We start from the raw sequence: 44,201 nt of genomic DNA, 5'->3' as shown, positions 1-44,201 counted from the left end.
CTTTTGTCTCACAATTATTCTGCTCACTGATTACTGCCTTCTTTGATGAGGGGTAAGACCCCTCATTTATTCGCCAACAGTCTCATAGAATTCGCAGCTATATAAACAAAGTCCGCCTCCGCAGAAATCATGAAAAATTCAGGGTTTATAACCCACGGAGGTGGGTTTTGCCTGTGTAGACAAGCCAGTGCGTTGGGCGGCTTTGCCGACTTGAAACAACTGGCGCGCGGTTTCTAACCGCCCTTTTTATTAACCGCCTTTTTAACTCTCTAGAATATTTCGATCTGTTGCTAGAGTTTGTGCCCCTGTTTGCATCATTTGTATATCTGATGGCGACCAATCATGAGGCCCTTGACAGTGGTGTGCTACTAGTAATCCCCATAATCCTCTAGGGATGACAATTGGTGCAACCAAGTTGGCGCGAACCTGCATACTGCGGAGAAAGTCTCGGTGACAAGCCTCGATTGGCTCTAATTCAATATCAGCGATCGCTCTTACCCGTCCTGCTAAGTATAAAGCAGCATACTCGTTGTTAAAACAATCATCTGGGCCAGTGGAACCCAGGATTGAAAATTCTTGAGAACTTAAAGATTCAAAAGTTACCTGTCCTTCCCACTGCCCGTAAAAATAATACAACACCACCCGATCGACCTGAAGCGATTCTCTGAGTTGATTGGTTGTTTGCCGGACTAACTCATTTTGCTCTATTGACCTGACAAGGCGATCGAGCAATTTTTGCAACCCCTGCTCGCGGCGATCGCGGTTTTGGTTAAATTTGGAGTGAGGATGAATTTGCACGGTTCTAAAATTACGAGTAAGTAAATGCTGGCGGATTTTTACAGTAATTTATTAAACTTTATGTAGATACACTGTTCTATTTATAGCAGCAATTCTATTTTAACGAAACATAATACTATTCAAGCTCTGCGGTGAATTGAAAATAAATTATTAAGAAATTCTTTTTTTATCTAGTTCAGATAAAAATCAGAAATATAAATTTAAAGTTAAGAATTTTAGAATTTTACAAATAATATGCTTGCTTTTTTATAATTTAAGGCAATAAATACACTTCAAACTTTAATGTAATACCAATTAGGCTGAGAAATTATACGGAAAAGTTATCAATTTCTCTAAATGTTGGCTTTCTTTGTTCAGCCGTGATTTTTAATTGTCAAGGAAATTTACTGATTATTTTATCAAAATGCCTAATTGCTTTATCAAAATGCCCGTTTGCTTGCTCAATATACCGAAATGCTTTCTCAAAATGAGCTTTGACTTATTCAAAAGAAGCTTTTGCTTTCTCATTTTGGTGTTTTCCGCAAGCAAAAGCTGCTTTTACTTACTCAAACCCCAGTTTCCTTTCTAATTTAAGTGTTCTCCGCAAGGCGTAGGTTAGCTTGAGGAACGAAACCCAACCTACTATTCTGGGAACAAGGTAACGAGGTAAAAATTGAGGGTTTGAAACCCACTCTGTAGGTTGTGCTTGTGTAGACAAGCCAGTGCGTTGGGCGGCTTTGCCGACTTGAAGCAACTGGCGCGCGGTTTCTAACCGCCCTTTTAACTATTTAACCTTTAACCAACTAAATATATCTGTTGGGGTAATTTGCCAATTTGCTAATACATCAATAACAGTCAATTTATGAACTAGCAGTCACGAAAGAAAAGTCCGCTTTTAATTTTATTGCAATTGGTGAAGAGTGAGTAGAAATAGCGATCGCTAATATTCTCACAAAAATAACCCCTGTTATAGGGGTTATTTTTAGATAATACTGTTGATAAGTAAACTAAACCACAGCAGATGCAGATACTTGCTGCTTAAAGAAAGCTTGCAATACTCTCTCTGCTATTTGATGACTAGTTAAACCTAGTTCTGTCTTAGATTCATTGGGTTCAGCATGATCTACCAATATATCTGGTACACCAAATCGCTTGACAGGAACAAGAATATCTGCATCTAGTAAAGCCTCCGCGATCGCAGAACCAAAGCCACCCATGACACAGCCTTCTTCTAAGGTGACAACACGGCCGATTTTCTTCGCTAAAGGTAAAATCAACTCGGTATCCAACGGCTTAACGAAACGGGCATTAATTACAGTTGCTTCAATGCCATGTTCGCTGAGAATTTCAGCTGCTTGCATTCCTGGATAGACCATTGTGCCATAAGCAACGATTAACACATCATCGCCTGTACGCAGAATCTCGCCTTTACCGATTTCTAAAGGTTCCCAACCTTCTTCCATCAAGGGAACGCCGTAGCCATTGCCACGAGGGTAGCGCATTGCGATCGGCCCACTGGTATGCTCAACACCAGTTACTATCATGCTTTGCAGTTCTGCCTCGTCTTTGGGTGCCATTATTGCTATGTTGGGAATACAACGCAGATAGGCAATGTCATACATACCTTGGTGAGTTGGGCCATCAGCACCGACAATTCCTGCCCGATCCAAGCAGAAAAATACTGGCAGGTTTTGGATGCAGACATCGTGAATTATTTGGTCGTAGGCGCGTTGCAGGAAGGTAGAATAAATAACAGCTACAGGTCGCATCCCTTCAGTTGCAAGTCCTGCTGCTAGAGTAATTGCGTGTTGTTCCGCAATACCGACGTCTATATATTGATTCGGCAGTTTTGCTTGAAGTTTATCTAAACCTGTCCCTGTTGCCATAGCCGCAGTAATGCCGACGATTTTGGGGTTTTGTTCGGCAAGTTTTACCAGAGTGTGAGAAAAGACTTTGGCATAAGCTGGGGGTTTGGGTTTATTAGAAGGAATGGCTTTGCCAGTTGCTACGTTGAAGGGGCTTTGGGCGTGGTACCCAACTTGATCTAGTTCGGCAATTTCATAACCTTTGCCTTTTACTGTTGCCACATGTACCAAAACTGGGCCTGGTATCTGATGTGCTTGTTGGAAAGTGGCAATCAATTCTTCGAGATTATGCCCATCCACTGGACCAATGTAGGTAAAGCCGAGTTCTTCAAAAACTGCACCTACCTTCGGAACAGCCAAGCGCTTCATACCTTCTTTGATGCGTCCGAGTTCGGGTGACAGGGATTCACCCACGAAGGGAATTTGCTTAAACTGTTCCTCAAGATTATCTTTAATAAATTGCACCGGTTGGCTGAGGCGCATTTTGTTGAGATAGCGAGGAATCGCGCCGACGTTACGAGATATGGACATGTCGTTGTCGTTGAGAACAACCAACAGGTTAGTTTTCGGCATGTGTCCGGCATGGTTGATGGCTTCTAAAGCCATACCCCCAGTCAGTGCGCCATCCCCAATCACAGCAACAGCTTTAAATTTTTCCCCTTTCAAGTCTCGCGCTAAAGCCATGCCCAATGCTGCTGAAATACTTGTAGAAGCGTGTCCAGCCCCAAAGTGATCGAACTTATTTTCACCCCGTTTCAGATAGCCTGCAACTCCGTCCTTTTGTCTGAGGGTGTGGAAGCGATCGTAACGTCCTGTAAGCAGTTTGTGGGGATAAGCCTGGTGTCCTACATCCCAAATCACTTTATCTCGATCTAAGTCCAGTGTTTGGTAAAGTCCTAGTGTTAATTCGACAACACCCAACCCTGGCCCCAAGTGTCCACCATTAACTGCTACTGTTTGAAGATGCTTATCTCGAATCTGACGGGCAATCTGTTGCAGTTGGCGAACAGATAAACCGTGCAACTGATTAGGATGGGTGATTTCGCTCAGATGCATATTATAAGGTTTTCCTCTCTAACTTCGAGTCTCGGTATTTTGATTTTCCCACGGTCGGGTTGTCTACAGAATCAAACTCTTACATTGTTACTAAGTTGTAGTGGAAAGTATAACTTCTTAATTGACGATGGTGAAAAATTTGTTAACCATTAACAATTCGTCAAATAAGATTGCAATCAGTTAAAGTTATAACACATTTTCTCATGGGTAATGCTACTTAAAAAATGCCTGTAATGCGTATATAAAAACAAGTTTTTTAAGAGTAATTTGCGGAAGTTCCCTAAGCATATTACTCAATGTTGGCATTTTAAGTTAATACAAATGAAAATCAAATATTTTATTTACAGCTACATATCTAGCATAATTGCTAGTAAATATTTAACTATAGTTTCTACCTTTATTCGGTGACAGCAGCTAATTTTATCAACGATCGCTAGTTCTTATAACTGTGACAAATATGTATCTAAAGTTACTTGATTACTTTATCTAACTTCATTTATTAGTATATATCTCGTTAAGAGTCTCCAATTGGAAACGAGGCATTAATTACAATCCCTTATAGGGATACAGAACTATCTGTGTTACCCTACCATAATGTTTAACTACCTGTAAATTGCTGTAATAATATTGATATAACCTGAGATTTTCCGAAATTACTCGCAAACAACAAGATTTCCGACCTCTTTAAGAAGTCGGAAATTTCAAGCTTTCGATTTTTACAAATCCAATAGGATTGCTATATCTATATCTCTATTTACCAAAAGCATCTTTAATGTTTTCAACAGTACGTTCAACAACATTCTTGGTGTTGTCTACTGCTTCTTTAGTCCGAGATGCATCTTCATTTGCTCTTCTCTGAATTGTAGCGGCATCTTTCTTTGCTTTGCGCTCAACGAAGCTACCATTGTCTGTTGCTTGGTCAACTTTACTGGCATTGCTCTTGGCAGCATCCTTAACTTTGTCTGCTGTATCATCAATGAAATTCTTGGTTCGTCCAGCATCTCTACTAGCTTTTTCTTGAGCGCGATCGCTTGTGTCTGAGGATGCAATCAAGGTTGCAGCAGGATCGGCTAGTGCTGAGGTATTCGAGAAAAATGCACCTTGCCAAACGAAAGCGATCGCTAACATACAAAACAGCGCTGTGGCCATCCAGCGTTTTACGGTGGAAAACTGTTTTGCAACATAATTGGATTTCATACAATACAATCTCATGTGATTTAGTATACTATTTCTACTTCATTTAGCTTGTTAGAGATATCGATCTCTAGATAGAAGTTCTGGAATCAATAGTTATGAAATGAATTCACTATTTTGATAGATTGAATTTTGAGTAAAGATTATTTCTTGGTAATTAAACGTAGAATTAAACAGTTTACAGTTTTTGAACATCGGCGATCGCCCTTCAGTTAATTAACTTGCGATCGCTTCCAGCGGACGGTTACGTCATTGCAATTGAATTTTTATGATTGGGGCGTTTGCATTCTGATTTTTTCTTCAGTCCAATCCAACATCCGAAAAGCTGCTGGTAATACAACTCAATAGCAGACTTAATCACATCCGTTACTGCTTGATTAGCCTGCTGTTAAATAAAGGCTAGTTTATCGGCATACTCGTCATCTAATTGTGCATTAATTCGCATCGTTAGGTTCGTTTGTCATACAATCTGTATGACAAACATAATATACCTGCTACCTCGTCAACAACTTCCGGCGCAGATTATCCAACGCTGCATTTGCACTCACATAACGAATTAAAGCCCGACCTCGTACAGTACCAAACTGATACTCAAAACTTGTCACTTCATTCTTTGGCCCGGCTAAACCAATGTAAACTAAACCCACTGGCTTTGTATCTGTTCCTCCGGTTGGGCCAGCAATTCCAGTAATACTCAGTCCCCAAGTTGTTGCAAGGCGGGTTTTGACTCCAACAGCCATTTGCTCTGCAACAGTAGCACTTACCGCCCCAAATTTATCTAAATCTTCTTGGTTAACCCCCAACAACCTAACCTTCACCGAATTGTCATAAGAAATTACTCCACCCCAAAAGTAATCAGAACTCCCAGAAATCTCAGTCAACATTTGCCCTAAACCTCCACCAGTGCAAGATTCTGCCACTGAAAGTGTTTCTTTTGATGCCCGCAACAACTGACCGACTACGGAAGCCAGAGTATCATTATTAACGCCGTAAAAATCCAGTCCGGCAATTTCTTTAAGTTGTTTTTCAATGGGCGCAATTAGGGCTTCTGCGGCTGCTTCTGAATTTGCTTTTGCAGAAACTCGCAATCTAACTTCCCCTTTACCTGCATAAGGGGCAACTGTGGGATTTGGCAACTTCAAATACGAAGAAACCTTTTCCGCTAAAGCAGATTCACCAATACCCCAAAACTTTAAACTCCGACTGTAAATAATTTCTTTACCCCAACCTTGACTTTTGAGAAATGGCACAGCTGTTTCTTCCCACATCGCGTGCATTTCACTGGGAACACCGGGAAAGGTAAAAATCGTGACTTCAGGACGGGGTTGCCAAATGATACCGGGTGCTGTTCCGGTGGGGTTGGGTAGAATTTCTGCACCTTGGGGAATCAAAGCCTGCTTGCGGTTACTTGGTGACATAATCCGACCGCGTTGGGCGAATTTCTGTGTTATATCTTCGATAATGTCAGAACGTTCTACCAACGGGACTTTAAAAAAATCGGCGATGGTTTCGCCAGTTAGATCGTCTGGTGTGGGGCCAAGTCCACCGGTGAAAATGAGAATTTGCGCTCTGGAAATAGCAATTTCTATAACTTGCTTCAACCGTTCTGGATTATCTCCAACCACTGTTTGATAGTAGTGGGGAATACCTAATTGCGCTAATTGTTGCGCCAAAAATTGAGCATTGCCGTTGAGAATATCTCCTAGCAATAGTTCAGTACCAACACAAATAATTTCTGCACTCATTGGAAGGAATAGTTAGAAGTTAGAAGTTAAAAGTTAGGAGTTAGAAGTTAGGAGTTAGGAGTTCAATATTTAAAACTCATCACTCCTAATTCTGAACTCCTAACTATCATGTCAGGCTAATGCTGGTACAGGAATTTCCAGATGAGGATATAAGGGGAAGCGATCGCACAATGCCGCTACCCGTTGCCGACAATCTTGGGTTACTACGTCGGAATCTGGAGAAAGTAGGCGATCGCTAATAATATTGGCAATCTCGGTAAATTCTGCTACTCCTAAGCCCCGTGTGGTCATTGCTGGCGAACCTAACCTCAGACCGCTGGTAACAAATGGCGACTGCGGATCGAAGGGAATAGTATTCTTGTTAGCAGTAATATTCACGGTACTGACTAGCCGATCTGCCTGCTTACCAGTTAGGCTTACAGAGCGTAAATCTATTAAGATTAAATGATTGTCAGTGCCGTTAGATACTAACTTTAAACCACGATTTTGCAGTTGTTCGGCCAAAGCACGAGCATTTTCAATTACTTGGGCAGAATAAGTTTTAAACTCAGGCTTGAGGGCTTCTCCAAAAGCTACTGCCTTACCAGCAATAACGTGTTCCAATGGCCCGCCTTGGCTGCCAGGAAAAACAGATTTATCTAGCTTTTTACCTAGTTCTGCGTCGCCAGTCAAGATTAAACCACCTCTAGGGCCGCGTAGAGTCTTATGAGTAGTTGTTGTGACTACGTGACAGTGAGGAATGGGGTCGGGATGAAGACCAGTGGCAACTAAACCAGCAATGTGAGCAATATCGGCAAGTAAGTAAGCGCCGATTTCATCAGCAATACTACGGAATTTTGCAAAGTCAATTACACGGGGATAAGCCGAATAACCACAAATCAAGAGCTTAGGACGCTCCCTCAGCGCCAGCTCGCGAATTTGATCGTAGTCAAGTTGTTCTGTTTGTTGACTGACACCATAGTGGCTAACTTGGAACCACTTACCTGAGAAATTGACAGGAGAACCGTGGGTAAGATGTCCTCCATGAGACAAATCCATTCCCATAATTTTGTCCCCTGGTTCCAACAGAGACAGGAACACAGCAAAATTGGCTTGTGCGCCAGAATGGGGTTGCACATTCGCATGAGCAGCACCAAATATCTGTTTAGCACGGTCGATCGCTAGTTGCTCAATTTTATCGATAAACTCACAACCGCCATAGTAGCGTTTACCAGGTAAACCCTCAGCATATTTATTTGTCAGTACCGAACCTTGAGCCGCCAGTACAGCAGCAGACGTAAAGTTTTCGCTAGCAATCAATTCCAAGTGATCTTGTTGACGCTGTAGTTCGTCGTTGATTAACCCTGCGATCGCCGGATCGCTGGAAGAAAGAAAGTCTGAATTAGTCCTAGTCACTTGAATTATCCTTATGGAAATTTGTACAACGGCTGATTTTGCTTGGACGCAGCACCTAAATATACAGTCAAGAGCAATGGTTTTTGACTGCTGTACAGAGACAATTAATCGTCTCCGTACTCTGGAGGTTTATTTGTGCCAACTTATTTATTATTAGACCCAAGCTCGATTAATGCATTAATTATCATAACGTTGCTTTTTGAAATCCTCACCTTGCTGCGTGTTGTGAGGTCGTTAGACAGTATTCTTTATGAACCTATGTTAAATAATACTTACTGCGTAGGCGTAGCCCGTCGGAGACATCGCTGCTCTGTGGAATTAACTTCAGAATGATTCGCGAACAACAAGAACCCCAACTTCTTTAATAAGTCGGGGTTCTGGGCTGCAATTCTCACAAATCAAAAAATCAAATAGGATTCATATAGCGATTTTGATAGTAAGCCAAAATCTGGTTAACTCGTTGCCGATTTTCTAAGCTAGAGTTTGGTGTCCACAAGAGGCTCAAGCCAGCAATTTGACTTTGATTGTAATCAAACTGTTGGGATGACTGGGGAATTAAATCCACTTCCACCCCTTCGACTTGACGTAAATGAGCTGCTATTTCTCTATAAACAGCTAAAGGCAAACCAGCGAATTCAACTTTTTCCTTAGTCTCCATCTTTATGAAGCTCCCACATTAAAGGTATTTTGGAGGGGCGTTATCACAGAAATAGCATTGCCGGTAGCAGATGCAGCTGACGATGTTGATTTGACAGTCCCTTCCCCTACCATTTTGGCAACTTCAATACCATATTGTTCCAAAATCACGATCGGGTTGTAGCCCTGATTCATTTCAATACGTTTAATCAGTACGCCATTTGCTAATCGCTGTCCCGCCTGTACATACCGACTTGTCGGCTCATCCGGTACTTTGATAATTGCTTGTGGTTCTTTACTAATTAGAACTACACCAGTCACAATCACTGCCCTTGCTAACTCAGGCTGTGCTGGCGGTGGCAATACAGAGACTAAAGTGGGGTTGGGGACAACTTGAGGCAAAACTTTAGGCAACACTGAAGTCAAGGTAGGATTGACTTTTTTAGGATTGACTTTTTTTGGTAGAGAAGAAACGTTATTTTTCTTTGGATTTAAAGCGATGCTGCGTGTTGGAAGTTTTCGTACTGTTAGTGATGCAGTAGGTAGCTTAGGCAACACGGGAACTGGTCTTCCAGATGTTTTAGACATTCCGATAACAGTCTGCCCGAAAAGTTGTGCAAAAGGATCGCTTCGAGCTTTTGATACCATAAGTTCCCGTGTCCGCTCTGTAGCATTAGTGGATTGAATCAAGCTAACAGATGCAAGATTAACTTGTGAGACCTGTTTAGCCGGTATCACTGGATTTTTAAAGGATTGAGCCGCTGGTGGCGACTTTTTTGCTATTTTGGGAACTGGCACAGGATTGATGGCTTGTGGTGTATCTTCAGAAGCACATCCGGTGAGCGCCAAAGTTAGAATAGCTGCAATTGTAATTTTTGAAGTTATGCCCATGAGCCTTTCTCAAAAGCCATTGGAAAATTGAAAAGTGGAAATAAACAATGCCTATAATTTGGATTAAAGGCAAAGTATGTTCCCTTTATAACCTAATTTTTTACATTTCAATGGTTATTTTTAGCACTGCATACCCAGTATAACTGCGGTCTGTTGTTTGTTTGCAGTCAATCTTCTGCCACACCCATAAGCTCTTTCATCAAATCCAGTCCTTTCTTGACTCTACGGGAAACCGTTACTACACTGATGCCCAGATGTTCTGCAACTTGTTTTTGGGTCAAATCTTGCAAAAACACACATTCCAACACATCGCGGGTGCGTTTTTCTAGCTGAACCAACGCTTGTTGTAAGCGAAGTTGGTCTTCTTGTGCCAGTTGAAAGCTGCGATAGTGAGGATCTGGAACCAATTCTCCCAAGCAGGTAGAACCTTCTTCTCCATCTTGGATTGGCACATCAAGACTCAAGGGAGCGCGATTGACCCATGCTAATTTAATTTCTTGCCATTCGTTTGGAGAAATTTCCAGTGCTGCTGCTAATTCCGAGTCGGTTGGTTGACGATTGTGTTTTTCACGCCAAGAACGTGATACTCCTATTGCTTGCTGTTGGAGCGCTAACCATCTCCGAGGAATTCGCACGGTGACACCTTTATCTCGGAGATAGTGTTGAATTTCACCCCGAATATAGGGAAGAGCGTAGGAACTGAAGGCATGTCCCTTGGAAATTTCAAATCTTTCAATAGCTCTGATTAAACCCAAACATCCAACTTGGAGCAAATCATCGTAGGTTTCATGGCATTGATTTGTCCAATAGTGAGCTTCTTTTCTCACAAGTCCAAAATTGAGTTTTACCAGTTGATTGCGGGTATTTTCTGACGGAGATTGCTGATATTCTCGCAACAACTGCCAAATTTCGTGCTTTAGTTCATTGGTGACTGTGGTAGGCATAGCACCGGGTTTATTGAGCAAATAAAGAATCAATTATTATTCGCTTTTTAAATTCAGCTGCGATCGCACGATATCAAATGAAATCTTGCGATATATTTCCTAGCAAATACTATGGTAGATAATAAAGACTTTCTATTAAAATTCCATAGGTTACTTGACAATCGAGCAAAATTTAAATGGGCGAAATCATTATTTAGTTGGTTATTTATCTTTGGTATGACCTGTAGCTTTTTTAGAACCACATAGAAATAAAATATAAAATTAATCACTAAATATCAAACCGAGATTGTACTTAACTTGAATTAATTAATGATGAAGTTAATTTAGAGAAACGAAACAACAGTAGTGGAGCTTTTGCTTGACAAGCAAAAGTTGGATTTACAGTAAAATTACGTGTTCATCCCAATAAAAATTATCCAATAGTTAAAAACTACTAATAATTTAAAAAAATCTTATGTATATTTACGCAAGTCAATAAAAAAAGGGCGTCTCACCCTTTTTTGTACTTAAGTCTATAGTGTTTTAATGAAAGGGAAAAGGTTAAAGGGATGAATCATGTCACCCATAAGACTGAGGCATAATAATTTTCCCAATTGTCAGGGCTATTTTGCCCCCAATTTTACTCAGATTTAACTTTATTCTCATTTTTGTAAAAAATTTATCCACCCTCTTTTTTAAAGAGAGGGTGGATAGTTTAACTTTTGCGATCAAGTCTGATACTTACAGAATTGTCGTTTTGAGTGCCAGTCAGTTGCCTTACTTTCGAGGATTTAACCACGAGTCGATTCAACCCGTCCATAAAATAGACCACGAATCTTGACTTCTTTAGGTTCGCCAGCACCTAAATCTGTATCAGATGGCTGTTCGCTCTCGAAAGTGCCAGCAATTTCACCGCTAGAACTGTCTATTTTAGCGATTTGCAGAGAAATCTTGCCATTGAGATTTTCAGCACGCTTGACGTTAGTGCGGGTAAGTTCTTCATCATCTGCTTGGGCGGGGAGAGCTACGGCATTATCGTAGCCACTAACTACACCACGACCTTTGGGATCTAGGAAGGCAGCACCACGATAGGAAGGAACTTTAAAGCTGCCTTCAAAGTCCGTAGAGGTGTTAATACTAGTCAAGCTGGGTTGGCTTTGAGCAACCAAATTTTTGATGGTGAAGAGGAAAGGTACTCGTTCACCACCAGGAAGTTGCACAGTGATGGCTTGGAAGTCAAGACCATCAGTTTCCGTAAAAGTCAGGCTATTATCTGCGTTGACTTTCAGATTACCTTGCACCTGGTCAATGGTGGAAGTGTATCTGGTCAACAATTTGCCAGCAACAAATTCTGCTTCTTGCCGTTTATTAGCAGGTTCTTCTTTAATGAAGAAGCTAGTTGGTTCCAAGCAAAGTTCTTTGATGGTATAAGACTGGCTAGAATCAATGGGAAGGGAACCACGGCTTGTTTCTGCTAGTTGGGGGCATTTGTTAGCCAAGCCAGTGCCGCGAATTTGATCGTAAGTCAGTACATCTCTACCACTACTGCTAGCAGGAGCATCACTACAAGCGGTTATTAGCCCTAGGCACAAAGCCAAGAATGCAACAATTAAAGCGCGATACCTCATGGTCAACCTCAATCTCAAAAATTAATATCTAAGTTGTAAAACTGCATCGAAGCTTTTATCTCTAATGAGAAGCCGCTACTCTGCGAAAAGCTACCTTTGTTCAAACACGGCTTTGCTCTGATTAAGAGAGTTGAAGCAAGTGTTCGGGTGTCTAGTTATCAGACGCTGCTCAAACTTTTCTCTGCTAAACGTAGTTAAACGTGTCGCTCTCTTGAGCTTGGGGTGTAGACCCCAGACTAAGTAGCACACTGGATCCATTTTGGATGTGTGTCACTAGGGGAGCAAAAAACCAGCAGTTTTACTGTTGGTGGCATTTGTTTAGAGTTGGGCGAGTGTATGAGTAAGCCTCACACAGAGAAGCATAAATGCTTGTGCCTTGAAAAGTGCGAACAGGGGTGTCTGCTTCGCACTTTGCTTTTGCTTATCGCAAAAGCGGCGTCGCCCAAGTCTTTTTGTATCATGTATGTGACGCCACTACATACAGCCCATTGTTAGATGGGTAAATCAGCCAGATCATACGATTTTTTTTAACTCAAAATCAAAGTTCTCAAAATCCAAGAAAGTCTCGTCCCGATCGCATCTAGCTTCTGTAGAGCCTATGCTAAAGGTTACTACGCTCTTTTTGGAGCGATCGCAATTGCTTTTGATAAAGATACAAATCTAGTTATATTCACCCCTAACTAGGGCAAGTGAGAAGATGCGATAACAGGGAGACAACTGACAAACTAGGGAAAATTAAAAATCTCCGGTAAATTTGAGTTGATCTCATTTATACGGAAAAGGTGGCATGAACGATTACAAAAATATTGAATCAGAGAAGTTGTCTGATAAACTGCAAGCGATCGCAACTGTGGTGTATGATGCCGCTACAGCTTGTGAAGGCGATACTGTAGCTCTTTTGGCTTTGCTGCGGCAATTAGAGCAGTTACACCGAGAGATCCGAGATGGAGTTTTTCAAGAGAGTTTGCCTGTTAACCGCCGCCAACTTTACTCACTGCTGAAAGATATTGAGTCTGAGGGAGGCTGGCCCTATATTGAGCGCATGAGGCTACAAGCCTTTTTAGCGAATTTGCCGCAAGAGGCTCCCGAAGAAAATAGCCATGAACTTTTGGAGAGCGATCGCTCCTTTGACTGATTAGCTCGAAATTTATTTCTAGCTCTGAATTAATAACTCCGATCGCCTCATCAACCGCTAAACCAAGAGCGGTTGCTCATTGAGGCTTCAACCTAATTTATAATTCGTAATTAAAAAGGGTTTGTACGGGTTATCCCATCACAAAGAAGGCGATCGCGCTTTTCAAGATTACGGTTGTGCTTAAGGTAATCACCTAGCCAATCGCAACCACGAACAAGCAGATCGTCAAGATGTAAATTCCACAGAATTATCGTGTTGTCATCACTAGCTGATGCTAGTGTTTGACCATCTGGGCTAAAACTGACACTTAATACCGGAGCGCGATGCCCATTGAGACTTTTAATTAATTTGCCATCACGGCTCCAGAGTTTCACTGTACTGTCCCAACTGGCAGCGGCGAGTAATTCACCATTGGGGCTGAAAGTCACGGCATTGACGCTATCACTGTACCCCTTTAATAAAGTTTTTAACAACGTCCCATCCCGTCGCCACAGTTTCACGGTGTTATCCCAGCTCGCAGAAGCCAGCAACTCGTCAGTGGGACTAAAGCTGACACCCAATACCCAGCTATCATGAGGCGAGAAAGTTTTGAGCAAAGTACCATCCCGCCGCCAAAGTTTCACTGTTTGATCGTCACTGGCAGAGGCTAAAACCTGACCGTCAGGGCTGAAATTGACGCTATTTACCCAACCCTGATGTCCCACTAAGGTTTTGAGCAACTTGCCCTCACGATTCCAAAGTTTCACTGTTTTATCTTTGCTAGCCGATGCTAAAAACTGACCATCGGGGCTGAAATTGACGCTCATCACACTATCGCTATGTCCGTGGAGAGTCATGATTAAAGTACCGTCAAGCCGCCAAAGTTTCACAGTTTTGTCATAACTTCCTGAAGCCAGCATTTGACCTTTTGGGTCAAAACTGACACTAGGAACTTTATTTGTGTGTCCCACCAAAGTTTTGTAAAGTCGAGTTTTGATCTCGCCACTACTGGTGTATCGTTGCCAAAGTTTGACAGTGCGATCGCTACTACCAGAAGCTAGCATCTGACCGTCGGGACTCCAAGCAACGCTCAAAACTCGATCTCGATGCCCTTGAAGCATAGACGGTCTTGGAGCATCTAAACTCCATAGTTTCACACTTTTGTCGAAACTTCCTGAAGCTAACAATTTGTTTTTTGGACTGAAAGCGATGCTAACGACAGCATCACTGTGTCCTTTGAAGGTTTTGAGTAAATTACCAGTGATACTCCAGAGGTTTATGGTATTGTCTTCGCCTGCGGAAGCTAACTTTTTACTATCCGAACTAAAGCTCAAACTCCACACCGTACCGTTATGCTGCCGTAAAGTTTTGTAAGGAAAAAAGTCAAAACCGTCTTTAGTGTTGCTACTCTCTCGCCGCCAAAGTTTCACTGTCTGATCTCGACCTGCTGACGCCAGGAATTTACCGTCTGGGCTGAAAATAGATACAATCACGCCTTGCTTATGTCCCTGCAAAGTTGTTACGAGGCTACCGTCCCGCCGCCAGATTTTCACTGTTTTATCGTCGCTAGCGGAGGCGATGAATTGACTATCAGGACTGAAGTTTACCCAGTTAACCCACCCTTGATGTCCTCTCAGTATTTTTACTAAGCTACCGTCTTTGCGCCAGAGTTTTATGGTTTTATCCTTACTGCCAGTAACTAATAACTCGCCATCAGGACTAAAATCGACGCTATAAACCCAATCTTCATGTCCTCTCAGGATTTTATATGGTTTGGGGTCAAATTCACCTGTAACCGAGTTTTTGCGCCAGATTCTCACTGTTTTGTCGAGGCTAGCGGAGGCTAGGGTTTGACCATCAGGGCTAAAACTTATACAACTCACAGCATCAGTGTGACCTTTGAGGGTTTGGAGTAAAGTACCGTCAGGATGCCAAAGTTTCACTGTCTGATCTCGGCTACCTGATGCTATCAACTGACCATCTGGGCTGAAAGCCACTCCCCAGACGATATCAGTGTGCCCTTCCAGGCGGTTAACCTCAGTTACCCCATAAACTGCTTGTTGCAAGGCTGTTACCACCCGCATTCGGGTATCTGGCTGCACTCCATTTGCCTGTTTAAGTCCTCTCCAAGCTCGCAAACTTTCTAAGAGGGCATCAAATTCTTTATTAGATGCAAACAGAGCTTCACTCGCAGCAGCGATCGCACTAATTCGCAAGTTGGTTTCACTACGTTCAGCTCGTAGAGTTTGGCGGACTGCTGCTCTTTTTTGTAAGTCGGCTTGCCACCATAATGCTGCGATTGTTCCCCCCATAATTGCTAGGATTGCACCTGCTATCCGCGCTTCCCGGAGTCGTCGTTGCAATACCAAATTTAGTTGTTTTTGACTAAGTTGTTGGGCTGCTTCGGCTCTAGTTTTTTCAAGTTTGATTTTTTCTAATTCGGCGAGCATACCATAGTTATTCTTTTGGCGAATTGGTTCAACTAAATAATCGTGAACCAACTGGTAGCGATCGCCTAACTCTTCTCTAACTCGCAATACCAAGCCTGAACCCACCAATATTTCTAAAATCAGTTCTCCAACCTTGTCAAAGCTTGATATCGTATCTATATCATAATTATTAACTAATGCAGCCGCTAAATCAGCTTTAGTTTTTAAAGGTCGCGTCCCCTTTTCATCTGTTAACTCAAATAATAATTTCCAACTTAACTCTTCGTTCTCTTGACCGCAGTCTTTAATAACTTCCCCTAACCAGCGTTCCACCAATTTTGCCGAGCCACCACAAAGCTTATATTCCGCAAGTGTTGTAATGTTTTCTATTTGTAGTTGAGCGCCGACTATTTGTAATTCAATTGGATGTACTTCGTCTAGTTCTCCTGTCAAATCCTGGACTAATCGGTTAATTAATTCCTCACTTAGTTCATAATGTGAACGTTGAGTAAGACTATGAATTATGGCTTTTGCATCTCGGCTAGAGAATTTTCCTAAATAGTAACGAATATCTTTATCAAGAATATTTTTATTAATTACTCCTAAATCATATAAGCCAGTACTATTTTTCTGACTCAAACGTTCAAACTCTAATAAATGATGTAAGTAATCTTCTCGTAATGAAAGAATAATTTTTACATAAGAAATATTTAAGCATTCACTAAAAAATTTATAAAATTCTATTCTTTGTGTAGGAGGATTACTAACAAAGAAAAATTCTTCAAACTGGTCTAATATAATAACTATTGTATAATTGCGTTCGGATGCTAGCCGAATTCTTTCTAGGATTATCGTGGGTGTAGAGTCAATATTAACCGATATTCCTGTATATGCTAATGCTTGGTTGATACTGCTGCTCAAGATTGTTATCCAATCAGTATAAACAGACAAAACAATCGGTATAGGAATGCGTTCACCGATAACTTTTCCCTTGAGTGCTGGGACTAAACCAGCTTTGAGAATTGAACTTTTACCTACACCCGATGGCCCATAAATAACTGTGAGTTTGTAGTCAGCGCGGGCAATTCTTTCAATTAAGCGATTGACATCTTGTTGCCGTCCAGAAGCAGATATTTCTTGAGCAATTTCTTCAGGAATAAACGGTATTTTGTGAGGTTCTAGTACTGGGTTAATTCTAGGGCGTTGTGGCTGTAATTGGCTTGCCCCGATAAAGGCACGGAAGCCATACTGATGTTCTATTTTAATTTTTTCTTGCTTCAGCTTAAAGGCTTCTGTATAGTTATGACACTCAAAAAAGTAAAGCGATCGCAGTTCCTCTAAAATCTCTAAATACAGTAATGGCTGATGTTGTAGCTCACAAACTACCCTCGCCCATTCCAAGTTATTGATAGCTTCTTCCGACTCACCCAAATGCCGTTGTGTGCGTGCTAGCAAGAGAAGATACCAACTTTCTTGTCGTCGTCTTCGCAAAGCGTCTCGCAAAGAAACTTGTGTTACTTCTTCGGAGATAGAAAGTGCTGTATTTGCTAATTCATGAGCCAGTACCCAATTCGATTCTGAAGCTGCCACATTTGCTAAAAAACCATAATTTTGAGCAACTTGTGCGGGAGTTCCATAAGTTTTATGTAGGTGTAATGACTTTTGAGCTAATTCTTTTAAGTCATCCCAGGCTTGTAAGCGTTGCAGCATTTCACAAGCAGGCAAAATGAATTTAGCAACTAAGTCTTCTCTTTGTACCTCCTCCAATAGCTCCAAGCATTGTTTAAACCACGACAGAGCATGTTCGCAATAGCTACTAGTATTCTGGTATAAGTCTGCCATTCGGTGATAACAAAGCCCCAGGTGGAATAGTACTATTGCTTGCTTGAGTAAAGATGAGGGGGGTATAGGTTGAGGACATGAGAGAGGCAAAGAAGAATTACTCTCCCACTCTGCTATTCTCCTCGCTTCCTGCTGCCATAATGCTAGGCTTCTTTGATAATTGGCTAGAGCACCATTAATTTGATCGTTAGCGTATTTATCGCGCCCCAATACAAACTCTAAACTAGCTTCTAATCCTGGTGTTAATTTAACGCCATACAGGCGTAGTAAATCATTACGGGCTGATTCTATTTCGTGACGGTGTTGCGACTTAGGATCTAAATCTAGGAAGGCATTAGATAAAAACGTTTCAGCACCTGCTTCTAAAACTTTGGCAAATAAAGATTCTTCCTCTTGAGAAATCAAAGCAATTAAATCTGCTTTGGGCATTTCAAATTTAATCGTAGTTGCAGCCCAGCTTTTGAAATCAGGTGCTAATTTTGAAAGCAATGATGCCACTTCATCTTGGAGCCACAACACCACTGGAAATGGAAAAGTCGCAGCATAGATATCTCGTGCTTGGTTAATACCTGTAAGTAAGCTTTCTAGGTCGGTAGTTGACTCAATACCGAAAATCATTACAGCAGACGGTAAAGAGTCTGTAAGGACGGCAGGATTATCTAAAGATAGTTCTGAGATTATTGTGCTGTGTAAAGAAGTAGTTGATGGATTGAGAACGATTTCTCTGATATTAATTTCTTTGGTGTTCGAGCGAATATTCTCTAACATTTGCTCGCGTAATCGCCCATAGTTGCATCGAACTAAAATCAGAGCAAATTGACCTTCGGAAAGTGCGATCGCTCTAATCAGTCTTTGCAAAGTATGCTGATTTTCTTTGGTGTAGACACGTAGCTGTTTGTCATTAGTCATTGGATATGAGGCTGGGCATTGGATATGGAGTATTAGACATTGGATATGGGGCATTGGTCATTAGTTCACTAACAAATGACTAATGACTAATGACAATTGACTATTACTTGTTTTGTTGCCAAGCCAAAACTTTTTCTGTTTCTGCTAAGGCTGGACTGATGCCAAACCAGCGCCCCACAGGATCGCGATATTCAAACAGATACATGCTTCTTAGTAAGCTCTGATAGTCAGACTCACCTTTAACTCTCTGCTGCTGTACTACTTCAAACAATAATTCCCACTGGGACTCATCAATAGCTAATAGCAGATCGTCACGGTAATCCTTAATCACGGCTTCTAAGCAGTCCCTAGAAAAAGGCGGATCTTGTCGTTGCAGACAGCTATAAAGTAAGCCTAATAAGTTACGAATGTGACCACCACTAACGCGACATAGACGATCCAAGGTTTGGGAGCGATCGAATAATTCTGTAATTAATAAAAGTCTGCTATTCAAAGGAACTTCTGGAAAAGCTCTAGCTAGAACTAACTGGCGCACTAGTGACATTCCTGGTTCGTAGTCACTGCCATCTCTTTGCCGCACCAATACCATCGGTAGTACTTTTGGTGCAATCCCTCCCCCCAGACGATTTTTCAGTGTCTCATACTCATTGGAAAAAATTAACGTTAGGGGAATTGTGTAAACTAGGTGGCATTTAAGTCGGCGTAACTGTTCGCCTCGGTCAATGAAGAGATATTCTGGTTGCGATCGCCCGGATGCCAAGGGACGCATATCCACTCGATCCAAATTATCTACAATCACTACCAGTCCTTTTTGACCCCTTAGCTTTAGCTGTTCAACAGCCTTTTCTAAAATCTCTTCGTTAATCGCTTGCAAAATACTATTGGTACGTGGTTCCAGATATTGTCTTAGTTGATTCCGCATCTGGGTGCTATCTTTGGTTTTGGCGGTAATTTTGGCAATACCCAAGGACAACTCTGCTTGTCCAGAAAGCTCTATGGGGCTTTGCAAAAAATCGCCTACTTCTTTAAACAAATTAGTAAAGTAACCAGGTTTGAGTTTGATGCTAATACTTTCTAAACTGGCACTGACTTGACGGGCTACACTCAGCAAAATATCGCTGATATCAATATCCGCCATGTCTAAGTCTTGGCTGGACTCAAAATAAACCACATGAAATCCTGCCAACTCTAATTCTGTCTTGAGGCGCTGCAATTCCGTTGACTTACCGCAGCCAATATGACCCGTAAATAACTGACAGGTTGGCTCATCAGGAGAAATCCGAATGATAGTTCGTTGCAATTCTTCAACAATCTTGCAACCACGTACATCAGCAAAATCTATGTAATACTGCCGATCTAGTACGTTACTTATATTTAGCGTGTAGCTAGGGTTACATGCTTTATAAAAACGTGACAAATTTAATGTCGTTTTCATGTGTGTAGAGGTTTATGTAGATGCAGTTTAGTTTGAATTTTTTATACAATTAATCCCTATCTAGGATGTAGATACAGGATTGACCCACAAGGTGGTAGTGTCTTGCAAAAGACAGCGATTGTTGGCAGATTACTGTCAGTAGTATGGTAGAGATTTAATTGATCCTAATAGCGAATGGCACTAAGATAATGCAAACCCATTATCTACAAAGCTTTTGGGTGTGGGGTGTAGGGTGTGGGGTATAGTGACGAATAACTTTATTTATGTTCGCACTTGTTTTTACTTTTCTTGATTTTTTCCGAACCTACACTCTATCCCCTATATCCTTACCTGGCAAGGGTTTCATCTTTTATTCGTGCCATTCGACCCGTCAGGTATTAAGCATATCTGTCCTTTTTACACCTGCCATTGAGGTTTTGACAATCTCTCCCTTCTTTTGGACCTGCCAGAAAATTATATGGCTGAGGGATTAAGTAAAAAAAGCTACAAATTTTCATGGTTATCAGTTGGGATAGCCGATGGTGTGACTGGTATGAATTATAGCAAGGTATACAGAGATGCCGGAATACTTATGTATCATTTCACATTCTATTTGTCAAGAAAGCAAAATCCCACACCTCTCAATTAATATTTTGTAATCTTTAAGGAAAAATCCTCAAAAATAACTTGTCAAAAAGACTACAGTCAGTTAAGAATGGACACCGGAAACTTTAATCGGACTAATTACTAGCGCCATAATCATTGTGTAGTTACTGTAAAGTGTTACTAAAAATAAAAAAAGTCTTGAGGAGAGCAGCTCAAAGATGCCAACAGTGTTTACTGAAATTAATAATGATACGAGCTTGTCAAGGAATTTAGATTGCAATCAAAAAGGGGTGTGAATGGCTGGCATAATATCAGTTTCCCGCACGCATCTAGCCCAGCGTCGTCAGAAATTGCGTCGGCAGCGGCAGATGAGAATTATTCAAGCTATTTGGCGAACCTTTGCCATTACTGGTTTGGCGGGTGGATTGTTTTGGGTGGCAGTCCAACCGGTGTGGATGCTAAAGACTCCCAAACAAATAGTGATGAAATCAAGCAATAAATTGCTGTCGGATCAAACAACTCAGTCATTGTTGGTGCTGTCTTACCCTCAGTCTTTGTGGCGGATTGAACCGTCAGCGATCGCTAACTCTTTGAAGAAACAACCAACTATTGCCCAAGCGATCGTCAGACGCCGCCTATTTCCTCCTGGATTAATCATTGAAATCCAAGAACGAGTACCTGTAGCGGTAACTCAAACACGTGGCACCAAAAAAGTAACAATCGGCTTACTAGATGCAAGTGGGGCCTGGATGCCTTTAGAAAAATATACATCACTGAATCCCACTAGAAAATTACCCAATCTCAGAGTAATTGGTTCGCCAAATCAATACTGTCTCTACTGGACTCAACTCCATGAAGCTGTGAGTCAAAGTCCCGTGAAAGTGATGGAAATTGATTGCCAAAATCCAACAAATTTAATTTTGAAAACAGAATTAGGAAATGTGCATCTCGGTGTTCCAGGCCCCCAGTTATCTGAACAAATTAAGGTACTCGCCCAAATGCGCCATTTAGCAACAAAATTTAATTCTAGTCAAATAGAGTATATCGATCTGAAAAATCCCGAATTTCCATTAGTACAGATGAACCAAAAAGATCAAAAATTAACTCCCAAAATCCCTAAAAACATTTAGTATGTTTATTATTTTGATAGCTCTTAGTAAATTAAGAAGCTTTATGCTGATAAATATATTTATTATTTTCAGTTTTCCAGCAAATGGTCCGAAAATCGGCATTAACTTCTAATTAAAATGAGAAGATCAATCATAAAATCTCTATTGCGAGTAACAGACTCTCAATTGTTACCCTAACATCTAATAGTAGGGTGCAAGATGTCAGACACTCTAATGATGGTCTATAGCGTACAAAACGCCTTCTGCCCATACATTCTTTGACTAAACCCAGTGCAAAAAAGAGAAAGTTGCTTGAGCTTTTCATTCAGATTCAGACTCGCGAACAGAGGTCACTGATGAGAACGGTTTATGCCGCCATCCAAGTGCAGAGGCAAAAAGGCTCTGGCTTTGGTCTGTTGAGGACACTTCCAAAGACAGTTTACCGAAGTTTCAATCTGTAACGAAAAATGCTAGCCAAAGTTCTGTAAGCATTGCTTCTGGGCAATAAGATTGGACTTTCTGTGCTGTAATTCCTATTAGGTAACGAAATCTCTTAGGAAATCTTGATTTGTTGGCCGCACTAGTAAGGGTTCTTGTAGGATAGACTATTGCTCCAACAAAGTGTCCATTGAGACCACCCAAACAACAAATTAATCAGGTATAGTCTGACAAGTAAATTCTTGCTTAGTTTAACTTAAGCATAAGTAAGTAGAAGGTAAATTTTGTGTCTAAAGTTGCAATCATCCCCAATGGTGAAACCTATTAACAATATTATTATTGAGGCAGAGAAGATACGCTGTAGTGTGTCTTTACAAGTTATGCCCGCTGCTGAGAATAATGAAGAGATCGATGTCTGGTTGAAGTTATACACGTCAGTTTTAGATAAATATAGGTATACTTCTCTAGAATTGGCTGTGCGATCGGCTGTGTTAAAAGCTTATCCCATAGCAAATTTTCGCACTGCCAATTCTGTTAGGCTTGGCAGTAGTGAAAACAATAAAGAACAACGCCATAATATTGTGGCATTGTCAAACTAAAGTTGACTCTTAGGTGAATAACACCTGAAAAAGTCGTTTATCTACCCTTTCACAAATCCAATGACACTTGATAATAACCAAGGACTTAACTATAAAAATTCCCAATCTACGGGACAGCCGGGATTCTCTCTGGCAGTTAACTCGACCAATCCCTTTAATAACTCTGGGCTGAACTTCGGGCAAAATCACGATAATAAGAAAATTTCTCCGGAAAATAGCCGAATTGGCGAGATTGTTCCTGGTCGGGTCGCCAACATCAAAGTGATTGGTGTAGGTGGTGGTGGTGGCAATGCTGTTAACCGCATGATCGAGTCTGATGTCTCCGGGGTAGAGTTTTGGTCAATTAACACCGATGCCCAAGCTCTTACCTTAGCTGGCGCTCCAAGTCGATTGCAAATTGGGCAGAAGCTAACACGGGGTTTAGGAGCAGGTGGTAATCCTGCTATCGGTCAAAAGGCAGCTGAGGAATCACGGGACGAAATTGCTACGGCTTTAGAGGGTGCAGATTTAGTATTTATCACTGCTGGTATGGGGGGTGGTACTGGGACGGGTGCAGCACCAATCGTGGCAGAAGTGGCCAAAGAAATGGGCGCTCTCACTGTTGGTGTAGTCACACGTCCATTTGTTTTTGAGGGACGCCGCCGCACCAGTCAAGCGGAGCAAGGTATTGAAGGACTAAAAAGTAGAGTAGATACACTGATCATTATCCCCAACAACAAACTGCTGGAAGTGATCCCCGAACAAACGCCTGTGCAAGAAGCTTTTCGCTATGCAGATGATGTGCTGCGTCAAGGGGTGCAAGGTATTTCTGATATCATTACGATCCCCGGTTTAGTAAACGTTGACTTTGCTGATGTCCGAGCAGTTATGGCAGATGCGGGATCGGCATTGATGGGAATTGGCGTTAGTTCTGGAAAATCTAGAGCTAGAGAAGCTGCGATCGCTGCTATTTCTTCACCATTACTAGAGTGTTCTATTGAAGGTGCTAGAGGAGTTGTATTTAATATTACAGGTGGTACAGACCTGACTTTGCATGAGGTGAATGCAGCCGCAGAAGCAATCTATGAAGTAGTCGATCCCAACGCCAATATTATTTTTGGGGCTGTAATTGATGACAGGCTTCAAGGAGAGGTAAGAATTACTGTCATTGCCACCGGATTTACAGGTGAAGTGCAAGCTGCGGTACAACAAAGCGTGGCTAACGTTCGAGTAGCACCTAATACCTCGAAGCGTCCAACAACACAGCAACCCGCTGTTAATCCCCCAACCTCAACTCCAAGTTCAACTCCAACCCCAACTCCAATTCCAGAACCAAAAGAAAAACCTGGATTAGATATACCTGATTTTCTGAGAAACCGACGTACACCAAGGAATTAAAAGATTTTGGATTTTGGATTTTAGATTAACTTAGCAGTCTCAGGTCAGGCTGAACGCTGTATAAAATCTGCTACTTCCACCAGGGTTTTACCAAGGGTAGGGATAAGCAATCTTTTGCTGTACCCAATTTTGCCAATTGGTAAAAAAACTTGTCAACGCTATTTTATAGAATGAATTTGGGCAGGAGTCTACTGGCTTGCATGTCCAGCTATGCTTTCAGAACAAAACAATAGGAATACCTGCCCAACTATGGATGCATCACCGATAGCGCAGTGTTAACGATTCTTCTCCCAGAAGGAGACACCAAGGGCAAACAAGCATCACAGCCGATCGCAGAAATAATACATCTACCCCTCGCGATCCACTAAACTCTTATTCCGTACAAGTAAATATATTTACTTAAAACAAGTAGCGTAGGGAACTAGCTCACGCAAGTATCCCAAAGAAGTCTGTTTGCTGGGCAATACCTTTGCCAAAATAAGAGCCTAGAAAAATTTTGGCAAAAACGGCAAAATGACTCATACATAAGCGTTTAGCTGACAAGGTTGCTTGGAAGCTCAAACCATTGATGCTGCGACAAGACATTAAAAAAATGCTTGCGGGAAACCTTGAAGGAATTTTTAGGACTTATTGTTTTTGCCAAACCGTTGAGAACAGGACGTTAATACATCAACTCAACCTCGTAAATTGGCGAAGGTATTGCTGGGGAATAGGACATCAAACAAAAAAATAAATGTAAATTATTTTTGAATTTTTAGTGTCTGTTCAATCCATTGAATAACTTGATGACCAAGGCGAGTACCATCGAGGCGGTCAATCTCACGAATGCCGGTAGGACTAGTGACGTTAACTTCAGTTAGGTAGCCACCGATAACGTCAATACCCACAAAAATTAAGCCGTCTTGGCGTAAGCGTTCGGCTAGTTGGGTACAAATTTCATACTCTCTTGGGGTAATTTCAGTTTGAGCGACTGTACCACCAGTTGCCATATTATTGCGAAAATCAGTTCCACTAGAGAGGCGATTGAGCGCACCAATTGGTTCACCATTGAGCAAAATGATTCGTTTATCTCCTTCTTTTGCCTCCGGTAAATAGGTTTGTACCATTACTGGCACTTTACCTTGGAGAGTACTGAGTTCAACAATGGAGTTAAAATTGCGATCGCCTGATTGCAAAAACAAAATTCCTTCGCCAGCTTTATTACCCAGTGGTTTGAGAACCCCTGCCCCCTTTGCTTCCACAAATTGTCGGATAAATTGCTTGTCAGCACTGACAATCGTTTCTGGAATCGCTTTGGTAAACTGGAGGGCATACATTTTTTCATTTGCCCCCCGGATGCCACTGGGACTGTTAATCACCAGGGTTTTATTTTGGTCAATGTAATCCAGAATGTAGGTGGCATATAGGTAGGAATCATTGACAGGTGGATCTGTCCGCATAAATACGGTGTCCATTGTCTCTAAAGAAGTTAAGAAGGAATCGCTCAACTTATACCAAGGATTCGCCGCTACCCAGCGTCCCTCCACCAACTGCACTGGTACAAGTTCGACTCGCTGTAGGACAGCCCAAGCTTTGCCCTCCACCACACTCAGCAGATTTGCCTGAGTCACCCAAACTTCATGTCCCAGAATTTGCGCTGCTTCAATTAGGGCAACACTGGTATCATGACACGGGTCAAGTAGATGGATGGAATCAATGATAAAAGCCAGTTTCACCCTTTATACCTCAATCACCAAGAAATTAAATCGTTATTCAATTATTATCCCTTGATGATCTTAGCAATTGACGTATATCTGTACTACTGAGTAGAACTGGAGGGTAAAGTCTTGTGGACAAATATCGCTTTTGTGAAGAAAAAGCCCGTAGACAAGGCAGCACGTTGTTTTTCTATAGTTGTAGCGACTGCCGTGTAATTTGCAGCGGCTTGTCGCTAGTGCAATACCTTCTGAATCTATACGCTATTGCTAGAAGTTAGTAACTCATCTAGCTTGCCTTGACTGTCTAAAGCGTGGATATCATCACAACCACCTACATAATTATCATTGATGAAAATTTGCGGTAAAGAGCGCCGTCCATTTGCCCTTTGAGCCATTTTATTTCTGGCTGCTTCATCTCCATCAATACTGTATTCGATAAATTCAACACCCTTGTTTTTCAGCAAACTTTTGGCACGGACACAAAACGGGCAAGTCCTCCAGGTGTAAATTTCTACTTTTGCAGCCATGATGTCCTCAACTTGATTTAATACTTTTTAATTTTAGAGCTTTGCCACTGACTGTGGCTGCTTTATCCCTTCATAACCTAATTTACAGAAGCAGTGAATGTGGACTGCAAAGTTAATGCTAGCCAAATATGTAGAGTGTTGTTATTTTTTATCCGACTTAAAAAACTAATAATATTTCAGTTTAAATGCTGTGAATACCAGTAATTTTATTGAGATTGTTTCTATCATTCAACTTTTTTTGAGTACTAAGCGCTAGTTAAAAAGCAGGAATTTTCTAGGCGAGTTTTAATTTCGCATTTCTTACCTCTAAAAAATATGGGTTTAGAAGTGCTTATGCTCCTCTAAACCCATGTATTTAAGACTCTTCCTACTAAAACTTAGCTGTGCGGTTTAAGTTTAGGAAGGATTTTTTTTGTTTTTCTTCTGGAGTCCGAAAACACCCAAGCCTAATAATCCTAATGCTGCGGTTGTACTAGGTTCAGGTACTTTTTTCGGTTGAGGTGCAGGGGGTTGATAGTAAGGCGGTACTGATGGTGCTGGAGCAGGCGCTGGAGCAGGTGCTGGCGCTGGAGCAGGAACTGGTGCTGGAGCAGGCGCGGGTGCTGGCGCTGGAGCAGGAACTGGTGCTGGAGCAGGCGCGGGTGCAGGCGCAGGCGCGGGTGCAGGCGCGGGTGCTGGCGCAGGTGCTGGCGCGGGTGCTGGCGCGGGTGCTGGCGCGGGTGCTGGAGCAGGCGCTGGAGCAGGTGCAGGTGCTGGCGCAGGTGCTGGAGCAGGTGCTGGTACTGGCGTTGGTGCTGGAGCAGGTGCTGGAGCAGGTGCCGGAGCAGGCGCTGGTGTAGGCGCTGGTGCTGGTGCTGGAGCAGGCGCGGGTGCAGGAGCAGGTGCTGTGGCAGGTTTTATACTAGTTTCGTCTAGTGATGTACCGTACTGAAAACGGATGTTGCCAATCTTAGTGATGTCAAAGTCGGAGGTTAGCCCTGATAGCAGGAAAGTAGCTGAACCTTGAATAAAAGTCCCCGAACTCACGGCTGGATTTGCATCATTAGCGTAACCACTGATGATGCCGTAATTAAATTGCTGTCCACCGCCACCTTGGAAAATGCCTAAGCCAGCTGTACCCAGACCGTAGTGTTGGTCAATGCCAGGGAGTCCTCCAGTATTACTTGTATTTGGCAATTTCCATTCATTTAGAGCTAGAAGATCAACATTCTTTGTAGTGGTAGAGCCTGCGCTTGAGGTTACTGTCGGAGCTAGAGCCGAAACCAGCGATAAGCTTTTTAGGGGAGAACCAGCATAGTCCCAGAAGACTGATGTCAGAACATCAGAAGGGTTTGAAATTCCTACAGAAGATTTGTTAGTCAGGGTTAGTGACAATAAACCATTGTCTAGATAATTAAAGAGGACTGACGCTGCAAGAGGATCGTTAGATTTGTCGTAGGTATTGGTTCCTATAGCTGAAAAACTTATAGAACCCAAACTCTTGGGTGCTGGTGCTGGTGCTGGTGCTGGTGCTGGTGCTGGTGCTGGTGCTGGCACTGGTGCTGGTGCAGGCGCTGGAGCTGGAGCTGGTGTATTTTTGTTGCTGTTGCCGTTACCGTTACCGTTACCGGCCTGTGCTTGTGGTATTTGTGACCCTAAAGCTAAGGTGAATGATAATAAACCACAACTTATATAACCAATTACTTTTTTTGAATATGCTTGAGACATGAAAATCAAACCTCTTTGTCTTAAACGAGATATGGAAAAGCTTCTTAATAATGATGTTTATACGAGCGTCATTGACATCATTCACTGATCCAAAATGGCACAAAAAAATAATATATACTACTGTTTTTTTTAAGCTTTATCTAAAATTTAATAGAACATAAATAAATGAATTTTACGCAATTAAATTATGAGATTTAAGTGTTTCTCCTAGCTAAATTATTTTTTGCTTTGCTACGTATAAATTCTAGTTTTATGTAAAAATTAAACTTTATTTTAAACTTATAACTAAATTACTTAAGTAAGATTGATAGACTATTTGTAATGCGATGAAAAATATTACTCAGAAAGTCTATTGGCTATAAGTTTGCAATAAATTAGGGAAGGTGATCGCCTTCCCTAAAGTTAAATATTTATTGTGGTAGTGTACAGTGATTATACTGAATTAACTTATCTACGCACCCAGCCATTGATAGTAAATCGGCTATCTCCAAAAGCTTGAGAGGGACATTTGACAGGAAGTACTTCGTGCATATAACGGCTGAGGAAGAATACAATGCTGTTGTTGCGAGGTTCGACTGTTTTGAATGTCTCAGCATTTACATATACATTATTTTCAATTTTGCTGTCGTATATCAACAACTCACCACCAGAAAATGATTTGGGTTCTTGATAAAAGTAATAAACGTATGTTAGTTCTCTGGTAGCAGTATCTGGACTACCATTATCATTATGAAGTTTGTAATAGTTACCATCATTATGTGCAGTTAGTTGGCTTTCAACTTGTGATACAGAAAATAATGGTAAGTTTAATTTGCTCATGATATCAGGAATCATTGCTTGAATTCTCTTTAATATCAGTTCAGAAAATTCAGGGAATGAGTAGATAACCATTGATTGGCGATAGTTAATATCCTTTGTAGAAGTATTGCTTGGCAAGAAGTCCGACTCTTTCTCTAAGACATATTTGAGTAAGCGTTTGTGTTCTTCTGGTTTAAGAAAATTATCTATTTGTATATAATCAGAATTCAAAATGATTATATTTTGAAGTTGTATTTCCTCTGATTGCTGTACAAAGATTGGGGGTTCTGTAACCACGCCTATAAGATGTTCGCTAGGAAAACACAAAACCGAGCGACCTTCATTAATGGGAATTTGGAATAAATTCTGTAACTCAGATTCTTGTTTGTAAGCACGAGCCACAACTGTTGTTAAAAGGCTATGCAGTAAAGGTGCATCCGATTTTAAATAAAGAGTATATTGATGTCCTCCAGTTAAAAGAAGCTGTACTTTGACATCTTTCGACTCAAATGGCTGTGAAGCTAATTGCATATACCTTTCTTTATATAATGTTGATAAATGAGATAACTCTAAAAGTCATTCTGAAAGGTTAATACATTACTTACAGCAGATTTAAAGTTGTAAGGTACACAAGCTAAGTCTGTTACCCAAATATAAAGTGTGTTTTACTTCTGAATTCTGCTGTAGAAAATTAGTTAAGAACAAGTTCAATGCTTAAATCTTTATACGTAATTAGAATTTATTCACAAAATAAATTCAATTACTGTATCAGTTATAAACAGAAAAATACCATTAATCAATTGTTCTAGCACGTCTTTTATAATATTGTCATTCAGCAAATTCCACAGAACTTGATAAAGCTTTAGTAAAGTAGAAATATCTATTATTCTCAATAAAAAATGCCATAGTTACTATTAACTACGGCATTTTGAACTAGAAATTAAAAATTTATTTCAGTATTTACTGGGAATCAACGGCGTATTCAATCAGCTTGGCAAGGCGCTGACGTAGGGTTTCTAATCCCAACCGCTGACTCGCAGAAATAAATACCGCGAGGGGGAATTCTTCTCTAGCTAGGGCTAGTGTCTCACTATCGGCTTGATCGATCTTGTTAAAAATCACTAGCGCCGGGCCAGGAGTTATTGGCATTTGTGCCAAAATTTCTCTGACTGAGCGAATATGACGCAACCAAGCTGGGTGAGACAAATCTACCAAGTGTAGTAGGGCATCGGCTTCTGTGACTTCCTCCAAGGTGGCGCGGAAGGCATCCATTAACGATGCAGGCAGTTCGTGTATAAACCCTACTGTATCTGTAATCAGAATTTCCTGATGTTCATTGGTTTCGCCATAAGGAATCACCAGGCGGCGCGTGGTGGGATCGAGAGTGGCAAATAACTGGTCGGCTGTATAAACTTCTGCATTCGTGAGAGCATTCAGCAAAGTGGACTTGCCAGCGTTGGTATATCCAACTAAAGCCACTGAAGGAACTTCTCGATGCTGCCGTCGCTGCCGTAACCGCGAACGATGGGCTTGCAACTGAGTTACTTCTTTTTGCAGTCGGGAAATTCGTTGCCCAATGGCACGGCGTTCAGTTTCCAGTTTGGTTTCACCAGGGCCACGAGTCCCAATACCACCACCTAATCGGGACATGGTGCGACCTCTACCAGCCAGTCGCGGTTGCATGTATTCTAACTGTGCTAGTTCTACTTGCAACTTACCGGCACGAGATTGAGCGCGTTGGGCAAAGATATCCAAAATTACTTCGGTGCGGTCAACTACCCGGATACCAATTTGCATTTCTAAATTGCGGACTTGGGAGGGTGAAAGGTCGCGGTCGAAGACAACGAGGTTGACTCCTAGTGTTTGAACCGTTAGGGCAATTTCTTGCACCTTACCTTCACCAACTACGGTTTGGGGATGAACGCGCGATCGCTTTTGTTGTATTGTCTGTAATACATCTCCCCCAGCGGTATCAACTAAACGTGCCAATTCTAATAGGGTATCTTGGAATTGTAGGGGAGTCACCTCACTGGTCATCAGCCCCACAATCAGCACGCGATCGTGGTCAGCATCTACTTCCTGGGCGATAAATTCGCGCTGGAATTCCGCTTCCAGATTTTCTACCAAGTCTACTAAATCCTGGTCTGCCAGATCGTCCAAGTCCAGAGGTGGCGATATATTCCAACTTGGGGATTGGATTTGTTTAGAGTGAGCGAAGCCGAATTGGCTTTCCTCTACTTTGACAGCAGCAGGACTAGGAATCAGGGTGCGAGAGTCTTGGGGCGTCAGATGAGCTAGATAAGCTTCTTTGACATACCCAGTTGCACCGCCTCCCCGCCGTGTAAATCCCGTTCCGGTAATATTTAGGACAACTAGGGCATCTAAGCGTTGTAATGCCATTGCCGTGAGCGCCGCTTCATTAGGCGGTTCTGGCTTGAGATGGGTGGCAATACAACGAATACCACTGAGTCGTTCTGCACCATAACGGGGCAATTCCATCGGTGGTATTTGCGTTTGACGCGGTGTGCCTACCCCGACGCGAATCACTTGTCCGCGACGGTTGATGTAGGCGCACACAGGCTGATTGACTTCTGTGCTAATTGCTGCCAGACGCTGGGAAAACTCAGGCGTGGTGATGCGATCGCCTGGTATGCGCTGGTGGTACAGCCGCTGTAGTTGCTTCAGCTGGCTGGATTTCAGACCTTGGAGATTTCCAAAAATAGTTTCTATAGGCGTTTATGACCAGTTAAATGGCCCCCCGAATCCTTATATGTCTATTTTACAACAGGGTTTAGGCTCCTATCTATCTCCTTTGAGGGATGCATTGTGAATTAGTTCACGGTGAGTATTTATTTGACGCTATTTTGGTGGTACTGGCTTAAGTTGCTATTGCAAGTGAGATTGTGAAAGCGATCGCTTATGAAAAAATTCTATTAATCGTGCGATCGCTACATCACGCACTTATTTTTTAATCCTGAAAGTCTATATCATCTTCTAATTCTTCAGCAGCCTCGGAGTAATTGAACATGAAGACAAATTTGTTTTTAGGTAAAATCAACGTTGGAAGATAAAGCGGTTGATTATCCCAAAGTTCTTTATTTTCACCTTTTTCATACATGAGCAAAAGAGTAGGAACATTTGGGTATTCAGTTTTAGGTTTATTTAGCACCCTAGCATTGATGAAACCAAAGCCTCCCCATCCAGACGGCTCTTGTCGTGTCAATTCTAGTCCCTTACCCGTTTTTCCTCGAACAACATTGAGCCGTCCCGTTGAGATATCTTGTGTCTTCATTTGAATAAGCAAGTCTTTAACTCTGTCTTCTTGCCAGGGATATCCTGGCCAATAGCGGCTTCTTATACAAGAAAGAATTTTGATGAGAAAGTCAATTTCTACTTCGTGATACTCGCCTTTCTCACCTATACTCTCGTAACTAACTAGTAGCTTATCTAACTCTTCTACATCTTTTCTAATTTCCGAGGCTTTCCACAAAGGATCGCGAGGAAAAATATGTGAGCCTGGTATAAAAGCATTAATTGCTGCTAGATTCAATACATTAGAACGAGTTGCCTTGAGTGTGGGGCCTACCCAAACTGGCGTAATCTGAATATTATTAGGATCGTCTCCAATCGCCTGACGCATTCCCTCGTCAGCTTCATGAATTGCTCGGAAATCTTCTAAAATATGCTGAGGCAAAAAAAGGCGAGTTACATCAAGTAGTTCCTGACGATAACCAAACATCCGTGCGTGCTGATGAACTGTATCCATCGTTTTTTGCTTGGCATCACGAAGGTAGTAAGTTACCATTAATCCGTCAATAGTTACACCACGTCCAAGTCTATTACCCCCTACAAGAATATTCATTCCTGGACTATACTTTAGTTCTTTATCTGGGTTGTTAGCATTAATAATTTTTGGTCTGACACTTTGTAATTCAGGTTTTAGTTCTTCAATAAGTTGATTAAAAGATGGTAAATTAAGTGCTGTTTTACTCAATTCTTTATAAGCTTCACTAAGATACTTTAATGCCTCTTTTTGTTTGGTGACTGAGGATTCTCCACAAATAGCCTGATCAATGTCTAAAATAAAGGAACTGATAATTTCTTCTAAATTTTTGTGGTTGTCTTTTTTGTAACATATATGAGCTAGAAAAGAATATTTAGCATCTTCGCTCCCTGATTGCATCTTGTAAATTGACCCAAGGAAGAAGCAGCACAGAGCTAGTTTAAGACCACTAGGAATATCCCAGTTATTACTAGGATTCTCTCCTTCCTGTTTTTTTAAGCGATCTAATTCTTCGGCTTGAACTGTACAGGAATAAAGACTATTTTCTTCAAAAAATAAGTCACCTCCCATATAACTATTACCTGGCTGAGGAAGAGCAGCACAAAAAACTGGTTTGCAGGGATGCTCAAGATTTTGTAGCAAAAGGCTTTGAGGAGTTGCAGTAATTTGTATATATATATGATTAGCTACCTCTTTCCTAATGTCGCCAATTTTGACAAAAATTGAGCTATCTGGAACTGTAGCTTTACCTTTCTTACTCTGTTTAGCTTCGTTTGTATTCAAACTAGCATTATCAGCTTCATCATCAAATATTAGAGTGGGTACACTACTAGCTTTAGCAAACTTGAGAACCTGAAGAAGGTTATCTAAGTGGCGCACATTCTTTGTAGATACTAGAACAATTCCTCTTTTTTTGATATATGGAAGCAATTTGCTTTCAGCAAAGTCTTTTGGTCGATCATTTCTCCATTCTTCCCAATTAAAGACAACAGGCCCACCTTTGAGTTGATTGACAAAACGATCAGCAGTTTGTTTACCTAGCCATGTGTTATCAGAAGTTAACACAATGAAGCAACGGAAATGGTTAGCCTGAGCAAGTGCCAGTGTAGCAATGGTAGTATTGGTTTTACCGCTTTGGACTTTGCCATAAATTAGTCCGGTAGTACCATCAGCTATTTTTCCCTTGTGAGGCTGACTCACAATACCTGTACCGATAGCACCAACATCACCAGAACCAAAAGTTGTGGAATAAAAATGAACGCAATTCTGGACTACCTCAACAGCAGTTTGTTTTAATTGCTCTGCTGCCTTATCCCCAATTTTGCTTTTAACTTTGTCAATAACTTTATTAATACAATATCCATCCGTTGCAATATCTATCTTAGTCATCGGTGTTGCCCTAATTGGAAAAAAGTACACGAGGCCAGTCATTTTGAGGCACTGTCCGATCCATCTGTTGTCTACCTGGGCCACTTATATGATAACTACCATGTGTCTTTCGAGACACAGATGTGTGTTGTCCTGCAATACCAGCATTTTTGTCCAATATACTCCAAAGCCTTTGTTGAGAGATGCAACAGATACCGTCTTTATGACAGATAAATGCCAAAAATACTGAAATACCCTGGTATTTACTATGTAAAGTATCTAAGGCTAATTCTTCTTGACTACTGAAGGTAAAAGACCATGCAGATTTGGGTTTTTTAGAAACCTTAAACAGAATGGCCGATTTACTAATCTCAGTTTCAACTATATAAATCGATGAATGTATCGAAGATGCGTGAGTTATTGTAAGGCGCTCTCCATGATCAATTAGCCGCAAAAACGCAGCGCCATGAAGGAATTCCTGATCATTGATCATTGTCAAATCTGGGCAAAGTCAAGGGAGATGTATAGGTTATGGCTAATCAGTACTAAGATAATCGCTCTTGGTTAGCGATCGCACTAAATCTGTTAAACCAATAACATAGCATTCCGCGATCGCTTCACTGCTGTTTGTAATTCCCCCGACAACCAGCTATCAAATTGCGGATAAACTGGCGATCGCGGCACTAATTCCCACCCCGCAGGTTGTAAAATTTCTCTCAAAGCCTGTTCCTGAACATGAGGATAATCAGGATTGACTTCATCTTTTGGTCCAATTCCGCCTAAATCTCGCGCACCAGCTTCGATACAAGCGAGTAACCAGCAGTCATCCTTAACTAAATTCGGCGGGATTTGAATAGTAATATCAGGCGGTAAAATCTGACGCGCCTTAAAAATAACTTCTGGTAACTGATGAGGGTCAAAAGGAGGTGCATCAAAGGTTTGCTGATATCCTGGACTATGAGGTTGCAGGATAACTTCTTGAATATGGTGATAACGTTGATGCAGTTCAGATATAGCTGTTAATGTTTCCCAGCAATCATCTACAGTTTCCCCAATTCCCAACAGTAACCCAGTCGTAAAGGGAATCTGTAATTCTCCCGCCCATTGCAATTGCTGTAAACGAACTTCTGGTAATTTACTCGGTGCGTGCCGATGTACACTATTTAACAATGTTGGCGTTAACTGTTCCAACATCAGCCCCATCGAAACATTCACACGCTTGAGCTTTTGCATTTCTTCAAAACTTAGCGGCCCCGCGTTTGTGTGTGGTAAAAACCCCATTGAAAGCGCTAATTCACACAAATCATAAATCCGCTCAAACCACGCCTGACGCTTTGGCGAATGGGGATGTACTTCACCACTAAGTATAAGGATTTCACAGACTTTTTCGTTTTGAAGTGGTTTTAAAATACTGTCTGCATCTGAAAGACTCATCCACGGACTTTTACCCGGTTCGCTGCGAAAGTTACAGTAACTACAGCGATTAAAGCATTCGTAAGTGGGAACGATTGTATAAGCAGGGCTATAAGTAACAAGACGAGAATTATTAATTGGCATAAGCAGAATAAATTTGTTCTTAGTAAGCAGCCCCAGACTTATTTTAGGGGCTGGAGACGCTGACTACAAACCTTTAATTATTCACGCCCACTTATTTATTAGAAAAACAAGAACTATTTTGCTTTGTAAATTTCTGGTAACTGCCACCAAGGAATATGAGGATACTCGTGGTGTTCTTCATGGTAGCCGAAATGATAGCACGTAATAAATGACCACCAAATTGGACGGCTAATAGTTTGGGCACAATGAGGCTGAATATAGCCTTCGCTTGGTTCGCTATGTGGAAGGAAAGTACCAAAATAAAACAATTGGAATGAACTTAAAAGCGAAGGAAGCACCCAAAAGGTTATTAGATTAGCATGGGCTATATGAAAAATGCGATTAGCAAATTGATAGATAAGAGTCAGAGCAATAATTTGTCCCCAACTCCAGTAACTCTTCATAAAATGGAAATACCAAGCAAAGAAGTTTTTGTGTTTACCATTATGGAAATCTGGGTCTATTTGAGTTGCTGGATTTTGGTGGTGCAACCAATGCTTTTTTAATAATTGCTTATATGGTAAAAGACCATAAAGAGATAGGGTTAATGTCCCAATAAGATGATTGATTTTGTTGTTTTGTGGAAATACTACCCCATGCATAGCATCATGAGATGTAATAAATAATCCTGTATATAAAAATGTTTGCCAAGCTATACTAGGTAATAATATCCAAAGTTTTAACTCGGAAATATCAAGGGTAAGTAATAAACTCAGACTAATGACCCATGCACTAACAATGGCGATAGCAATGAAAAGTCCTTTAAACTGAGATTTACTTTTCACCACTGGAGTCAGTTTTATTTGATGACTGGGTGGTTGTTCTAATTGAATCATGCTTTTAATCCGCCTAGTATTCAGGTGAAAATTCTTAAAATAAATATAGTCACCACAAAAAGTACTAACCACGAGTCAGAAAACTCTATTAATGGTAAGTGTTTGCATTGGATAGTGCCAGCACTTTAATATGTTTAGAAATATTAAGATACTTTAACTATTATTACACATACAACCACCATATCAAAAACTGTTTTTGATTTAGAGGTTAGATAATACGAGTGATAGTACTGTTATCTTTAGTAGCTATAAAAACTAGTGTTTTTAATATGGTACTTTCTAAACAGCCAAAACCTGGGAAAAAGACAGTAACATAATTTAGTGGCAAGAGTAGGGAATGAAGTGGAGTAATTCGTGCCGCTCTAGCCGTTGAGATTCCAAACTAATGTAAGCTAGAAAGCGATCGCTCTAAAGTTCAGACTGAGGATTAAATCTCAACTCTAAAGCGTTATGGTCTGTGCTATTGTATGCATTTTCTGCTATATTGCTTGGGTAATTTTCCATTGCATATCTTAACTGAAGAATTAAATTACATTACTTAATGATATTTAACCCATGAATTAAGGCTATCTGTCTTTAGTACTAAAGTACGAATAAGTCTAAAGTAGGAAGTTTTCAATATTCTCAGACAACACTCTAAAATTAGCGAAATAGTATTTATAATTTCAAATAAATCTAATCTAAATTAAAAAATTTACTGATTTTTATCGTCAAATTTAAAAGAGATAAAATGATAAGTATGGCTCCTAGTATGCTGAAAATTTGGAGCCACTCACTACAAGAGAATCATCTTAGAAAACTAAATCACGATTAGCTTATAATTATTCGCATTCTCGTTTAGTCACATAGTGGCGGTAGCGAAACATTGCTTCCAATTGCGTTTGCACTAGCCAACCACTGACAAATTCAACAGTTCCTCCACCAGGCATAGAGAAGGAAATAGCGTCAGTTAATCTGGTTTTGGCATTTTCTGGTTCAAATTCATGTCGATGTACCCACGATTCAAAAGGGCCAGATATCTGTTCGTCGGTAAACAGGCGATATTTTTCGCATTCAGTATGACGCGCTAACCAAGTTAAGGGTAATGGGCCTAGAAACAGGCGAAATTCGGTGATAGCGCCCACGTTTAGCCCTCCTTCACGACGAACCACTTGGACTGGCTGCCAAGGTGGATTCAACAGTTGCAAAATATCTGGCCTTTCGTGAAATTTCCAAACTACTTCTGGTGAGGCGTTAATGATTGAGGAATGTTTAAAGTGCAGCATGGAAAGAAAAACCTAAAATTCAACTTTCGGATTCGGTATCAATCTCGATATCTAGGGTATCTTCATCAACCCGCACATACAAAATATTTGGGTTACAACAAACTTGACAATCTTCAACGTAAGATTGCTGTCCTCCAGCACTCAAATCAATAAAAGTTAAGTTCGGTTCGCCGCAATAGGCGCAGTAATACTCGGCTGTGTTTTGCATCAAGTTTTCAGCTATGAATTCAATGGCTGTAATTCCTTTGGAGATGGGTTGATATAACTCTTAGCATCAGCCAAATGCTTTAGTAGTGTAGACTGTGGCAGAGGCCCTTGCAAGTGGCTCCAGGGTAATACTTGTTCTGTTGACCATTCGGCGTGGACGTAGAAATCTAAGTCGGGGATTTGTCCTTTGAGTTGCTTGAAAGCACGTTTGTAGCTACCCAAGGAATCGCCAAAGTCACGAGTAAGTTCGAGAAGTTGGGAGAGTCTGCGATCGCCTCTCGACAACAAAGCCTGTATAATCGACCAATTATAGCTTTCTGGGCGAAATTCTATTCCCTGTGGTTTTAGCTGTTTTTGCAAAAACTGCAACCGCTTTTCTGCTTGGCGATTCACCCCAAACCATTGAAACGGCGTATGTGCTTTAGGTACAAAGGTGCTGCATCCGTATGTTAAGCGCAATCCCGGTGCAGCTTTTTTGATATTACGCATCATCGCCACGGTTTGCTCTAAATCTTCTGCTTCTTCACCAGGAATTCCTGCCATTCCGTAGAGTTTCAAGCTTTTTAATCCGCCAGCTTTGGCATTTATGGCTGCTTGAATAATTTCATCGTTATGCAGCTTTTTGTTGACGATTTGGCGGATTTTTTCAGAACCACTTTCTACTGCAATGGTAAGCGATCGCGTGTCTCGTTTCGTCAAAGTTTCTGCTAACTGGACTGTTACAGTATTGGTTCGCACTGAGGCAATACTGAGGCGGACATCATCATACTTTGGCTGACTAATATAATCTAGCAACGCCTCAAATTCTGGATGTTGAGTAACTGAAGCCCCTAATAATCCTAGCCGATTTGTGACTTCTAAACCTTTGGCGATCGCTGGAATTAATGAATCTTCCAGGCTGGCTGTTCTAAAAGGCAGTGTGAGATAACTCGCCAAACAAAAGCGGCACATTTCTGGACAACTTCTCACCACTTCCACCATGTAAATATTTTCCCATGCCGCTTTTTCGGTGACTACAGTGGATGCCGATAGAGTATTTCCTCGGTAAGTCTGCTTTTGCACCACTGCGGGAATTTCGGGAGAAATTGGTTTAATTGACTTTACTTCACCATCTCTTGTGTGATATTCCACCTCATACAAACTGGGTACATAAATTCCTGGTATTTGTGCAAGTCTTTTTAGTTGAGTTTGTCTGGAGGCATTTCTTACTTCTTTGTAAGCCTCAATAAAATTCCCTAACAGGGTTTCGCCATCCCCCAGTAAAACGACATCAAAAAAATCTGCAAAAGGTTCGGGGTTAGCAGTGAGAACTGGGCCACCACCAAAAATTATCGGATAAGAATCATCACGAGAGGTTCCTCGAATAGGAATTTCTAAAGATTCCAGTAAATTTAAAATATTCACATAATCCAGTTCCCACGAAATCGAAAACCCCACAATTTCCGGCGTTCTAGGGAGTTGTTCGTGAGTATCTGTAAACAGGCGACTCACCTGCACATCATCACGCATTGCAAAAGTTGCCCACACCACCTGATAGCCAAGGCTAGTGATACCTACGCTGTACTCGTTGGGAAAGGCGAAGATTATGGGGATAGCGTTGGTGTCTGGGGTCGTAGGTGTAAAGAGAAGGCGTTCAGAGTCAAATACAGATGATGTCACAGGTGTTTGTTATAGGCAAGTTTATCTATATTTAATTTTAAGCCATAGAATAATTAAGTTAAAAATCAATGTTATGGCGTTAGCAAGAATAATTGGCAAGGATTGTAAATAAATTCCATAGATTAGCCACAAAAAAACACCAGTTATGAATGTAATCAGCGTCACCAAAGAAACATCTTTTGCTGATTTGGTTTGCCATGTTTTAAACATCTGTGGCAAAAAAGAGATTGTGGTTATTGTGGCGGCAGCTAATCCTATAACTGTCAGAAAATCCATGTTTAATTATTTATATTAAGTTGCCATATCATACATCAGCGATCGCCCTGGACTGCTTAATACAACGCTATATAATACATTTTACACTGTAGAGCGATCGCTACAACAGATTAACAACAAGATTCCCGACTGATTAAATAAGTCGGGAATCTAAAAATGTATCATATTCTTAGCAAGAATAATCGGTAAAAATTGTAATTTATGTATATTAACCACCAAAAAAGACCGATTATAAATGCAATTAGCATGACAAAATAAAACTCATTAAAGGATATGTGATAAACACTAGCAAAACCGATGGATTAATTCTTCACGAGACAACTGCAACAGTAAAGGCGTAAATTCTTCTGGCGGTAACGATAATAAAGGTTCAATAATTGCTTGAAGCTCATTATCTATTTCACCAAAGCGAACTTTGAGCAAGTTTTCCACTACCAAGCGTTCTCCCTGCTGAATTCCTTGTTGTTTAGCCTGTTCTCGGTCTTGTTGGTAAAGTGGTGCTAATCGCATAAGCAATTCCCTATCTTCCTCGTCTTGATTTTGAGTGACTTGTAAGTTTTGTTGCAAGTTGTATAGCAATTCTAACGCTGCTTTTCGGAAAGGATTATCAGGAGTAAGTGCTTCTAATTCGTCAATTGCTTGCTTTTGAACGTTTCCCTTACCGATGATTCTCAGCCATAAGGTTTCTGAGATAGATGGCAAATGATGAATTGTTACTATCGCGGTACGCAAATATTCTGGCATGAAGTATATTCCAGGCAGGTAGTCATCTTTTGGGTTAGCACCAAATCCTGATAAGAGTTGCGCTGATGCTGTGGGGGTAAGAATCCATAATTTTGGTAAATCAGATTCTAGAATACGAGTTTTATTCCGATTTGCTTGTCGTTGTAAATCGCCACGCACCTCTAATAATTTCAAGAGACAATCGCAAATTTCTGTAGCTGAGGCTGCGTTACGAAATGGTTCAAGTAGAGAAGGGGTAGTGACAATTTGACCTAATAATCCGAGTGTTCCTGGTATGTCCCTTGGTTGTGGTTTGGGAATGAAATAAACATCAATCTGTCTAACTTCTCCTGCGACTCGTCTAGCTGCTTAGACTTCGCCGTAAGGAGTAAGTAATTGTTCGAGGTAGTCTTTGGCAAATTGGTCATGGATGAATCTGGTCATGTTGGTAGTTTGGTGATGCAAACCAGTTTATTTACCATTGTCTGACGATTTTTTGAGATAAGACTTAGCCCAAGAGTAGCGTTGTGAATCTTTTTTTAGTAAATATTCTGCTGCTTCATGTCGTTTATTCTCATCTTTTGTACTCCTGACTAATCGTTTTCTCTCATCATCTATATCTTCAGGTTTAGCACCGCGTTTAATTGCTTGTTCATACCAATAATCTCTTTTTGCATAGTCACCCCTATCATGAGCAATAGCTGCCATCAATGTGCAAGGTTGATAACTTTCTGGCTGATACTCTATAGCTTTTTTCGCACAAATTTCTGCATCAGCTAAGTTATCCATATCTCTGAATGCTGCACCTCTAGTAACTGAAATTGCTGACTTTAGCTTGCTTTCTCTAATTTGGTTTAAGTCTAAGTTAGTAAGTTTTAATGCCTGTTCAGGTTCATCTGCTTTGCGCCAATAACTACTAGCGGTGGGAATATCCCATTTATTTCCAGTGCGGTGAAATTCCTGCTCATAAAACTCTGCTTCTAGCCTGTAATACGCAAGAGCAATTTTCCCGTCAGGAGATAATAGTTTCTCTTCCATAAGCTGCAAAACCAACTTAGGATCTAGTCGTTCTTTTTTCTCTAATTTGACCATGATCGCGTAAAATGGCTCTAGCGGAAGTGAAGGATCTATCAATCCATATTTTCTTTTGAGAATAGCGAAGTGCTTTTGTTGAGCGAGAATAATAATATCTTCACGTCTATTATTTTGTAGCCAATCAATTTCTGAATCATTAAGTAGTTCTCCTAAATCGATCTTAGATTTTAGGGTAGAAGCGTATTTTTCATTTGCAATTTCTATAATCTCAGTCAGCTTGCGTTTTTTGAGAAAGTTAATATCCTGTTCGCCTAACTGATTAGAAAAATCAAGCCTTTTGAGAATTTTATACAGGTGACTTTTAGGCGATGAATCCTCATAACGAGTTACCTTATATTTATATCTCAAAGCAGCAAATTCTCGTGTTTGTTCCAATTGTTGAGCAATGATAATTGTTTCGTTAAGTCCTTGCTGTTCTAGCCAGTTAATTTCTGACTCACTCAAATTATCTTTTGCGTCAATGTTTTGGAGTATTAGATATAGTGGACTGGATAATGATAAATCAGAGTGTAGATTCGCTTGATATTTCTCTCTTAACTGAGCAAAGTGAGTTTCTTTTACTGACTCTTGTTGTTGAAAAATTTCTGCCGTTTCAAAGAGTTCGTTATTGATCAGCCAATTATATTCAGAATCACTTAAACGTTCTGTAACCTCTAACTTTTTTAGTATTTGATACAGGAAACTATCAGGATATGAGTCTTGATATTGACTAGCTTTGTACTGAGATTTAAGTTGAGTAAATCGCTTTACTTCTTGAGCAATTTGATTTGTTTCATATAAACCACTTCTTCTCAGCCATTGAACTTCTAAATCAGTGAGTAAATTTCCTGATTCAAGTTTCAAAAGTATGAAATACAGATGAGTAGATTGCCAGGAAACGTTATAATTTGTGGCTTTGTACTTAGACTTTAATTTAGAGAATTCAAATTCTAGATTTCTGAATTCTTGTACTTTATATTTCTGCTTTTGCTTGATAGCTTCTAAAGTCTCCTCAAGCCGAGACTCTCCCAACCAATTAGATTCTAAGTCAAGGAGTTCAATTCCTAAGTCAATTTTTCGTAGTATCAGATACAGCAAACTAGCGGGTAATGAATCTTCATGTTGAGTTGCTTGGTATTTGGACTTTAAAGCAGCAAAGTGTTCTAAGCGATTTTGAGACTCTTTACCCATATTGCTAACAGATCCGATCGCACGTATTTAAATGTGTTATCCGCTACTATAGCAATACAGATAAAAAAGGGCGAGTCAGACACTCACCCCCGAAGCATAAATATTTTCTGAAAGTCAAAGTATAATCCCTACAATACCTTACACTGTCCCTGATGCCGTAACAAATGGTCACACAATACCAGCGCCACCATCGCCTCAACCATTGGAACTGCACGCGGTAACACACAAGGATCGTGTCGTCCTTTTGCAGCCAATAGGGTTTCTTCTCCTTCACGAGTTACTGTTTTTTGCTCTTTTCTAATTGTCGCCGTCGGCTTAAATGCAACTCGTAAAATGATATTTTCCCCGTTGGAAATTCCCCCCTGAATACCACCAGAACGGTTAGTTACAGTGCGAATTTCACCATTTTCATCAATATAATATTCGTCGTTATGCTCAATTCCCGTTAACAGCGTTCCGCCAAAACCAGAACCGATTTCAAAGCCTTTGCTAGCAGGGAGAGACATCACACCTTTAGCGATATCAGCTTCCAATTTATCAAATACTGGTTCGCCCAAACCTTTCGGCACGTTACGCGCTACACATTCTACGACACCGCCGATAGAATCACCTTGTCTACCAACTTGCTCAATTAATTCAATCATGCGATCGCTACATTCGGCATCGGGACAGCGAACGATATTACTTTCCACTTGTTCTAAGGTGACAGTATTTGGATCGACTACACCTTCCAAGTCCTTGATGCGCTTGACGTAAGCAATAACTTCAACATTGGCAACTTGACGGAGAATTTTTTTAGCGATCGCACCAGCTGCTACTCTGCCAATTGTCTCACGCGCTGACGACCTACCCCCGCCTTGCCAATTGCGAATGCCATATTTTGCATCGTAAGTTGCATCCGCGTGAGAAGGGCGATACTTCTCGGCCATCTCGTCGTAATCTTGCGAACGAGCATCTTTGTTCCGTACCAAAATGGCTATAGGCGTTCCCAAGGTTTTGCCTTCAAATACACCCGATAAAATCTCGCAGGTATCCGCTTCTTTGCGAGGTGTCGTAATTTTACTTTGTCCTGGCCGCCTTCTATCTAATTCCACTTGAATTTCTTCTGCCGAAATTTCTAGTTGTGGAGGACAACCATCAATCACAACCCCCACACCGCCGCCGTGAGATTCACCAAAAGTAGTTATGCGAAATAGATGACCAAAAGTGTTGCCCATGATCTTAAAGAAAAAGGATGAGGCTTATGTATTTTACCTAGAGTTTGTGCAAAAGTTAATTTTTATGCTTTGGCACTCGGAATGTTTGACGTATAACCTATCTTTTACCTATACAAATGAGAAAGCGCCCTCCGTTACCAGAGGGCGCTTTCTCATTTAGCTAAACTTCAGAATTAACCGTTGATAGCAGGAGCGGAAAGAGCTACAGGAGCAGAATCGCCAGCAGCCAAATCTAGAGGGAAGTTGTGAGCGTTGCGCTCGTGCATTACTTCCATACCCAGGTTAGCGCGGTTGATTACATCCGCCCAAGTTGCAATCACACGACCTTC

General features: G+C 41.0%; 32 protein-coding genes and 1 pseudogene. 5 read left to right on the top strand and 28 right to left on the bottom strand.

The features are described 5' to 3' along the window. Positions 1–261: 261 nt before the first annotated feature. The 9 genes from V7K84_RS19885 to V7K84_RS19845 all read right to left on the bottom strand — a co-directional run bounded on the left by V7K84_RS19885 (position 262) and on the right by V7K84_RS19845 (position 12,110). Positions 262–798: a GAF domain-containing protein gene (locus V7K84_RS19885; RefSeq protein WP_334840522.1), complete on the bottom strand. Its 537-nt coding sequence runs from the start codon at positions 796–798 to the stop codon at positions 262–264. A 986-nt stretch (positions 799–1,784) separates the two neighbouring features. After that, the gene (gene dxs / locus V7K84_RS19880) at positions 1,785–3,698 is read right to left on the bottom strand and encodes a 1-deoxy-D-xylulose-5-phosphate synthase (protein WP_334840520.1); all 1,914 of its coding nucleotides are present in this window, start codon (positions 3,696–3,698) and stop codon (positions 1,785–1,787) included. A 750-nt stretch (positions 3,699–4,448) separates the two neighbouring features. Continuing rightward, positions 4,449–4,895, bottom strand: coding sequence for a hypothetical protein (locus V7K84_RS19875; RefSeq protein WP_334840518.1), 447 nt, complete (start codon positions 4,893–4,895; stop codon positions 4,449–4,451). Between the two features lie 491 nt (positions 4,896–5,386). Next, the gene (locus tag V7K84_RS19870; protein ID WP_334840516.1) at positions 5,387–6,637 is read right to left on the bottom strand and encodes a competence/damage-inducible protein A; all 1,251 of its coding nucleotides are present in this window, start codon (positions 6,635–6,637) and stop codon (positions 5,387–5,389) included. A gap of 111 nt (positions 6,638–6,748) precedes the next feature. Continuing rightward, positions 6,749–8,032, bottom strand: a complete 1,284-nt coding sequence (glyA, locus tag V7K84_RS19865; RefSeq protein ID WP_334840515.1) for a serine hydroxymethyltransferase — start codon at positions 8,030–8,032, stop codon at positions 6,749–6,751. Between the two features lie 406 nt (positions 8,033–8,438). Then, entirely contained in the window at positions 8,439–8,690 is a 252-nt protein-coding gene (locus V7K84_RS19860) for a hypothetical protein (protein WP_292816329.1), read from the bottom strand. A gap of 2 nt (positions 8,691–8,692) precedes the next feature. Beyond that, positions 8,693–9,559 (bottom strand): hypothetical protein, encoded by an 867-nt coding sequence (locus tag V7K84_RS19855; RefSeq protein WP_334840514.1) that lies wholly within the window; start codon positions 9,557–9,559, stop codon positions 8,693–8,695. Positions 9,560–9,726: 167 nt separating this feature from the next. Then, complete coding sequence (locus V7K84_RS19850; RefSeq protein WP_094350059.1) at positions 9,727–10,503, bottom strand: RNA polymerase sigma factor SigF; 777 nt, start codon at positions 10,501–10,503, stop codon at positions 9,727–9,729. Between the two features lie 770 nt (positions 10,504–11,273). Further along, positions 11,274–12,110 (bottom strand): photosystem II manganese-stabilizing polypeptide, encoded by an 837-nt coding sequence (locus V7K84_RS19845; protein ID WP_334721044.1) that lies wholly within the window; start codon positions 12,108–12,110, stop codon positions 11,274–11,276. Between the two features lie 787 nt (positions 12,111–12,897). On the opposite strand from V7K84_RS19845, the gene V7K84_RS19840 reads away from it, so the two are divergent. Continuing rightward, on the top strand, positions 12,898–13,245 hold the full coding sequence (locus tag V7K84_RS19840; protein ID WP_334840511.1) for a hypothetical protein: 348 nt from the start codon (positions 12,898–12,900) through the stop codon (positions 13,243–13,245). 110 nt (positions 13,246–13,355) lie between these two features. On the opposite strand, the gene V7K84_RS19835 is transcribed toward V7K84_RS19840, so the two are convergent. Together V7K84_RS19835 and V7K84_RS19830 are read right to left on the bottom strand one after the other, a co-directional pair. Next, positions 13,356–18,404 carry an nSTAND1 domain-containing NTPase gene (locus V7K84_RS19835; RefSeq protein WP_334840508.1) on the bottom strand — a complete coding sequence of 1,683 codons (5,049 nt, stop codon included), beginning with the start codon at positions 18,402–18,404 and terminating at the stop codon, positions 13,356–13,358. 103 nt (positions 18,405–18,507) lie between these two features. Continuing rightward, positions 18,508–19,839, bottom strand: a complete 1,332-nt coding sequence (locus tag V7K84_RS19830) for a P-loop NTPase fold protein (RefSeq protein ID WP_334840506.1) — start codon at positions 19,837–19,839, stop codon at positions 18,508–18,510. 881 nt (positions 19,840–20,720) lie between these two features. On the opposite strand from V7K84_RS19830, the gene V7K84_RS19825 reads away from it, so the two are divergent. From V7K84_RS19825 to ftsZ, 3 genes are all read left to right on the top strand, one after another. Continuing rightward, entirely contained in the window at positions 20,721–21,554 is an 834-nt protein-coding gene (locus V7K84_RS19825; RefSeq protein ID WP_334840505.1) for a cell division protein FtsQ/DivIB, read from the top strand. A 728-nt stretch (positions 21,555–22,282) separates the two neighbouring features. Beyond that, positions 22,283–22,570, top strand: a complete 288-nt coding sequence (locus V7K84_RS19820; RefSeq protein WP_334840503.1) for a hypothetical protein — start codon at positions 22,283–22,285, stop codon at positions 22,568–22,570. Positions 22,571–22,630: 60 nt separating this feature from the next. Beyond that, positions 22,631–23,947 (top strand): cell division protein FtsZ, encoded by a 1,317-nt coding sequence (gene ftsZ, locus V7K84_RS19815; RefSeq protein ID WP_099101867.1) that lies wholly within the window; start codon positions 22,631–22,633, stop codon positions 23,945–23,947. A gap of 740 nt (positions 23,948–24,687) precedes the next feature. On the opposite strand, the gene gshB is transcribed toward ftsZ, so the two are convergent. From gshB to hflX, 5 genes are all read right to left on the bottom strand, one after another. Further along, a complete protein-coding gene (gshB, locus tag V7K84_RS19810; protein WP_334840500.1) occupies positions 24,688–25,662 on the bottom strand; it encodes a glutathione synthase in 975 nt (324 codons plus the stop codon). A gap of 236 nt (positions 25,663–25,898) precedes the next feature. Then, positions 25,899–26,171, bottom strand: a complete 273-nt coding sequence (gene grxC / locus V7K84_RS19805) for a glutaredoxin 3 (RefSeq protein ID WP_334840499.1) — start codon at positions 26,169–26,171, stop codon at positions 25,899–25,901. A gap of 396 nt (positions 26,172–26,567) precedes the next feature. Continuing rightward, positions 26,568–27,878: an XDD4 family exosortase-dependent surface protein gene (locus V7K84_RS19800; protein ID WP_334840498.1), complete on the bottom strand. Its 1,311-nt coding sequence runs from the start codon at positions 27,876–27,878 to the stop codon at positions 26,568–26,570. A gap of 447 nt (positions 27,879–28,325) precedes the next feature. After that, complete coding sequence (locus tag V7K84_RS19795; RefSeq protein WP_334840496.1) at positions 28,326–29,207, bottom strand: 2OG-Fe(II) oxygenase; 882 nt, start codon at positions 29,205–29,207, stop codon at positions 28,326–28,328. Positions 29,208–29,636: 429 nt separating this feature from the next. Beyond that, positions 29,637–31,376, bottom strand: a complete 1,740-nt coding sequence (gene hflX, locus V7K84_RS19790; RefSeq protein ID WP_334840524.1) for a GTPase HflX — start codon at positions 31,374–31,376, stop codon at positions 29,637–29,639. Between hflX and V7K84_RS19785 the strand changes: the two genes are divergently transcribed. Beyond that, positions 31,261–31,506 carry a hypothetical protein gene (locus V7K84_RS19785; protein ID WP_334840495.1) on the top strand — a complete coding sequence of 82 codons (246 nt, stop codon included), beginning with the start codon at positions 31,261–31,263 and terminating at the stop codon, positions 31,504–31,506. The two genes, hflX and V7K84_RS19785, sit on opposite strands and share 116 nt — an antisense overlap. Positions 31,507–31,644: 138 nt before the next feature. On the opposite strand, the gene V7K84_RS19780 is transcribed toward V7K84_RS19785, so the two are convergent. The 12 genes and pseudogenes from V7K84_RS19780 to V7K84_RS19725 form a co-directional block, all read right to left on the bottom strand. Then, entirely contained in the window at positions 31,645–33,849 is a 2,205-nt protein-coding gene (locus V7K84_RS19780) for a Z1 domain-containing protein (protein WP_334840494.1), read from the bottom strand. A 10-nt stretch (positions 33,850–33,859) separates the two neighbouring features. Next, the gene (locus V7K84_RS19775; protein WP_334840493.1) at positions 33,860–34,321 is read right to left on the bottom strand and encodes a hypothetical protein; all 462 of its coding nucleotides are present in this window, start codon (positions 34,319–34,321) and stop codon (positions 33,860–33,862) included. 92 nt (positions 34,322–34,413) lie between these two features. Next, complete coding sequence (gene cofG / locus V7K84_RS19770) at positions 34,414–35,385, bottom strand: 7,8-didemethyl-8-hydroxy-5-deazariboflavin synthase subunit CofG (RefSeq protein ID WP_334840491.1); 972 nt, start codon at positions 35,383–35,385, stop codon at positions 34,414–34,416. Between the two features lie 113 nt (positions 35,386–35,498). Next, on the bottom strand, positions 35,499–36,260 hold the full coding sequence (gene crtW, locus V7K84_RS19765; RefSeq protein ID WP_334840489.1) for a beta-carotene ketolase CrtW: 762 nt from the start codon (positions 36,258–36,260) through the stop codon (positions 35,499–35,501). An 821-nt stretch (positions 36,261–37,081) separates the two neighbouring features. Then, positions 37,082–37,525, bottom strand: a complete 444-nt coding sequence (locus tag V7K84_RS19760) for an SRPBCC family protein (RefSeq protein WP_334840487.1) — start codon at positions 37,523–37,525, stop codon at positions 37,082–37,084. A gap of 19 nt (positions 37,526–37,544) precedes the next feature. Beyond that, positions 37,545–37,733, bottom strand: coding sequence for a CPXCG motif-containing cysteine-rich protein (locus tag V7K84_RS19755; RefSeq protein ID WP_012411100.1), 189 nt, complete (start codon positions 37,731–37,733; stop codon positions 37,545–37,547). A gap of 11 nt (positions 37,734–37,744) precedes the next feature. After that, a complete protein-coding gene (locus V7K84_RS19750) occupies positions 37,745–39,391 on the bottom strand; it encodes a B12-binding domain-containing radical SAM protein (RefSeq protein ID WP_334840485.1) in 1,647 nt (548 codons plus the stop codon). Between the two features lie 21 nt (positions 39,392–39,412). Then, a complete protein-coding gene (locus V7K84_RS19745; protein WP_334840483.1) occupies positions 39,413–39,667 on the bottom strand; it encodes a SemiSWEET transporter in 255 nt (84 codons plus the stop codon). Positions 39,668–39,952: 285 nt separating this feature from the next. Beyond that, positions 39,953–40,585: a hypothetical protein gene (locus V7K84_RS19740; RefSeq protein ID WP_334840481.1), complete on the bottom strand. Its 633-nt coding sequence runs from the start codon at positions 40,583–40,585 to the stop codon at positions 39,953–39,955. 276 nt (positions 40,586–40,861) lie between these two features. Beyond that, positions 40,862–42,655: a hypothetical protein gene (locus tag V7K84_RS19735; RefSeq protein ID WP_334840480.1), complete on the bottom strand. Its 1,794-nt coding sequence runs from the start codon at positions 42,653–42,655 to the stop codon at positions 40,862–40,864. Between the two features lie 128 nt (positions 42,656–42,783). After that, the gene (gene aroC, locus V7K84_RS19730; RefSeq protein ID WP_334840478.1) at positions 42,784–43,872 is read right to left on the bottom strand and encodes a chorismate synthase; all 1,089 of its coding nucleotides are present in this window, start codon (positions 43,870–43,872) and stop codon (positions 42,784–42,786) included. Positions 43,873–44,045: 173 nt separating this feature from the next. Next, positions 44,046–44,201 (bottom strand): annotated as a pseudogene (locus tag V7K84_RS19725) (photosystem II q(b) protein); the annotation flags it as partial.

This window comes from Nostoc sp., from assembly GCF_036917315.1.
Classification (GTDB): domain Bacteria; phylum Cyanobacteriota; class Cyanobacteriia; order Cyanobacteriales; family Nostocaceae; genus Nostoc.
This window is presented reverse-complemented; position numbering and strand designations above follow the sequence as displayed.

Excerpts from the sequence above, each read along its gene's own strand:
- dxs (WP_334840520.1), bottom strand. The coding sequence starts at position 3,698 with ATGCATCTGAGCGAAATCACCCATCCTAATCAGTTGCACGGTTTATCT.
- V7K84_RS19875 (WP_334840518.1), bottom strand. The coding sequence starts at position 4,895 with ATGAAATCCAATTATGTTGCAAAACAGTTTTCCACCGTAAAACGCTGG.
- V7K84_RS19870 (WP_334840516.1), bottom strand. The coding sequence starts at position 6,637 with ATGAGTGCAGAAATTATTTGTGTTGGTACTGAACTATTGCTAGGAGAT.
- V7K84_RS19860 (WP_292816329.1), bottom strand. The coding sequence starts at position 8,690 with ATGGAGACTAAGGAAAAAGTTGAATTCGCTGGTTTGCCTTTAGCTGTT.
- V7K84_RS19855 (WP_334840514.1), bottom strand. The coding sequence starts at position 9,559 with ATGGGCATAACTTCAAAAATTACAATTGCAGCTATTCTAACTTTGGCG.
- V7K84_RS19850 (WP_094350059.1), bottom strand. The coding sequence starts at position 10,503 with ATGCCTACCACAGTCACCAATGAACTAAAGCACGAAATTTGGCAGTTG.
- V7K84_RS19845 (WP_334721044.1), bottom strand. The coding sequence starts at position 12,110 with ATGAGGTATCGCGCTTTAATTGTTGCATTCTTGGCTTTGTGCCTAGGG.
- V7K84_RS19840 (WP_334840511.1), top strand. The coding sequence starts at position 12,898 with ATGAACGATTACAAAAATATTGAATCAGAGAAGTTGTCTGATAAACTG.
- V7K84_RS19835 (WP_334840508.1), bottom strand. The coding sequence starts at position 18,404 with ATGACTAATGACAAACAGCTACGTGTCTACACCAAAGAAAATCAGCAT.
- V7K84_RS19830 (WP_334840506.1), bottom strand. The coding sequence starts at position 19,839 with ATGAAAACGACATTAAATTTGTCACGTTTTTATAAAGCATGTAACCCT.
- V7K84_RS19825 (WP_334840505.1), top strand. The coding sequence starts at position 20,721 with ATGGCTGGCATAATATCAGTTTCCCGCACGCATCTAGCCCAGCGTCGT.
- V7K84_RS19820 (WP_334840503.1), top strand. The coding sequence starts at position 22,283 with ATGGTGAAACCTATTAACAATATTATTATTGAGGCAGAGAAGATACGC.
- ftsZ (WP_099101867.1), top strand. The coding sequence starts at position 22,631 with ATGACACTTGATAATAACCAAGGACTTAACTATAAAAATTCCCAATCT.
- grxC (WP_334840499.1), bottom strand. The coding sequence starts at position 26,171 with ATGGCTGCAAAAGTAGAAATTTACACCTGGAGGACTTGCCCGTTTTGT.
- V7K84_RS19800 (WP_334840498.1), bottom strand. The coding sequence starts at position 27,878 with ATGTCTCAAGCATATTCAAAAAAAGTAATTGGTTATATAAGTTGTGGT.
- V7K84_RS19795 (WP_334840496.1), bottom strand. The coding sequence starts at position 29,207 with ATGCAATTAGCTTCACAGCCATTTGAGTCGAAAGATGTCAAAGTACAG.
- V7K84_RS19780 (WP_334840494.1), bottom strand. The coding sequence starts at position 33,849 with ATGACTAAGATAGATATTGCAACGGATGGATATTGTATTAATAAAGTT.
- V7K84_RS19775 (WP_334840493.1), bottom strand. The coding sequence starts at position 34,321 with ATGATCAATGATCAGGAATTCCTTCATGGCGCTGCGTTTTTGCGGCTA.
- cofG (WP_334840491.1), bottom strand. The coding sequence starts at position 35,385 with ATGCCAATTAATAATTCTCGTCTTGTTACTTATAGCCCTGCTTATACA.
- crtW (WP_334840489.1), bottom strand. The coding sequence starts at position 36,260 with ATGATTCAATTAGAACAACCACCCAGTCATCAAATAAAACTGACTCCA.
- V7K84_RS19760 (WP_334840487.1), bottom strand. The coding sequence starts at position 37,525 with ATGCTGCACTTTAAACATTCCTCAATCATTAACGCCTCACCAGAAGTA.
- V7K84_RS19755 (WP_012411100.1), bottom strand. The coding sequence starts at position 37,733 with ATGCAAAACACAGCCGAGTATTACTGCGCCTATTGCGGCGAACCGAAC.
- V7K84_RS19745 (WP_334840483.1), bottom strand. The coding sequence starts at position 39,667 with ATGGATTTTCTGACAGTTATAGGATTAGCTGCCGCCACAATAACCACA.
- V7K84_RS19735 (WP_334840480.1), bottom strand. The coding sequence starts at position 42,655 with ATGGGTAAAGAGTCTCAAAATCGCTTAGAACACTTTGCTGCTTTAAAG.
- aroC (WP_334840478.1), bottom strand. The coding sequence starts at position 43,872 with ATGGGCAACACTTTTGGTCATCTATTTCGCATAACTACTTTTGGTGAA.